This is a genomic window from Micromonospora sp. bgisy143, assembly GCF_057708145.1.
This window is the reverse complement of record NZ_JBYIRN010000029.1, coordinates 1-54594: the sequence shown is the minus strand read 5'-3', so window position 1 is coordinate 54594 and position 54594 is coordinate 1. Positions and strand designations below refer to the sequence as shown.

At 72.8% G+C, this 54594-nt stretch carries 59 protein-coding genes (1 of these 59 only partly in view); 28 read left to right on the top strand and 31 right to left on the bottom strand.

Annotated elements, in window-relative coordinates; genetic code table 11:
* On the bottom strand, positions 1–451 hold the 5' portion of the coding sequence (locus AC3EN4_RS26670; RefSeq protein WP_435208735.1) for a DUF899 family protein. Its footprint begins 257 nt before the window's first position; 451 of the gene's 708 nt are visible here — the first part of the coding sequence; the start codon lies at positions 449–451; its stop codon lies off the left edge, out of view.
* 136 nt (positions 452–587) lie between these two features.
* Between AC3EN4_RS26670 and AC3EN4_RS26665 the strand changes: the two genes are divergently transcribed.
* Positions 588–1508, top strand: coding sequence for an RNA polymerase subunit sigma-70 (locus AC3EN4_RS26665; RefSeq protein ID WP_435208733.1), 921 nt, complete (start codon positions 588–590; stop codon positions 1506–1508).
* Between the two features lie 347 nt (positions 1509–1855).
* Here AC3EN4_RS26665 and AC3EN4_RS26660 read toward each other — a convergent pair whose 3' ends face one another.
* From AC3EN4_RS26660 to AC3EN4_RS26630, 7 genes are all read right to left on the bottom strand, one after another.
* Complete coding sequence (locus AC3EN4_RS26660) at positions 1856–2290, bottom strand: hypothetical protein (protein WP_435208731.1); 435 nt, start codon at positions 2288–2290, stop codon at positions 1856–1858.
* Positions 2291–2429: 139 nt separating this feature from the next.
* On the bottom strand, positions 2430–3611 hold the full coding sequence (locus AC3EN4_RS26655; RefSeq protein ID WP_435208729.1) for an alginate lyase family protein: 1182 nt from the start codon (positions 3609–3611) through the stop codon (positions 2430–2432).
* A 149-nt stretch (positions 3612–3760) separates the two neighbouring features.
* A complete protein-coding gene (locus AC3EN4_RS26650; RefSeq protein ID WP_422739942.1) occupies positions 3761–4054 on the bottom strand; it encodes a DUF6510 family protein in 294 nt (97 codons plus the stop codon).
* Between the two features lie 40 nt (positions 4055–4094).
* Complete coding sequence (locus AC3EN4_RS26645; RefSeq protein WP_435208772.1) at positions 4095–4859, bottom strand: ferredoxin reductase; 765 nt, start codon at positions 4857–4859, stop codon at positions 4095–4097.
* A 7-nt stretch (positions 4860–4866) separates the two neighbouring features.
* Complete coding sequence (locus AC3EN4_RS26640; protein WP_422739941.1) at positions 4867–5466, bottom strand: sulfite oxidase-like oxidoreductase; 600 nt, start codon at positions 5464–5466, stop codon at positions 4867–4869.
* A 76-nt stretch (positions 5467–5542) separates the two neighbouring features.
* Entirely contained in the window at positions 5543–6565 is a 1023-nt protein-coding gene (locus AC3EN4_RS26635; protein ID WP_435208726.1) for a TerC/Alx family metal homeostasis membrane protein, read from the bottom strand.
* 208 nt (positions 6566–6773) lie between these two features.
* Positions 6774–7184, bottom strand: a complete 411-nt coding sequence (locus AC3EN4_RS26630; RefSeq protein WP_435208725.1) for a DUF2267 domain-containing protein — start codon at positions 7182–7184, stop codon at positions 6774–6776.
* A gap of 159 nt (positions 7185–7343) precedes the next feature.
* Between AC3EN4_RS26630 and AC3EN4_RS26625 the strand changes: the two genes are divergently transcribed.
* Complete coding sequence (locus AC3EN4_RS26625) at positions 7344–7631, top strand: DUF2795 domain-containing protein (RefSeq protein WP_396799496.1); 288 nt, start codon at positions 7344–7346, stop codon at positions 7629–7631.
* 43 nt (positions 7632–7674) lie between these two features.
* Positions 7675–8343 carry a DUF1345 domain-containing protein gene (locus AC3EN4_RS26620; RefSeq protein WP_435208724.1) on the top strand — a complete coding sequence of 223 codons (669 nt, stop codon included), beginning with the start codon at positions 7675–7677 and terminating at the stop codon, positions 8341–8343.
* A 242-nt stretch (positions 8344–8585) separates the two neighbouring features.
* Here AC3EN4_RS26620 and AC3EN4_RS26615 read toward each other — a convergent pair whose 3' ends face one another.
* The 5 genes from AC3EN4_RS26615 to AC3EN4_RS26595 all read right to left on the bottom strand — a co-directional run bounded on the left by AC3EN4_RS26615 (position 8586) and on the right by AC3EN4_RS26595 (position 13265).
* Positions 8586–9254: a hypothetical protein gene (locus AC3EN4_RS26615; protein ID WP_435208722.1), complete on the bottom strand. Its 669-nt coding sequence runs from the start codon at positions 9252–9254 to the stop codon at positions 8586–8588.
* A gap of 49 nt (positions 9255–9303) precedes the next feature.
* Positions 9304–10275 (bottom strand): pirin family protein, encoded by a 972-nt coding sequence (locus AC3EN4_RS26610; protein WP_435208720.1) that lies wholly within the window; start codon positions 10273–10275, stop codon positions 9304–9306.
* Positions 10276–10362: 87 nt separating this feature from the next.
* A complete protein-coding gene (locus AC3EN4_RS26605; RefSeq protein WP_435208718.1) occupies positions 10363–11130 on the bottom strand; it encodes a hypothetical protein in 768 nt (255 codons plus the stop codon).
* A gap of 769 nt (positions 11131–11899) precedes the next feature.
* Positions 11900–12460, bottom strand: coding sequence for a hypothetical protein (locus AC3EN4_RS26600; RefSeq protein WP_435208717.1), 561 nt, complete (start codon positions 12458–12460; stop codon positions 11900–11902).
* A gap of 493 nt (positions 12461–12953) precedes the next feature.
* Positions 12954–13265, bottom strand: a complete 312-nt coding sequence (locus AC3EN4_RS26595; protein WP_435208716.1) for a MazG-like family protein — start codon at positions 13263–13265, stop codon at positions 12954–12956.
* Between the two features lie 261 nt (positions 13266–13526).
* On the opposite strand from AC3EN4_RS26595, the gene AC3EN4_RS26590 reads away from it, so the two are divergent.
* Entirely contained in the window at positions 13527–14912 is a 1386-nt protein-coding gene (locus AC3EN4_RS26590; protein WP_435208715.1) for a hypothetical protein, read from the top strand.
* 53 nt (positions 14913–14965) lie between these two features.
* On the opposite strand, the gene AC3EN4_RS26585 is transcribed toward AC3EN4_RS26590, so the two are convergent.
* The 3 genes from AC3EN4_RS26585 to AC3EN4_RS26575 all read right to left on the bottom strand — a co-directional run bounded on the left by AC3EN4_RS26585 (position 14966) and on the right by AC3EN4_RS26575 (position 17451).
* Positions 14966–15679 (bottom strand): hypothetical protein, encoded by a 714-nt coding sequence (locus tag AC3EN4_RS26585; RefSeq protein ID WP_422739932.1) that lies wholly within the window; start codon positions 15677–15679, stop codon positions 14966–14968.
* A 231-nt stretch (positions 15680–15910) separates the two neighbouring features.
* Positions 15911–16933: a DUF3626 domain-containing protein gene (locus AC3EN4_RS26580; RefSeq protein WP_435208713.1), complete on the bottom strand. Its 1023-nt coding sequence runs from the start codon at positions 16931–16933 to the stop codon at positions 15911–15913.
* 86 nt (positions 16934–17019) lie between these two features.
* On the bottom strand, positions 17020–17451 hold the full coding sequence (locus tag AC3EN4_RS26575) for a VOC family protein (protein WP_435208711.1): 432 nt from the start codon (positions 17449–17451) through the stop codon (positions 17020–17022).
* 107 nt (positions 17452–17558) lie between these two features.
* Between AC3EN4_RS26575 and tsaA the strand changes: the two genes are divergently transcribed.
* Positions 17559–17972, top strand: coding sequence for a tRNA (N6-threonylcarbamoyladenosine(37)-N6)-methyltransferase TrmO (tsaA, locus tag AC3EN4_RS26570; protein ID WP_435208709.1), 414 nt, complete (start codon positions 17559–17561; stop codon positions 17970–17972).
* A 12-nt stretch (positions 17973–17984) separates the two neighbouring features.
* Here tsaA and AC3EN4_RS26565 read toward each other — a convergent pair whose 3' ends face one another.
* The gene (locus AC3EN4_RS26565) at positions 17985–18614 is read right to left on the bottom strand and encodes an MBL fold metallo-hydrolase (RefSeq protein WP_435208707.1); all 630 of its coding nucleotides are present in this window, start codon (positions 18612–18614) and stop codon (positions 17985–17987) included.
* The gene (locus AC3EN4_RS26560; RefSeq protein WP_435208705.1) at positions 18614–19699 is read right to left on the bottom strand and encodes an S-(hydroxymethyl)mycothiol dehydrogenase; all 1086 of its coding nucleotides are present in this window, start codon (positions 19697–19699) and stop codon (positions 18614–18616) included. Before AC3EN4_RS26560 ends, AC3EN4_RS26565 begins: the two co-directional genes overlap by 1 nt.
* Positions 19700–19882: 183 nt before the next feature.
* Here AC3EN4_RS26560 and AC3EN4_RS26555 point away from each other — a divergent pair, with 183 nt between their 5' ends.
* The 3 genes from AC3EN4_RS26555 to AC3EN4_RS26545 all read left to right on the top strand — a co-directional run bounded on the left by AC3EN4_RS26555 (position 19883) and on the right by AC3EN4_RS26545 (position 23095).
* Positions 19883–20305 carry a hypothetical protein gene (locus AC3EN4_RS26555; protein WP_422739925.1) on the top strand — a complete coding sequence of 141 codons (423 nt, stop codon included), beginning with the start codon at positions 19883–19885 and terminating at the stop codon, positions 20303–20305.
* 69 nt (positions 20306–20374) lie between these two features.
* Positions 20375–21550, top strand: coding sequence for a low temperature requirement protein A (locus AC3EN4_RS26550; protein WP_435208703.1), 1176 nt, complete (start codon positions 20375–20377; stop codon positions 21548–21550).
* A gap of 75 nt (positions 21551–21625) precedes the next feature.
* On the top strand, positions 21626–23095 hold the full coding sequence (locus AC3EN4_RS26545; RefSeq protein WP_435208701.1) for a cryptochrome/photolyase family protein: 1470 nt from the start codon (positions 21626–21628) through the stop codon (positions 23093–23095).
* On the opposite strand, the gene AC3EN4_RS26540 is transcribed toward AC3EN4_RS26545, so the two are convergent.
* From AC3EN4_RS26540 to AC3EN4_RS26525, 4 genes are all read right to left on the bottom strand, one after another.
* A complete protein-coding gene (locus AC3EN4_RS26540; RefSeq protein WP_435208699.1) occupies positions 23096–23968 on the bottom strand; it encodes an SDR family NAD(P)-dependent oxidoreductase in 873 nt (290 codons plus the stop codon).
* Positions 23955–25445: a flavin-containing monooxygenase gene (locus AC3EN4_RS26535; RefSeq protein WP_435208697.1), complete on the bottom strand. Its 1491-nt coding sequence runs from the start codon at positions 25443–25445 to the stop codon at positions 23955–23957. The genes AC3EN4_RS26540 and AC3EN4_RS26535 overlap by 14 nt, the downstream gene beginning before the upstream one ends.
* A 58-nt stretch (positions 25446–25503) precedes the next feature.
* Positions 25504–25644: a hypothetical protein gene (locus AC3EN4_RS26530; protein WP_435208695.1), complete on the bottom strand. Its 141-nt coding sequence runs from the start codon at positions 25642–25644 to the stop codon at positions 25504–25506.
* A gap of 305 nt (positions 25645–25949) precedes the next feature.
* Entirely contained in the window at positions 25950–26183 is a 234-nt protein-coding gene (locus tag AC3EN4_RS26525) for a hypothetical protein (RefSeq protein WP_435208693.1), read from the bottom strand.
* A gap of 38 nt (positions 26184–26221) precedes the next feature.
* Here AC3EN4_RS26525 and AC3EN4_RS26520 point away from each other — a divergent pair, with 38 nt between their 5' ends.
* The 7 genes from AC3EN4_RS26520 to AC3EN4_RS26490 all read left to right on the top strand — a co-directional run bounded on the left by AC3EN4_RS26520 (position 26222) and on the right by AC3EN4_RS26490 (position 34962).
* Positions 26222–26347, top strand: a complete 126-nt coding sequence (locus AC3EN4_RS26520) for a WCX domain-containing protein (protein WP_435208692.1) — start codon at positions 26222–26224, stop codon at positions 26345–26347.
* 437 nt (positions 26348–26784) lie between these two features.
* Positions 26785–27417, top strand: a complete 633-nt coding sequence (locus AC3EN4_RS26515; RefSeq protein WP_435208690.1) for an ATP-binding cassette domain-containing protein — start codon at positions 26785–26787, stop codon at positions 27415–27417.
* Positions 27414–28688, top strand: coding sequence for an extracellular solute-binding protein (locus tag AC3EN4_RS26510; protein ID WP_435208688.1), 1275 nt, complete (start codon positions 27414–27416; stop codon positions 28686–28688). Before AC3EN4_RS26515 ends, AC3EN4_RS26510 begins: the two co-directional genes overlap by 4 nt.
* Positions 28685–30451: an ABC transporter permease gene (locus AC3EN4_RS26505; protein WP_435208686.1), complete on the top strand. Its 1767-nt coding sequence runs from the start codon at positions 28685–28687 to the stop codon at positions 30449–30451. The genes AC3EN4_RS26510 and AC3EN4_RS26505 overlap by 4 nt, the downstream gene beginning before the upstream one ends.
* Positions 30448–32847 (top strand): tetratricopeptide repeat protein, encoded by a 2400-nt coding sequence (locus tag AC3EN4_RS26500; protein ID WP_435208684.1) that lies wholly within the window; start codon positions 30448–30450, stop codon positions 32845–32847. The genes AC3EN4_RS26505 and AC3EN4_RS26500 overlap by 4 nt, the downstream gene beginning before the upstream one ends.
* Before the next feature lie 61 nt (positions 32848–32908).
* The gene (locus AC3EN4_RS26495) at positions 32909–33532 is read left to right on the top strand and encodes an ABC transporter ATP-binding protein (protein ID WP_422739913.1); all 624 of its coding nucleotides are present in this window, start codon (positions 32909–32911) and stop codon (positions 33530–33532) included.
* Positions 33529–34962, top strand: coding sequence for a DUF6297 family protein (locus AC3EN4_RS26490; protein WP_435208682.1), 1434 nt, complete (start codon positions 33529–33531; stop codon positions 34960–34962). The genes AC3EN4_RS26495 and AC3EN4_RS26490 overlap by 4 nt, the downstream gene beginning before the upstream one ends.
* A 12-nt stretch (positions 34963–34974) precedes the next feature.
* Here AC3EN4_RS26490 and AC3EN4_RS26485 read toward each other — a convergent pair whose 3' ends face one another.
* From AC3EN4_RS26485 to AC3EN4_RS26475, 3 genes are all read right to left on the bottom strand, one after another.
* Positions 34975–36006 (bottom strand): extracellular catalytic domain type 2 short-chain-length polyhydroxyalkanoate depolymerase, encoded by a 1032-nt coding sequence (locus AC3EN4_RS26485; RefSeq protein ID WP_435208680.1) that lies wholly within the window; start codon positions 36004–36006, stop codon positions 34975–34977.
* Between the two features lie 139 nt (positions 36007–36145).
* Positions 36146–36748, bottom strand: a complete 603-nt coding sequence (locus AC3EN4_RS26480; protein WP_435208678.1) for an MBL fold metallo-hydrolase — start codon at positions 36746–36748, stop codon at positions 36146–36148.
* Positions 36749–36806: 58 nt separating this feature from the next.
* Positions 36807–37415: a hypothetical protein gene (locus tag AC3EN4_RS26475; RefSeq protein WP_422739909.1), complete on the bottom strand. Its 609-nt coding sequence runs from the start codon at positions 37413–37415 to the stop codon at positions 36807–36809.
* Positions 37416–37573: 158 nt separating this feature from the next.
* On the opposite strand from AC3EN4_RS26475, the gene AC3EN4_RS26470 reads away from it, so the two are divergent.
* From AC3EN4_RS26470 to AC3EN4_RS26460, 3 genes are all read left to right on the top strand, one after another.
* Positions 37574–38677, top strand: coding sequence for a hypothetical protein (locus AC3EN4_RS26470; protein ID WP_435208676.1), 1104 nt, complete (start codon positions 37574–37576; stop codon positions 38675–38677).
* A 76-nt stretch (positions 38678–38753) separates the two neighbouring features.
* Complete coding sequence (locus tag AC3EN4_RS26465; RefSeq protein ID WP_435208674.1) at positions 38754–39629, top strand: pentapeptide repeat-containing protein; 876 nt, start codon at positions 38754–38756, stop codon at positions 39627–39629.
* A 93-nt stretch (positions 39630–39722) separates the two neighbouring features.
* Complete coding sequence (locus tag AC3EN4_RS26460; RefSeq protein ID WP_422739906.1) at positions 39723–39965, top strand: preprotein translocase YidC; 243 nt, start codon at positions 39723–39725, stop codon at positions 39963–39965.
* Here AC3EN4_RS26460 and rnhA read toward each other — a convergent pair.
* The gene (gene rnhA / locus AC3EN4_RS26455) at positions 39962–40426 is read right to left on the bottom strand and encodes a ribonuclease HI (protein WP_422739905.1); all 465 of its coding nucleotides are present in this window, start codon (positions 40424–40426) and stop codon (positions 39962–39964) included. The genes AC3EN4_RS26460 and rnhA overlap by 4 nt on opposite strands.
* An 83-nt stretch (positions 40427–40509) precedes the next feature.
* On the opposite strand from rnhA, the gene AC3EN4_RS26450 reads away from it, so the two are divergent.
* Both AC3EN4_RS26450 and AC3EN4_RS26445 read left to right on the top strand, forming a co-directional pair.
* On the top strand, positions 40510–41238 hold the full coding sequence (locus AC3EN4_RS26450; RefSeq protein ID WP_435208671.1) for a tyrosine-protein phosphatase: 729 nt from the start codon (positions 40510–40512) through the stop codon (positions 41236–41238).
* 48 nt (positions 41239–41286) lie between these two features.
* Positions 41287–42396: a serine hydrolase domain-containing protein gene (locus AC3EN4_RS26445; protein WP_435208669.1), complete on the top strand. Its 1110-nt coding sequence runs from the start codon at positions 41287–41289 to the stop codon at positions 42394–42396.
* 9 nt (positions 42397–42405) lie between these two features.
* Here AC3EN4_RS26445 and AC3EN4_RS26440 read toward each other — a convergent pair whose 3' ends face one another.
* The gene (locus AC3EN4_RS26440; protein WP_435208668.1) at positions 42406–43659 is read right to left on the bottom strand and encodes a lycopene cyclase family protein; all 1254 of its coding nucleotides are present in this window, start codon (positions 43657–43659) and stop codon (positions 42406–42408) included.
* 118 nt (positions 43660–43777) lie between these two features.
* On the opposite strand from AC3EN4_RS26440, the gene AC3EN4_RS26435 reads away from it, so the two are divergent.
* From AC3EN4_RS26435 to AC3EN4_RS26425, 3 genes are all read left to right on the top strand, one after another.
* On the top strand, positions 43778–44593 hold the full coding sequence (locus AC3EN4_RS26435; protein ID WP_435208666.1) for an ArsR/SmtB family transcription factor: 816 nt from the start codon (positions 43778–43780) through the stop codon (positions 44591–44593).
* A gap of 265 nt (positions 44594–44858) precedes the next feature.
* Complete coding sequence (locus AC3EN4_RS26430) at positions 44859–45353, top strand: hypothetical protein (protein WP_422739901.1); 495 nt, start codon at positions 44859–44861, stop codon at positions 45351–45353.
* Positions 45354–45442: 89 nt separating this feature from the next.
* A complete protein-coding gene (locus AC3EN4_RS26425; RefSeq protein WP_422739900.1) occupies positions 45443–46054 on the top strand; it encodes a class F sortase in 612 nt (203 codons plus the stop codon).
* Positions 46055–46818: 764 nt separating this feature from the next.
* Here AC3EN4_RS26425 and AC3EN4_RS26420 read toward each other — a convergent pair.
* Together AC3EN4_RS26420 and AC3EN4_RS26415 are read right to left on the bottom strand one after the other, a co-directional pair.
* Entirely contained in the window at positions 46819–47481 is a 663-nt protein-coding gene (locus AC3EN4_RS26420; protein ID WP_435208663.1) for a YdcF family protein, read from the bottom strand.
* 6 nt (positions 47482–47487) lie between these two features.
* Positions 47488–48252, bottom strand: a complete 765-nt coding sequence (locus tag AC3EN4_RS26415) for a GntR family transcriptional regulator (RefSeq protein ID WP_435208661.1) — start codon at positions 48250–48252, stop codon at positions 47488–47490.
* A 376-nt stretch (positions 48253–48628) separates the two neighbouring features.
* Here AC3EN4_RS26415 and AC3EN4_RS26410 point away from each other — a divergent pair, with 376 nt between their 5' ends.
* The gene (locus AC3EN4_RS26410; protein ID WP_435208660.1) at positions 48629–48883 is read left to right on the top strand and encodes a hypothetical protein; all 255 of its coding nucleotides are present in this window, start codon (positions 48629–48631) and stop codon (positions 48881–48883) included.
* Positions 48884–49187: 304 nt separating this feature from the next.
* Positions 49188–50342: a magnesium and cobalt transport protein CorA gene (locus tag AC3EN4_RS26405; protein WP_435208659.1), complete on the top strand. Its 1155-nt coding sequence runs from the start codon at positions 49188–49190 to the stop codon at positions 50340–50342.
* A 104-nt stretch (positions 50343–50446) separates the two neighbouring features.
* Here AC3EN4_RS26405 and AC3EN4_RS26400 read toward each other — a convergent pair whose 3' ends face one another.
* Positions 50447–51154 (bottom strand): MBL fold metallo-hydrolase, encoded by a 708-nt coding sequence (locus AC3EN4_RS26400; RefSeq protein ID WP_435208658.1) that lies wholly within the window; start codon positions 51152–51154, stop codon positions 50447–50449.
* Between the two features lie 97 nt (positions 51155–51251).
* On the opposite strand from AC3EN4_RS26400, the gene AC3EN4_RS26395 reads away from it, so the two are divergent.
* The 3 genes from AC3EN4_RS26395 to AC3EN4_RS26385 all read left to right on the top strand — a co-directional run bounded on the left by AC3EN4_RS26395 (position 51252) and on the right by AC3EN4_RS26385 (position 52993).
* Positions 51252–51671 carry a YchJ family protein gene (locus AC3EN4_RS26395; protein ID WP_435208656.1) on the top strand — a complete coding sequence of 140 codons (420 nt, stop codon included), beginning with the start codon at positions 51252–51254 and terminating at the stop codon, positions 51669–51671.
* Positions 51672–51872: 201 nt separating this feature from the next.
* Positions 51873–52607: an SRPBCC family protein gene (locus AC3EN4_RS26390; protein WP_435208654.1), complete on the top strand. Its 735-nt coding sequence runs from the start codon at positions 51873–51875 to the stop codon at positions 52605–52607.
* Positions 52607–52993 (top strand): VOC family protein, encoded by a 387-nt coding sequence (locus AC3EN4_RS26385; protein WP_435208652.1) that lies wholly within the window; start codon positions 52607–52609, stop codon positions 52991–52993. Before AC3EN4_RS26390 ends, AC3EN4_RS26385 begins: the two co-directional genes overlap by 1 nt.
* 49 nt (positions 52994–53042) lie before the next feature.
* On the opposite strand, the gene AC3EN4_RS26380 is transcribed toward AC3EN4_RS26385, so the two are convergent.
* Positions 53043–54392: an MFS transporter gene (locus AC3EN4_RS26380; RefSeq protein ID WP_435208650.1), complete on the bottom strand. Its 1350-nt coding sequence runs from the start codon at positions 54390–54392 to the stop codon at positions 53043–53045.
* Between the last annotated feature and the right edge of the window lie 202 nt (positions 54393–54594).

The following is a 54594-nucleotide window of genomic DNA, read 5'->3' as shown; positions in this document are numbered from 1 at the left end:
GAGCCGGGTCGGAGTCTTTCGCCGAATACCAGGGGAACGGGTAGCCCATGAACTCCGCGAACGGGGCACTTTCCTCGTAGGGACCCTGGCAGAACACGGCGTAGGTGACGTCCCGAGCGTGTAGGTAGTCCAGCATCTGCATGTGACAGGTCGAGAAGGTGCACCCCTCACACTGATGCTCGTACGGCTTGCCGTCGTGCCACATGTGGAAGTAGGCGATGAGCATTCGGCGGCCCTCGAACACCTCCACCAGCGGGGTGTCCCCGCCAGGGCCCCGTACCGTCACCGTTGGCATCAAGGTCATCGGCAGCTGACGACGAGCGGCTGCGATCGCGTCTCCTTCGCGGGTATGGGCCTTCTCCCGGACCAGCAGTTCGTCGCGCTCGCGCAGCCAGGTCTCCCGGTCGACGACCGGGGGCGCGGCGGCGCTGGACGCGGGGGTTGTCGTCATGGCTATCTCCTTCGTGGAGTGAGGATCGGTCGCAAATACAGACGAGCGAGTCGGCGATCGTCATCGGTGACCGATGACGGATGGGTCTGCGGTCGTCAGTACGGTGGTGAGGACCATTCAGCCCCGGGGAGATCGCATGTCCGACTCGCCCGACGAGCAGTCGGTCTGGCTGCAGCGCGCCTTCGACGAGCACCGGCGTGAGCTACACGTCCACTGCTACCGCCTCGCCGGGAACGTCACCGACGCGGATGACCTGGTGCAGGAGACCTTCCTTCGTGCCTGGCGGGCTCGCGACCGCTTCGAAGGTCGGGCGTCGGCGCGCACCTGGTTCTACCGGATCGCCACGAACGTCTTCCTCGACAGCCGCAAGGCGGCCGGTCACCGGACGGTTCCGTACGGTGACCCGCTGGAGTGGTCCACCGAGCTCGGTCCCTATCCCGACGCCCTGCTGGCCGACGATCCGCAGACCGGTCTCGCCGCCCGGGAGACCGTCGAGCTGGCCGTGATCGCAGCGCTCATGTACCTGCCGCCGCGGCAGCGGGCGGCCTTCGTGCTACGCGATGTCCACGGCTGGACGCCGCTGGAGATCGCCGCCGCGCTCGACACCGCCGTGGCTGCCGTCAACAGCCTCCTCCAGCGAGCCCGCCACACCCTCCGGGGGCGCGCTCCGTCCGACCCGAAGGACTGGCGCCGCCCGCAGCTCACCAGGGAGGACGAAGAGATCCTGCGCCGCTACGCCAACGCGAAGGACCCGGAGACGATCCGGGCACTACTCGCCGAGGACGTACGGATCACGATGCCGCCCGAGCCCCCGGTCGTCGGGATCGACGCGGCGGTGGAGTTCCTCGGCCGACCGCTCGACTGGCGTACGTTCCCCACCTCGGCCAACGGACGCCCGGCACTGATCAACTATCTCCGCCGGCCCGGCAGCCCGCACTACGAGGCGTTGGTCGTCGACGTACTCCGGATCGAGAACGGGAAGATCGTAGAGAGCAACGCCTTCATCGGCGCCCGTCACGTCGCCGCCTTCAACATGCCCGCCACCCTCGAGCCCTAGGCGGTGTCTTCAAAGGATCTTGGTGGGGCAGGCTATAGCACGTGCCTCGATGGACTGAGTCGGACTCTGGCGTTCGTGCTCTCGGGCGGCAACGTCAACGACTGCACCCGCTTCAGGCACACCGTGCGTCCTCGCGACCGCCACGCCATGCGACCGGCGGCGACAACACCCTGATGAGTGGGATGCCTGTGAGTCATCTAGATGACTCACAGGCATCACACTCATCAGCATTACCGCCGCCGCTCAGCGCCGCGGCCCGCGCCACTCCAGTGGTTGTGAACCTTTGAAGACACGGCCTAGTGGCCGCGCCAGCTTCTCGGGCGGGCGTTGGCCGCCGGATCGCGTCCTCATCGGTCTGAACCAGGCGGGCGGTGGCCTGCACAGCAAACGAACCAGCGGGCCAGCCACGGGGTGAGCGCGACGAACGCGAGGGCGAGAACGGTGATGACGGCCTGACCGATCCGGCCCGGGGTGACGCCGCCGGCGGGGTCGAGCACGTAGTTGGCGTACCCGTTCGCGGCGGCGTCCGTCACCAGCACGGCGCAGCCCAGCGCCAGCCCCGCCGGACGGCGGGCCGCCAGCAGCACCGCCGCCAGGGGATCCCACAGGGTCAGGGACGCGAAGTACACCGCGAGCCAGCCCGGCAGGTCGAGCTGCGGCCGAAGAGCGGGGACGAGCAGCTGGAGGACGTGCACGACACCGCCGTACGCGAAGACCAGCGCGGCCGCCGCCACGACCAGCCGGACCCGCGTCGGAACGCCTCGCCAGCGATCGGTGCCCACCCGGCCAGTCTGCCGCGTGACCCCGACACGAGGAGCGCCCGGGACACCCCGACATCGCCGATGTGGGGGTGTCCCGGGCGCTCGGACACCCCGACATCGGCGAAACGGAGTCGATCAGGGGCCCAGCAGGCCGGCGGGCCTACGCCGGGTTGTTCGCGTGGGTCAGCGTCTCCCAGGCCACGAAGAGGTTGTTCGTGCCCTGGGGACGCTTGCGCTCGGTGTAGCTCTGGGTGTTGGCCATCCCGATGCCCATCCGGTTGTGCAGCGCGTTGAAGCCGACCTCGGTGATCGGGCCGAGGCCGAGGACCACCGAGCCGCCGCACACGCTGGACGGGACGGCGGTGCCGTTCTCGTACTTGGTGTGGAAGCCGAGGGCGTGGCGCAGCCGGTCCGCAAGTTCCGGGTAGAGATCGCCACCCTGGATGCGGGTGGTCTCGGCGACGTGCGAGATGGCCGAGATGCTGTAACCGGTGTGGACCCAGTCGCGGCAGGTCTCCTGCGCGTGGCCGTCGGTGTAGGTGGCCTGGCCGTGCCAGCGGGAGACGAGTTCGGCGGGTGTGTCGACGCTGGTGGCCGGCGGGTACAGGGGTCGGACCCCGTCCGCGGTGATGTAGATGGACGCGGCGGCGGCGGCGCGGAACCGGGCGAGCGCGCGGTCGTACGACGTGCGGTCCTCGAGGAAGATCGAGATGCCGATGGCCGCCTCGGCGAGGGTCAGGTCCCAGTTGCTGGTGCGGGAGTCACCGGCGATGACCACGGGCAGGTAGACGGTGCGCAGCATGGTGGCGAACCGGGCCTGGTTGGGCCAGTTGCCGTAGGTGTACCGGATGATCTCGGCGGCGCGCGGCCACACCGAGCCGGCCCAGCCGGTCTGCAACGGGGCGTTGGAGTTGGTGTGCCGCTGGATCGTGGCGGACCAGGCGTCCATCAGGGCGATCGACTTCTGCGCGTACGCCGAGTTGCCGGTGATGTACCAGGCCAGCGCGTCGGTGTACGCGGCGATGGCGTCCTCGCGCTCGTCGGTGCAGCCGTAGTTCGGGTTGGACGTCGGACCGCACTCGACGGTCGCGCGCGGCGCGGGGACCCGGGACAGCGAGGCGTACCGGCTGCCCATCATCTGGTTGTAGGCGTTGCGCCACGGCTGCTCGCCGGCCTGCACCTTGGCCTTGACGAAGTCGAGCTGTCCACGGCTGACCAGCACGCCGGGGTGGGTGAACGTGGCCGGGGCGGCCTGTGCGCTCACCGGCACGTCGACAGTCACCGGCACCGCCGCCGCGGCGAGGGTGACCACCGCCGTCAGGAGTATCGAGCGCCAACGCATGGGGGCTCCTCGGGGGTCGGAGGATTAATAGGAAACTGCGTTAACAGTTGCCGGCCATCCGACCGCACCCGAGGCGGCGCATACAACGAAAGATTCGGATATTTAAGACTGTGAAAAGTTGTCGATGGTCGTGAACGCGCAATAGTCGGTCACAGCGGCTCGGGCAGCGTCTGCTCCATCGGCATCGGCACCTGGAGGTAGGTGACGCCGCGCATGTCCAGCCAGGCCCGGTCGGGCCCGCGTACCAGCCGCACCATCACCGACTCGCAGGACGGGCAGCGGCCGACCAGACCTGGCGCATGCGAGTAGACGTGCAGGCTGGCCATCGAGCCGGTCATCCCGCAGTTCTCGCAGCGGCCCTGGGCGGTGCTCAGGTCGACGGCGAACAGCTCGCGCAGCGGGCCGTCGAGCATGTTGCCGTCCAGGTACGACATGTTGGTCATCGGATCTCCTCGACGAAACGATGTGCGGGCGGGCTGACTTTCAGCCGGTGGGGCCGAAGCGTTCGGTCTTGATCCGTCGCGACGGGTGGCCCAGCCCCACCAGCAGGTCGGCCACGGCCTCCACGAAACCGGTCGGACCGCAGACGTAGGTGAGCGGTTGCAGGTCCGGCGGCCACCCGTGCGTGTTGACGTCGGCCAGACCGACCCGGTGCGGCTCGCCGCGCCAACCCTCGGGCGCCTCGCGCGTGTAGACGTACGCCACGTCGAGGCCGAAGTCGTCGCGGACCCGACGACGCAGTTCGTCGGCGTAGATCACGTCCTGCGGCGTCCGTACCGAGTAGATCAGCCGGAACGGCACCTTGCTGCCGACCTCCCGCCGCGCCCGGATCATCGCCATCAGCGGCACGATCCCGGAGCCGCCGGCCACGAGCTGCACCGGCTCGGTCTGCTCCGGACGCCAGATGAACCAGCCACCGAGCGGTCCGCGGATCTCCACCGGGTCGCCGGCGGCGAAGACGTCGATCAGGTACGGGGACACCTCGCCGTCGTGCACCCGTTGGACGGTCACCTCGACCCGGGGGCCGCCGGGACCGTCCACCACCGGCCCGGCGATCGAGTACGACCGGGCCGCCTGGTAGCCGTCCGGGGCGGTCAACCGCACGTCGACGTGCTGGCCGGGCAGGTGCCCCGGCCAGTCCGGCACCTCCAGGACCAGCGTCTGCGCGGTCGGGGTCTCCACCCGGCGCTCCACCAGCCGGGCCACCTGCCACTTGATCGGCGCGCGGGCCGGGGTGCCCGTCGCCACGGCCCGCTCAGTCACCCTGGTACCGCTGCTCGCGCCACGGGTCGCCGTAGTCGTGGTACCCGGCGGTCTCCCAGAAACCCGGCTCGTCCATGGTCTTGAGCCGGATGCCCCGCACCCACTTGGCCGACTTCCAGAAGTACAGGTGCGGCACCAGCAGCCGGGCCGGCCCGCCGTGCTCGGCCGGCAGCGGCGCGCCGTCGAAGGTGTGCGCCACCCAGGCCCGGCCGCCGCGCAGGTCGTCCAACGGCAGGTTGGTGGTGTACCCGCCGTACGAGTGCGCCAGCGCGAAGTGCGCGCCGGTGTCCACCCCGTCGAGCAGGGTGTCCAGCGAGACGCCCGTCCAGGTGGTGCCGAGCTTCGACCAGTGGGTGACGCAGTGGATGTCGACGGTCGGCGTCTCCTGCGGAAGCGCCATCATCTCCTGCCACGACCACCGGTACTCGGCGCCGTTCTCGGCCGCGATGACGAACTCCCAGGTGTCCAGGGAGACCCGGGGTGTCGGGCCGGCCGAGAGCACCGGGAAATCTTCGGTCAGGTACTGACCGGGCGGCAGGGCCGGCTCCTGTGAGCGGGGCCGGCCCTGAAAGCCCGGTGACACGATTCCCATTGCACAGTCGTACCACCCGGGTCGCCCGGGGCGGGAGCTTTCCCGCGTACCCCCTCGTGGGCCCGGCGCGGCGCGGTCAGTGCCGGTCGGTGACGACCTCGCGCTCGGCGGGTGTGCCGCCCCGGGTGGCGCGCAGGCTGGTCAGGGTGACCACCACCAGCACACCGATGATCACGCCGAGCGAGGCCAGGGTGGGGATCTGCGGAACGCTCTCCCAGATGCCGTGCGCCCAGTGCAGGCCCAGCTTGAGGCCGATGAACGCCAGGATGATCGCCAGGCCGTAGCTGAGGTGCACCAGCCGGCTCAGCGCCGCGTGCAGGACGAAGTAGAGCGCCCGCAGGCCGAGCAGGGCGAACGCGTTGGTGGCGAAGACCAGGTACGGGTCCTCGGTGATGCCGTACACGGCCGGCACCGAGTCGACGGCGAAGACCACGTCGGTGGCCAGCACCGCGACCACCACGAGGGCGAACGGGGTGAGCGCCCGGCGCGCGCCCTGCCGGACGGTCAGCCGGGTGCCGTGGTACTCGTCGACCACCGGCATGACCTTGCGCAGCAGCTTGACCGAGCGCATCTTGTTGATGTCGACCTCCTGCTCGTGCCCGGAGAGGGCGTCGCGCAGCAGCTTCACCGCGGTGGCGATGAGGATGATCGCGAAGAGCAGGAATGCGAAGTCGAGGGTCTGCAACGCCGCCGCGCCGAGGGCGATGAAGACCGCCCGCAGCACCAGGGCGCCCGCGATGCCGTAGAGCAGCACCCGCTGGGCGAGCACGGCCGGCACCGCGAACGCGGCCAGCAGCAGCATGAAGACGAAGAGGTTGTCGACCGAGAGGGACTTCTCGACGAGGTAACCGGTCAGGTATTCGACGCCCTGCTGGGAGCCGTAGCGGGCCCAGAGCCAGCCGCCGAAGGCCAGTGGCAGGGCGATGTAGAAGGTCGACCAGCCGATGGCCTCGCGCATGGAGACCTCGTGCGGCTTGCGCGTCACGAGGAAGTCCAGCACCAGCAGGAGCAGTACGCCGGCGATCGTCACCGCCCACAGGGTGGGCGTGCCGACCGAGGTCAGGTCACTCGCCGCGGCCAGGGGGGACAATTCGGTCATGGGGTCTCCTCGAACACCGTGTCATGTTCGAGGTCTCCTTCACCCACCGTTCGATGGGCAACCACCCGAGGCACGCCGGGCGTGCCGTACTGACCGGAATGGTTCGTGGGAAGTACTCCCCTCGCACGACAAGGTTAGGTCAGGCCGAATCGACACGCCAAGCCGGATGTCGATGGTTGCCCTGGCCAACCGCTGTGTGGCCCCGCTGTCAGGCGCGGCGCAGCGTCGCGCCGGGGGCCATCGCCTGCTCCACGAGGTCCCGGTAGTCGCGCGGCAACTGCGTCGCCACGTCGTCGAACTCGCCACCGGTGATGGCCTCGCGCAGGGTGGTGAACACCGCCCGGACGGCGTCCCGCGCCGCCGGTTCCTCGACGCGCGCCCGAAGCGCGACCCGCGCCACGAACTCGGCCGCCCCGAAGCGGTCCGCCTGCTCGGTGCTCGGGCTCGGTTTGAGCACCAGTTGCAGTGGCTGCGGCAACTGCGCCGCCAGGTCCAGCACCTCGCCGCCGGTCAACCGCTCGGCGAACGTCTCCAGCACCGCCCGGGTCAGCTCGACCGCCTGCTCGGACGACGTGTGGGTGCGTTGGGAAACCTGGTCGACGAAGGTGTCGTAGTTCATCGCGTACTCCCTCGGGCTCTGTCTGCGGCGCCTGCGGGTACCCGCGGCGTCGTGCGGGAAACGACGCCGGATTTCCTGCACCGCGCCGGGCGTGACCGGGCGGCGGACGGGTAACCGCCGCCGGTCGTGACCCATCCACGCCCCGAGGGAGCCTCAGCCATGGCGAGCTACGCGGACGTCCTGCAGTACCTGTCGAGCCTGGACTACCCGGCCGAGAAGGACGACGTGATCCGCGAGGCCGAACGCGAGGGCGCCCCGCCGGACGTGCTCAAGGCGCTGCGCGCGCTGCCGCCGGTCGACTACGCGAACGGCACCGAGGTGGCCCGCTCGGCCGGCATCGAGGCCGCCCCCGAGGTGGGCCCCGCGCAACACGCGACGGCGCAACGCGCGACCCAGGCCCGGGACAAGAAGCACAACCGGGTGTCGCAGCACCTGCGCGGCATCTGACCCCGGCGGTGGGGACGTCCGCCGTGGCGAACCGGCGTCGCGGATGACCGGCACCGGTCCACTGTCCCGCCCGCCGGACGGGCACACCCCCGCGGCGACGCAGCTCGTGATCGTGGCGGTGGTCGGCGTCATCGTGGGCGGCGTCTTCGCCCTCACCCTCTCGCCCGCGCTCGCCCCGCTCGCCGGCTGGGACGTCGCCGCGCTGAGCTGGCTGGTGCTGGTGTGGCGCAAGATCTGGCCGATGGACGCCAGCCGCACCGCGCAGCTCGCCGTGCACGAGGACCCCAACCGGGCCATCCGGGACGTGCTGCTGCTGATCGCCTGCCTCGCCAGCCTGCTGGCCGTCGGTCTGGTCCTGGCCAGCGCACACACCGCGCCACCCGGCGTCCGCCAGGACCTGTACGGCGTGCTGGGCGTGCTCAGCGTGGTGCTGTCCTGGCTGGTCGTGCACACCGTCTTCACCGCCCGCTACGCGCGGATCTACTACACCGGCCCGGACGGCGGGGTGAACTTCAACCAGAGCGAACCGCCCCGCTACTCGGACTTCGCGTACGTGGCGTTCACCGTCGGGGCGACGTTCCAGGTGTCCGACACCAACCTGACCAGCAACGAGATGCGCCGGACGGTACTGCGGCACTCGATGGTGTCGTACCTGTTCGGCGCGTTCGTCATCGCCGTCACGGTGAACCTGCTGGCGGGGCTGGCACGCTGAGCGCTCGCGCCCGGCTGCGTCACGGGCGAAGCTCGCCGGGACAGGCGGGCGCCCCCTTGGCCACGAACCGCGACCGGGGGCGCCACGCAAACCTGCCCAGGCGGTGAACCACGTCCGAACCGGTCGCGGCCACCAGGCGGTGGATGCCCGCCCGAACCGAGCGGTCAGCACTGCCGGGTACAACCATACGACAGAACATCCTCCGTACGGTCAGTTTTTGCGGAACTGTGGGCCAGGGCACGTCATGGTCGGCCGCTCACGTCCGCGTACCGGTGCTCCAACTCGACCCGCGCCAGGGCCCCCACCAGCCATGCCAGCCGTTCCGACTCGCCACCGGTCAACCCGGCCAGGTCGTCCGCCGAGCGGCCCAGCCCGAGCCGGCGGGCCGCCACCAACGCCCGCCGGTCCGCGACCGGGGCCACCTCCCGCCACAGGGCCTGCGCCTCGCGCAGGAACAGGTCGACCACCTGGGCGTCCACGCCGGGCAGGTCGGCCAGCAGGGCCCGTTCGGCCGCCGGATCATGGTGCGCGGCGGCGCGCAGCCGGCGCAGGTCGCCCCGGTACCGGTCGACGACCGTGCGCGCCAGGTCGCCCAGCACGTCGGCCACCGCGTCGACGTCACCGCGCTGACCGCTGGCCCGCAACACCCGCACCCGGTCCTCGTGCCGCGAACGGGCCAGCCGGGCGGCGCTGTCCCAGCCGGCGTCGCGCAGCGCCCGCGCGCCGTCCACCGCCCGCCGGAAGTCGCCCCGTCGGGCGAGCAGCACCGCGAGGCAGAGCACCTGGAACAGGCTCGCCGGATTGTTCGTCACCCGGAAGCCGTACTGCTCGGCGAAGCCCCGTCCACCGCCGGCCAGCCGACGGGCCAGTCGCTTGCGATCCTCCATCGGTGTGATCAGCGTGGTCGCCATGGGCGGCGACTACCCGCGCCGCCGCCGGTCATACGCCAACGCCGGGCGGTCAGCCGTGCAGGCCGCCGCTACGGTCCCGGGCCTTGAGCCGAGTGGTGGGCAGGGCCGGCGCCGGCAGCGGCGACGCCGCGTCGTCAGCCACCACCCCGAACCGCCGCCCGGCCATCCAGTCCTCCCGAGCCTCGGCGATCTCCTCGTGCGAGCGGCCCACGAAGTTCCACCACATGACCAGCGGCTCCTCGAACGGCGTACCGCCCAACAGCAACAGCCGCGCCCCCGCCCCGCCGCGCACGGTCAGCTCCCGCCGACCCGTACCCAGGTAGAGCAGCGCCCCCGGCTCGAACCCCACCCCGGCGGCCTCGGCCGCGCCGGACATCGCCAGCACGGCGTACTCGAAGTCGGGCCGCAACGGCAGCGTCGTCGGCGCCGACCCACCCAGCTCGAGCTGCACCCCCACCAGCGGGGTGTGCACCACCGCCGGCGAGCGCTGCCCGGCGAACTCACCCACCAGCAGGGTCGCGTCGACCTCGCCGTCGCGCCAGCGCGGCAGGTCGGCGTGGTGGGCGAAGTCGGCCGCGCCGGCCCGCGCCGGGTCCGGCAACGCCACCCAGAGCTGCACGCCGTGCATCACCGGTGGGTGCGTGGCGGGCGACCGCTCCGAGTGGGCGATGCCGCGCCCGGAGGTCATCACGTTCAACTGGCCCGGTCGGATCGCCTGGACGTTGCCGAGGCTGTCCCGGTGGATGATCTCGCCGTCGAGCAGCCAGGTCACCGTCTGCAGGCCGGTGTGCGGGTGCGGCGGCACCTCCATGCCGGGTCGCTGCGCCACGTCGTCCGGGCCGAAGTGGTCCACGAAGCACCACGCGCCGACCATCCGTCGGGGCCGCTGCGGCAGCAGACGCCGCACCGTCGTGTACCGCCCCAGCGGCACGTCGTGGCCCGGCAGCAGCACGCTGCCGGGATCGACGTCGGCCACGCCGGGCGGTCGGGTCTGCGCCAGCATCGATTCGGTACGCTCCACCGCCCGACTGTACGCTCGCGCGCTCCCCCGCCAGCGACGCTTCCGTTTCGGGGTGACCGCCACCTCAACCGCTGCGGGCCGGTCCCTTCACGGGGTCTCGGTCACCGTCACCGCGTTTACGCCCGCCACCAGGTCGAGGAAGATCCGGTTGGGCGAGCGGTCCCATCCCGGCGTACTCACCACCTCCCCCGCGGCGACTCCGTTCCACCGCTGGTCACGAACCACGAGCGAACCGGCGCCGGCGCCCGCCCGCACCCGCACCGGCGGCGCGCCCGGCACCCGGATGGCGAGCCGGCTGGCCCCGCCGGTGAACCGCACCGTCAGCGCGCCCCGGTCCACCGGCGGCAGGATGAGATCGGTGCGCGCGGAGCCGCCGACGAGGTCCACCCCCAGCAGACGCGCCCGCGTCAGGTCCACCACCTGGTCGCTCACCCCGCCCTCCAGGCGCAGCCGCCAGGCGACCCGTTCGTTGAGCAGCACCCGTACGGCCCGTCCCTCGGACGCGCCGGAGGCCACCACGCCGAGCCGGACGGTCGCACCGTCGAGCACCGGCCGCACCGCGACACCCGTGCCGGACGGACTGCTGATCCGGTAGAGATCGTCGCCCAGGTCCGTCACCCGCAGGTCGAACGACGTCAACCCGTCGACGAGCACGAAGGTGGCCTGCTGCCGGTCGGCCAGCGGGGCGGTCATCGTCTGGTCGGAGGCCGCCGCGGCGTCCCGCCTCGTCTGCTCCGCACCGGTGTCGCTCCGGGTCTGACCGAGGCGGTACGGATCGCTGACGATCACCGCGACCGCCATGGCCCCGAGCACCAGCACGACGGCAGCGGCCGTCAGCAGCAGACGGACGCCCACGGACCAGCCTCCCGCTTTCGGTGGCCCCGGCTCCGTGTCCTGTCCTGACCGTTGCTCGACGTCCGGGCTCGGTGCTGGCCCGGCGTCGTGCCGCTCCGCCTTCTGCGGTGACCGCGGCTCCGCGTCGCGCGCTGGCTGCGGCTCTATGTCCTGCGGTGGTCGCGGCTGTGTCTCGGGCGGCGGTTCCGCCGTGGTGGTCGTCGTCCGGGCCCGGCTTGCGCGCTCGAACTCCGGTTGGCTCGGCGCCGGGTCGTCGGCCGGCAGGTGCGCCGCAGCCGTCCGAGCCGCCGCCGTTGTCTGTGCGGGTCGCTGAACTGCGCGGCGCGCCGTCTGATGCTCGTTGCCGTCACCCACCACGGCCATACCCTGTCCCTCCGTCGGTCCCCGCCGGAGGGTACGGACACGACCGCCGATCGGATCACTGCGCGCCGACAACGTGACTGCGCTACGTCGCCTCGCCAACCTGAACGGCGTCCGCCTTCGTGACGACCAGCAGGCAGCACGCCTCTCACCCGGGAGGGCCGCCACCCGGCACCGCCCCGATGAGGTTGATGCCTCTCCGTCATCTTGATGACTCACAGGCATCACGCCTCTGACGGCGGGTCCACCTCGACGCCACCCCGTTCGCTACCCGACGCCGCACCGATGAGCGGGCTGCCTGAGGGTGAGCGGTCAACAAGAAGTGGCCGAAGCGCTGGAGATACGCCGATGGCCGGCACCCGTTGTGGGGTGCCGGCCATCGGTGTTGCTCTTGGCTGTTCGGTGGGTGTCAGCTGTTCCAGTACTGGCCGACCAGGTCGGTGGCCTGCTGCTCCCACTGGGCGTACGCGTCCGGGTAAGCGGAGACCTGCACGGTCTGCGCGGCGTCGGTCAGCGGCATGTCCTGCCAGCCGTCAACCTGGCGCAGGCCCTTGAGGAACGCCGTGGTCGAGTACTCCGGATCGGTGATCTGCTCCGGCGTACCCCAACCACTGGACGGGCGCTGCTGGAACAGGCCCAGCGAGTCGTGGTCGTTGGCGTCACCGAGGTGGCCGAGGTTCTCCAGCTTCGACTCCTGCAGGCTCGTCGCGATCGAGATGACCGCGGCCCGCTCGGGCAGGCCGGCCTTCTTGGTGGCGGCGATGATGGCCTTGGCGTTGGCCGTCTGCTCACCGTTCAGGTCGATGTGCGACTGGTCGCCCTGCGGCTTCGGGGCGGCGCTCTGCACGGCCACCGCGACCGGCTTGGCGTCGGCCGGGTTGGCGTGGGCGGCGATGGGGCCGGCGAAGACGCCACCGGCGAACGCGAGACCAGCAACAGACAGCATGCTCTTGCGGAAGATCGTGTTCATCAGGGGTTGCTCCTTCGGGGGTAGGAAACACCCACGTCACCCGTTCGGGGGGATCGGTGACTTGGGTGTCAGCACCTCGTCCGGGCGCTTGCAAAGTCTGGGGGCGGGCCGGCGAGCCGGGGGCTCGGGCGCCGCGGACCGGGTTCAACGACCCGAGGGCCGGGGTCATTCCCGGGGCTTGGCGGCCCCTGCCGGGGATGCTCGCGGCGGCCGGTCCGGGTGTAACGACCCGGCGGCCGGGGCCATTCCCGCAGGCGGGCGGCTGGCCCGTGGTCCTGCGATCGTCGGGATGTGTAACGACCCCCGGCCCGCCACGATTCCGGCCCACGCGTGCGTCCGGTCACCGCAGAAACCCCATCACCGGACATACCACCCGCTCCGGCCGGGTGATCGACTCGACTTCGCCGAAGTCGGGGTGTCCGGGACCGGTCGATGCACCCACATCGGCGAACTCGTGTCGATCACGACATCACGGCTGGCCGGCGGCCGACCCTCACGCGTCCAGGCGGGACCGGACCTTGTTCGCGCAGGACTCCAGCACGGTCCGCGCGTCGAGTCCCAGGCTCTCGATCGCCACCAGCGCGGCGAACACCACGTCGCCCAGCTCGGCCGCCACGTCCTCGCGCGTGTGGGTGACACCCTTGCGCGGATTCTGCCCGAGCAGACCGATCCAGGCGGCCGACGCCTCGCCCGCCTCCTCGGTCAGCTTGAGGATGCGGCAGGTCAGTTCGGTCTCCCCGGTGCCGTTCGCGGCGTCCAGCCAGCTCCGCGCGGCCCGGGCCGCCGCCCAGATCGAGTCGTCCACGACGACAGTCAACCGCAACGAACCGCACCGACCGAACACCGGCACCCGCGTCGAGAGCCGGCTCGCACCAACCCGACAGCCGCGGCCTGACCGGCCCCACAGCCGCAGCTTGACCAGCACGACAGCCCCGGCCTGACCGGTCGGTCAGCGTAGCCATTGACTCCGGTCGACGGCGGTCCTAGGTTCAGGGCGCTACCGGCCGGTAGGCAACCGTCCCGCCTGGTCGCCCCGCAGGCGACATCCGTCCGATGGGGAGCATCGATGCTGTCCGTACCCGTTCGCACCCTGCGCCGCCTGGTCGCCGCCACCGCGACACTGACCCTGGCCGTCGGGCTGATCGGCCCCGCACCCAGCCTCGCCGCAGCGGCGGGCACCGCAGCGGCAGGCGCCACCGGCGGCGACCAGCCGCTGCCCGGTTACACCTTCCAGAACCCGCCCCTCACACCGCTGACGGTGGCGGGCAGACCGACGACGGTACGACAGGGCGTGCACCGACACGCCGCGTACATCATCGAGGTTCCCGCCCGGTGGAACGGCGACCTGGTGCTGTGGGCGCACGGCTACCGAGGTCAGGGCACGGTGCTCTCGCCGGAGCCGCCGGCCTTCGAACTGCGCCAGCGGATGCTGACCCAGGGGTACGCCTGGGCGTCGTCGTCGTACGACCGGAACGGGTTCGACATCCGCTCCGGGGTGCTGGGCACGAAGGACCTCGCGGACCACTTCGCCCGGACGGTCCGCCGGCCGCACCGCACGTACCTCGCCGGGGTGTCGATGGGCGGGTACGTCATCGGCCGCTCGCTGGAGCAGTATCCCGGCTACTACGACGGCGCGCTGCCCATGTGCGGGGTGCTCGGTGACCAGACGCTGCTCGACTTCTTCCTGGACTACAACCTGGTCGCCCAGGCGCTGGCCGGGGTGCCGGCCTATCCCACGCCGGCCGACTACCTGAGCAACGCGGTGCCGCGCATCCAGGCGGCGCTGGGCCTGGCCGGGCTCACGCCGACCGGCCCGGACACGACGAACGAGCGCGGCAAACAGTTGCGGGCGGTGACGGTGAACCGCTCGGGCGGGCCGCGTCCCGGCGCGGAGGCGGCGTTCGCGGTGTGGAAGGACTTCCTCTTCTCGATCACCGTCACCGATGGTGGCGAATCCCCCGCCCAGCGGCCCGGACAGCTCTCCACCAACCTGCTCACCCGCTACCGCCCGAACAGTCCCGTGGACCTGAACTCCACCGTGCAGCGGGTCGCGCCGGAGAACGTCGTGCAGCGGCTCCTGCCGACGCTGACCGAGGTGCCGCGCATCGCCGGCCGTCCCAGTGCGCCGGTGGTCAGCCTGCACGGCCTCGGTGACCTGTTCGTGCCGTTCAGCATGGAGCAGGCGTACGCCGACGACGTGGCACGGCACGGTCGCAGCCGGCTGGTGGTGCAGCGGGCCATCCGGACCACGCAGCACTGCGAGTTCAGCCCGGCCGAGGCCGGGGCCGCCTGGGACGACCTGGTGTCCTGGGTACGCACCGGCAAGCGCCCGGCCGGCGACACCGTGACCGATCCGGCGGTGGTGGCACGGCCCGACTACGGCTGCCGGTTCAGCGACCGGGAGGCGTACGCCGCCGGGGTCGGCACCCGCCGCCTCTACGCCCCCTGCTGAGGAGACGACGACGGCCGGCTCCCGTGGTGGGAGCCGGCCGTCGTCGAGGTGGTTTACCAGAGCTGCTGGACGATGTCCGCCGCCTGCTCCTCCCACTGCGCGTACGCGTACGGGAAGGCGGAGACCTGGACGGTCTGCGCGGCGGTGGTCAGCGGCAGGTCCTGCCAGCCGCCGACGTTCTTGAGCGCGTCGAAGAACGCCGTGGCGGCGTACTCCGGGTCGGTGATCTGCTCGGGCGAACCCCAACCGGACGACGGACGCTGCTGGAACAGGCCCTGCGAGTCGTGGTCGTTGTACGCGCCGAGGTGGCCGAGGTTGTAGAGCTTCGACTCCTGCAACGAGGTGGCGACACCGATCACCGCGCCACGGTCGCCGACGCCGGTCTTCTTGGCCGCGTCGACGATCGCCCGCGCGTTGTCGAGCTGCGCCTTGTCGAGCGGGATGCGCGACTGCGCGCCCTCGATGCCGTGCGGGATCAGCTCGTCGCGGCTCGGCTTGCCGGCCGGCGGCTTGCCGGTGGCGGAGCCGGTGGTCAGCCCGGATTCAACGGGCTGCTCCTGGTGCTGGGCAGCGGTGGCGGCCTTGCCGGTGGCGAGGTCGATGGCGGCGACGGCGCCCTGGTGCGGCCCGGAGGTGACCGGGGCGGCGGTCGCGGTCGGCGCGAGCGCCAGACCGCCGAGGGCGGCCACACCCACCACGCTCAGCGCGGTCTTGCGGTACGAGTCCTTCGCGATGGCGGGGAGCCATCGAGTGAAGTCGGACTTCACGATGGTTCCTTTCGATCGTGCGGAGCGTTCCGGGGTGAACGCCCCTCGGGAGTGACCGCGGAAAAGGGGTTTGGGCTCCGGCGGTACGGGGGACACAACCGGGTTGACGAGTCGGTCATTCCGGATATGCCAGCTTCACCCGGAGCTGGGGTCCCGGTCACTCCCGGGAATTCGGACAGCGGCGTCGACCGCGCCACGGGTGGGCGAAACCGGACGAACGACGCGAACGGGTCAGCCCGGATGGGCCGTGCCGAACCGCACGACGACGTGCCAGAGCTGCTTGAGGTGCTGGAGGGTGTCGGCGATCGGCCCCCGATCCGCCCACCGCTGCGGCTCGGTCACCACCGACACGGCGCCCCGACCGATCAACGCCGCGTCCACCGGAGCGTCCGGTTGGCCGAACTCGCGGTGCAGGCGTGCCGCCAGCACCGGGATCGCCGGACCCCGGAACTCGGCGTCGACCTCGTCGACGGGCAGCGCGAAGCCGGGGTGCCAGCGCAGCGGAAAACCGTACCGCCGCGCGACGGATTCCAGCGTCGCGCCGGTCGAAGTGCCGGCGAAGGACGGGTCCACCACCAACTCCTGGACGTCGGACGCCAGGTCGAGGGTGCCGTGGACCTGGGTCTCCACGTAGTCGTCGAGCGCACGGCCGACCGTCCCGGGCGGCGGCGACGCGTCCAGGAGCGTCCGCGTCAGGGAGGCGACGTCCGTCTCGGCGCGGCCCAGGCACACGCCGGTGCGGGCGACGGCGGCCAGGAGCCCGGCGAGGACCACCTCGAAGGCGTCGATCGTCCCCAACACGTCGGGGCCGAGATAACTGTCGCCGACGCAGAAGGTCGCCCGCGCCAGCACCGCCGGGCGCAGCCGCAGGTGGCAGGAGCCGAAGCGCGGGCACGCGCCGTCGGCGTGGTCGAGCAGGTTCAAGCCGCCGTAGATCGGGCGGTCCGCCGGCAGCACCCCGGTCTGTTGGTACGCGCCGCCGAACATCCGCCGTTCCCAACGGTCACGGTCGCCGCCGGGGTACGCGGTGAGCCCGCCGGCCGAGATCCCCGTGACGAACTGGCTGCGGTACACCCCGTCCTCGTACAGGGCGGATGCGACGGCGCGCCCGTCGGCGCACAGTCGATCCGGGTGGAAGTTGACGGTGATCCGCGCGCGCCGGACGGCGGCGAGCAGTCGGTGCGCGGAGTCGTCGACACCTGCGGCGGCGAGGTGTCCGGCGATCGCGGCGAGCGCGGCGGGACGCGCGGTCACCGCCGACGACCGCACGTACCCGAGAGCAGCCGCCTGCGCCGGTGTAAGAGTGCCGGCGGGCGGCCCACCGCGCGCGGACGTCGTCGTCACGGCGTTTCCGGCTTCGTCTCCAACTCCTCGAAGACGGTGATGTGCAGGTCGGCGGGGGCGTCGAGGCGCGCGTTGAGCGACTGCCACGGCGTCAGCGTCGGCGGTGCGACCTCGCTCGCACCGGCGGCGACCAGCCGGGTCGTGGTCGCGGCGGCGTCGTCCACCTCGAAGGCCACCCGGATGCGCGGAGCGACCTGACGACCCACCTCGACCTCGTCGATGAGCCGCTTCTGCGCCGGGTTGGCGATCTCCAGCGTGGCCCGGCCGGCGTCCAGGATGACCACCCGCGCGCCGCCGTCGCTGGTGAAGTCGCCCTCCACGGGCAGGCCGAGGGCGTCCCGGAAGAACGCCACGGCGGCCTCGTGGTCGGCTGCCTCCACGACGAGGCGGAGCTGACGGACGACGGGTACGGGGTGCTCGGCGACCATGCGCCGGATCGTAGCGCCCGCCGACGCGTGTCGGCGTCCTCGATCCGGGCCGAGGACGCCGACCCGCGCTCTAGGCTGGCGCCGACACTGTCCCGAGAGGAGCGAGCATGGTCGACACATTCCTGCTGCGCCCGGTCGGCCGGGTCGCCTCGCCGCTGACCGACGCGGCCAGCGCCCCGCGACAGGGCGACGAGGGCGCGCCACCGGCCTGGCTGGTGTTCGAGCCACAGCTCGAGCCCGCGCTGCGTGACCTGCACGTCGGCGCGGAACTGCTGGTGCTGACCTGGTTGGACCGGGCCCGCCGGGACGTCCTGACGGTGCATCCCCGCCGGGACGAGAGCCGCCCGCTGACGGGGGTGTTCAGCACCCGCTCCCCGAACCGGCCCAACCCGATCGGACTGCACCGGGTACGGGTGCTGACGGTCGACGGGCTGCGCGTCGAGGTCGCCGACCTGGAAGCCCTCGACGGCACCCCGGTGCTGGACGTCAAACCGGTGCTGGGCCCGGTCGACGAACGCTGAGCCCGGGCGGGATCAGTGTCCCCGGGCCAGCCACTCCGGCAGGTGCGGCGCTTCGGCGCCGATGGTGGTGTCGTCGCCGTGCCCGGTGTGCACGACCGTGTCCGGTGGCAGGGTCAACAGCCGGGTACGGATCGACGCGACGATGGTGTCGAAGTCGCTGTACGACCGCCCGGTCGCGCCCGGCCCACCCTGGAACAGGGTGTCGCCGGTGAACACCACACCCAGGTCCGGGGCGTGGAAGCTGCACGCGCCGGGACTGTGCCCGGGGGTGTGCAGCACCCGCAGGGCGGTGCCGGCCACCTCGACGTCCTGCCCGTCGCGCAGCTCGCCGTGCGGCGGCAGCTGGGGGTGGACCAGGTCCCAGAGCACCCGGTCGTCGCCGTGCAGCAGGATCGGCGCGCCGGTCGCCTCGGCCAGCTCGGGCGCCACCCGTACGTGGTCGTCGTGGGCGTGGGTGGCGAGGATGGCCCGCACCCGGCGGCCGCCCACCAGCGCGAGGATCGCGGCCACGTCGTGCGGGGCGTCGAGGATGACGCACTCGTCGTCGTCGCCGACCACCCACACGTTGTTGTCCACGTCGAAGGTCTGCCCGTCGAGCGAGAACGTGCCGGCGGTGACCGCGTGGTCGACCCGGACGGTCATCAGAACACCACCACCGAACGCAGCACGTCGCCGTGGTGCATCCGCGCGAACGCGTTCTCGACCTGGTCGAGGGCGATCTCCTCGGTGACGAAGGCGTCCAGGTCGAGACGGCCCTGCAGGTACAGCTCGGTGAGCATCGGGAAGTCCCGGCTGGGCAGGCAGTCGCCGTACCAGCTGGACTTGAGCGCGCCGCCGCGACCGAAGACGTCCAGCAGGGGCAGTTCGATCCGCATCTGCGGGGTCGGCACGCCGACCAGCACGACCGTACCGGCCAGGTCGCGGGCGTAGAACGCCTGCTGCCAGGTCTCCGGCCGGCCCACCGCGTCGATCACCACGTCCGCGCCGAAGCCGCCGGTGGCCGCGCGGATCGCCTCGACCGGGTCGGTGTCGGACGCGTTCACGGTGTGCGTCGCGCCGAACTTCCTGGCCCAGTCCAGCTTGCGGCTGTCGGTGTCCACGGCGACGATCGTCGTCGCGCCGGCGAGGACCGCTCCGGCCACCGCCGCGTCCCCGACACCACCGCAGCCGATCACCGCGACCGAGTCGCCGCGGGTCACGTTGCCGGTGTTCATCGCCGCGCCCAGGCCGGCCATCACACCGCAGCCGAGCAGGCCCACCGCGGCCGGCCGCGCCGCCGGGTCCACCTTCGTGCACTGCCCGGCGTGCACCAGCGTCTTCTCGGCGAACGCGCCGATGCCCAGCGCCGGGGTGAGTTCCGTGCCGTCGGTGAGGGTCATCCGCTGCTTCGCGTTGTGGGTGTTGAAGCAGTACCAGGGCCGCCCCCGACGGCAGGCCCGGCAGTCGCCGCAGACCGCCCGCCAGTTGAGCACCACGAAGTCGCCCGGGGCCACGTCGGTGACGCCCTCGCCCACCTGCTCGACGATCCCCGCCGCCTCGTGGCCGAGCAGGAACGGGTAGTCGTCGTTGATGCCGCCCTCGCGGTAGTGCAGGTCGGTGTGGCAGACGCCGCAGGACTGGATCCGGACGATCGCCTCACCGGGACCGGGGTCGGGCACCACGATGGTGGTGACCTCGACCGGTGCGCCCTTGCTGCGGGAGATGACTCCCCGGACTTCCTGGCTCACTGCGCCTCCTGGTGGTGGTCGGTGGCGGGACCCGGGACCGGGCGGTGAAGCGGGCTCGGCGGTGGGCCCCCGGGCGAACCTACCGCGATCACCACGGCCGGCCCAGTCGGCCGGGTGGCGGGTTATCGCCTGTCACGCGGGGTACGCGGGCCACGATTCGGACCACGGCCATCGGGAGTGATCATGAAACTCGCGCACCTGCCGTTGCGGGCCAGCATCGGCGCGTACTTCCTCGACTCGGGCCTCGGCAAACGCAACCTGGAGGGTGAGGCCGCCCAGGCCATGCACGGGATGGCGGTGGCCGCGCTGCCGCAGCTCGGTCAACTGGACCCACCGCGGTTCGCCAAGCTGCTGTCGTACTCGGAGATCGCCCTCGGGGCGGCGCTGCTCGCGCCGTTCGTGCCGGCGCCGCTGGTGGGGCTCGGCGTGACCGCGTTCGGCGCGGGCCTGGTGCAGCTCTACCTGAAGACGCCGGGAATGCGCCGGCCGGGCAGCATCCGGCCGACCCAGCAGGGCGCCGGGCTGGCCAAGGACGTCTGGCTGGTCGGCGCTGGCCTGACGCTGGTGCTGGAGGGGTTGACCCACGGTCGCCGCCGGCACGGTTGACTGGCCGTACCGCGCCGTCGGCGACCGTTATCGTGGGCCCGACCCCGACGGTCGGCCTGAGGAGCTGCGGTGACCCACAGTCGTTCGGTGCGGCCGTTCTACCGGCCCATGCGGCCCCGCCGCCGCGACGAGCCGCACCGCGCGGCCACCCCGCTGGAACTCTTCTTCGACCTGTGTTTCGTGGTGGCCGTGGCGCAGGCCGCGTCCGCGCTGCACCACGACGTCGGCGAGGGGCACCTCGGCCACGCGCTGCGCAGCTACCTGATGGTGTTCTTCGCGATCTGGTGGTCGTGGATGAACTTCACCTGGTTCGCCTCGGCGTACGACACCGACGACGACGTCTACCGGATCACCACGCTGGTGCAGATCACCGGGGCGTTGATCCTGGCGGCCGGGGTGCCGCGCGCCTTCGCCGAGGGCGACTTCACCGTCATCACGTACGGGTACGTGGTCATGCGGCTGGCCGCCGTCGTGCAGTGGAGCCGGGCCGCGGCCGGTGACCCGGCGCACCGCGCCGCGGCCCGCCGGTACGCCGTCGGCGTGACGGTCGTGCAGCTCGGCTGGCTGCTGCGGCTGGTGCTGCCCGACGGCTGGGGCATGGCGGCGTTCGTGCTGCTGGCGCTCGCCGACCTGCTGGTCCCGGCGGTGGCCGAGCGGCCCGGCATGACCCCGTGGCATCCCGGGCACATCGGCGAGCGGTACGGGCTGTTCACGCTGATCGTGCTCGGCGAGGCGGTGCTGGCGATCTCGGTGGCGATCCAGACCGGGCTGGACGCGGGCGAGCACGGCCTCTGGGCGCTCGCGGCGGCCGGCGCGGTCATCGTGTACGCGCTCTGGTGGCTCTACTTCGACCGCCCGGTCGAGGCGCCGGACCGGTTGCCGTACTCCCTCATCTGGGGCTACGGCCACTACTTCATCTTCGCGGCGATCGCCGCGGTCGGGGCCGGCCTGCCCGTGGTGGCGGACCACGAGCGGCACCTCGCGCACGTCTCGGCGACGACGGCCGCGTACGCGGTGGCCGTGCCGATCGCCGTCTTCCTGCTGACCGTCTGGGTGCTGCACGTCCGCCGCCAGCAGCACGGCGCGGTGGTGGTCGCCTACCCCGTCGTCGCCGGGGTGGCGCTGCTCGTGCCGCTCGGTCCGGCGCCGGTGACGGTGCTCGCGCTGCTGCTGGTCGCCCTCGTGGCGGTGACGGTGGTGCTGCGGAAACGGGACGCCGGGGCCGCAACGAACCCCGCGACCTGACATCGATCTGGATCAGACATCGATCACCCGGCCTGCCGGCGCGCGGGACGGCCGGGAAATGGGCAGAATTGCGGGATGTTACGCCGCCGGTGGTTGCTGGCCGACCAACTCGGGCCACATTTCCTCGACGACCCCGATCAACCGGTCCTCCTGGTGGAGATCCGGGAACTGTTCCGCCGTCGCCCGATGCACCGGCAGAAGGCGCACCTGATCCTCTCCGCCCTGCGCCACCGCGCCGCCGAGCTGGGCGACCGGGCGCTGCTGCTGCGCACCGACACGTTCCGCGAGGCCCTGGCCCAGGTCGCCGAGCCGGTGGAGGTGTGCCACCCGCACTCCCGCGCCGCCCTCGGGTTCGTCCGCTCGGTGCCCGGCCTCACCGTGCTGCCGCCGCGTGGCTTCATCACCAGCCAGTCCGACTTCGCGGCCTGGGCGGACCGCACCCGCCGCGGCCCGCTCCGGATGGCCGACTACTACCGGCAGGTCCGCCGCCGGCACGACGTGCTGACCGGGCCGGCCCGGCTCCCCGCCACCGCCCCGACGCCGCGCCGCCCGCGTGGTGAGGCCACCGCCGTACCCGCCAGCCCGCCGCCGCCCCCGCCCATCGTCGAGGACGACATCGACGCGCAGGTCCGCCGCGACCTCGACGGGTGGGCGGCCGACGGGGTGCGCTTCGTCGGTCGGGACGGCCCCCGGCGGTACCCGGCCACACACGACGAGGCGCAGGCCCGGCTGGCGCACTTCCTCGCGTACCGGCTGCCCGGCTTCGGCCGCTACGCCGACGTGATGAGCGCCGACGACCCGCTGTTCGCGCACTCGACGCTCTCGTCGTCGTTCAACCTGGGGCTGCTGCACCCCGAGCCGGCGGTGCGCGCCGCCGAGCAGGCGTGGCGGTCCGGCGCGGCGCCCCGCACGGCGGTGGAGCCGTTCATCCGCGGGCTGCTCGGCTGGCGGGAGTTCCTCTGGCAGTTGTACTGGTATCACGAGCCGCAGTTCCGGGGCGCGAACTGGCTGGCCGCGACCGAGCCGATACCGCAGTGGTTCGCCGACCTGGACGCCGACGCGGTGGAGGCGCGCTGCCTGGCCGACGTGCTGGCCGCCGTCCGCGACCGGGCGTGGACGCACCACAGCCCCCGGCTGCTGGTGCTGGGCAACTACGCGTTGCAGCGCGGCTGGCGTCCCGCCGAGGTGGCGGACTGGTTCCAGCGCTGCTTCGTCGACGGTACCGACTGGGTGATGAACGCGACCGTGCTCGGCATGAGCCAGTACGCCGACCTGGCCCGGGTGGATACCCGCCCGTACGCGGTGGACGGCACCGACATCGACGAGATCAGCGACTACTGCGCCGGCTGCCGGTACGCGCCGGAGCGGGCGCTCGGCGAGCTGGCCTGCCCGTACACCGGAGGTTTCGAGAGCTTCCTGCACCGCAACCGGGAGCGGTTGGTGGCCGACCCGCGACTCGCCGCCGAGCTGGCCCGCCGCGACGAGCCCGCGCACCGCGAGGCGGTGCTGGCCCAGGAGGAGAAGCGCGGCGGCAGCCCGCCCTGATCAGGTGGGGTCGGCGACCGGCGGCGGGGCCGGCGCGGGCCGCGCCACGCCCCGGTTCAGGCCGACCACCAGCACCCGGTGGTACGACGCCGGCATGATCCGGGCCAGCAGGTCGGGCACCTTCGCCGACCAGCCGATGAGGACCCGGCCCCGACGCCGCTCGACAGCCCGCAGGATCACCTCGGCCGCCCGCTCCGGGGCGATGGTGAGCAGCTTCTCGAACTGCGCCCGGCCGGCGGTGTACTCCTCGATCGACACGCCGCTGCCGACGCGGGCGTTCTCGGTGATCCGGGTCCGGATCCCGCCCGGGTGCACCGACGTCACGCCGATGCCGTCGTCGACCAGCTCGTGCCGCAGCGCCTCGGTGAGACCCCGGACGGCGAACTTGCTCGCCGCGTACGCGACCTGCCCGGCCGGCGCGATCAGCCCGAACAGGCTGGAGACGTTGACCAGGTGCGCGCCCGGCTCGGCCTTGAGCGCCGGCAGCAGCGCGTGCGTCAGCTGCGCCACCGCCCGGAAGTTGATCTCGATGACCCAGCTGAACTCGTCGAACGTCACCTGGTCGAACCGGCCGCCGAGGCCGACCCCGGCGTTGTTCACCAGCAGCCGTACGCGCGGATGACGCTTGCCGATCTCGGCCGCCACCCGGGCGGTGGCCGTCGCGTCGGCGAGGTCCACCCGGTACGTGTGCACCCGTCGGTCCGGGTGCGCGGCCCCGATCGCGGCGACGACCGCGTCCAGCCGCTCGGCGTCCCGGTCCAGGAGCACCAGGTCAGCGCCCCGGTCGGCCAGCCCGTGCGCGAGCGCCGCGCCGATGCCGCTGGCCGCGCCGGTCACCACGGCCGTCCCACCGGCGAACTCAAACCTCCGCACGATCGGTGCTCCTTCCCTCGCGGGCGCGGCGGGAGAACCGCACACCCTCGTCGGCGAGCCGGCCGTGCCGCATCAGCAGCACGTCACGGACGTAGTTCTGGTGCAGCCGCCACGGCGTCCGCGCGCCCTGCCGGGGCAGGGCGTCGACACCCCGCAGCACGTACGAGGACCGCAGGTCGATCAGCGGGGCCCGCTCGGCACCGGGCGGGGGCAGCGGGGTCACGACCTGCTGGCCGGTACGGTCCAGGTGGCGCAGCAGCCGGCAGACGTAGCCGGCGACCAGGTCGGCCTTGAGCGTCCACGACGCGTTGGTGTAGCCGATCGTCAGCGCGAAGTTCGGCACCCCGGAGAGCATCATGCCCTTGTAGGCGACGGTGTCCGACAGGTCGACGTCGACCCCGTCGACGCGCAGCGTCAGGCCGCCGAGGGCGAGCAAGTTGAGCCCGGTCGCGGTGACCACGATGTCGGCGCGTACCTCGTCGCCGGAGGCCAACCGGATGCCGTCGGCGGTGAACGTGTCGATGGTGTCGGTCACCACCGACGCCCGCCCCTGCGACACCGCGGTGAACAGGTCCCCGTCGGGCACCACGCACAGCCGCTGGTCCCACGGGTCGTAGCGCGGCGAGAAGTGCCGGTCGACGTCGTACCCCACCGGCAGCAGGCGCGTCGCGGCCCGGCGCAGCAGCCGTCGCACCAGCCCCGGCGCGCGCCGGCTGAGCTGGAAGGTGGCCGTGGACATGAGCACGTTCTTCCACCGCACCACCGGATACGCGACGCCCGCCGGCAGCCGACGCCGCAGCGCGTCGGCCAGCCGGTCGCGCGAGGCCAGGGCGATGACGTACGTCGGTGAGCGTTGCAGCATCGTCACGTGCGCGGCCCGCTCCGCCAGGGCCGGCACCAGCGTCACGGCGGTCGCCCCACTGCCGATCACCACCACCCGCCTGCCGGCGTGGTCGAGATCGTCCGGCCAGTGCTGCGGGTGCACCAACCGCCCGGCGTACGCGTCGACGCCCGGCAGGACGGGCGTGTAGCCCTCGTCGTACCGGTAGTAGCCGGTGCAGGCGAACAGGAACGAACAGGTCAGCACCACCGTCTCGGCGGTGTCGGAGCGCTCGGCGTGCACCGTCCAACGGGCGGTGGCGCTGTCCCACTCGGCGCGCGTCACCCGGTGCGAGAAGCGGATGTGCCGCTGCACGTCGTACTCCCGGGCGGTCTCGCGCACGTACTCGAGGATGCTCGCGCCGTCGGCGATGGACCGCGCGTCGGTCCACGGCCGGAACGAGTAGCCGAGGGTGAACATGTCCGAGTCGGACCGGAGGCCCGGGTAGCGGAACAGGTCCCAGGTGCCGCCGACGGCGTCCCGCGCCTCCAGCACCGCGTACGACTTGTCGGGGCAGTCGCGGCGCAGGTGGCAGGCCGCGCCGATGCCGGACAGGCCGGCACCGACGATGAGCACGTCGACGTGGTCGGAAGGCATCGCTTCCTCCATCCGGGGCGGTGGTCGGACCCTAACACCGCGACCGAACGGCCGTTAACTAGTACTGGACCACCTGCGGGCCGTAGCGGTGGGCGGCCCACTCGGCGTCGAGTCGGGCGAGCATCCCGTCGAAGTCGTCCCGGGAGAGGACCGGGCCGTTGTTCTTGCGCCAGCCCATCTCCCGGGAACGCCGCTGCACCGCCGACTCGAACGCCCCGCTCGTCGTACGTCGTGCGCGTTGACGTAGATCCCGGCCAGGTACATCCGCAGGACGAAGGTCAGGCACAACCCGAGGAACAGCAGCGCGACGGCCAGGCCGAGGGCGGCCGACGCGACCATGCGACCCTGCGCCAGCGCGCGTCCGGCACTGATCACCACGGCGACAGCCATCGCCGACCCGGCCAGCGCCATGAGTCCGGCGAACGCCTGCGTCGCACCCCACGGATCCATCCGCCGCCATCTGCGCATGGCCCGCAGGCTAGTCGGTGGACGCTCGCGTGAACGTCATGATCCAGTTCGTCTCCCAGGTGCGTTCGCCGTCGACTGAATACGCCTGCTCCCAGCGGCCGTCGTCGCGGTGATCCCCGACCAGATGAACCGGCACCGGACCGGACGCCCCTCGTGCTGGTCGTCGGCGTAGAAGCGGCCCACCCCGTCGACGAAGCGACCGACCATCGGCGGCTGCTCCAACTCGCCGCGACCGCTGTTCATCCAGTAGATCGACCACTGCTCGCCCACCGGGTCGAAGATCCTGATCGTGGCTGCCGATCGAGTCGTTGACCCACGCCCACGGCGACCTGCTGCGCCTCGGCGCCGACGTGGAGGTGCTGCGCCCGGTCGCGCTTCGCAAACTGCTGGCCGCCACGGCCGCCGGCCTGGCTGCCCTCTACGTCCCCCGCTAGGCGGTGTCTTCAAAGGATCTTGGTGGGGCGGGATATAGCACGTGCCTCGATGGACTGAGTCGGACTCTCTGGCGTTCGTGCTCTCGGGCGGCAACGTCAACGACTGCACCCGCTTCAGGCACACCGTGCGTCTTCGCGACCGCCACGCCATGCGACCGGCGGCGACAACACCCTGATGAGTGTGATGCCTGTGAGTCATCTAGATGACTCACAGGCATCACCCTCATCAGCATTACCGCCGCCGCTCAGCGCCGCGGCCCGACCGCGCTGATCGCGGCCTCGTTCCAGGCCACCGTCACCATCGCCGCGCCACTCCAGTGGTTGTGAACCTTTGAAGACACGGCCCAGGCGGCACCGCTTCCACAGTGGAAGATCTGTGGGACATCGACTGTCGGCCACGTGTGCCACCCTGGGACGGGCATCCGCGGTCACCGGAGGTGAGGGCAACGTTACGACTACGCGCGCTGGTCGCCGTCCCCGGCACCGGGCCGGTCACCCTCGAGGTCCCGGCCGGCGAGACGGCCGCCCTGGTCGCGCCGCCCCGCGTCGGCACGGCCGTGGCCCGGGTGCTGGCCGGCCTGGCCGCCCCGGTCACCGGTCGGATCATGGTGGGTGAGCGGGACGTCACGGCCCTGCCGCCGCCGCGCCGGCAGATCGGTTACGTACCGGCAGGCGGCGCGCTGCTGCCGCAGCTCACCGTGCGCCGCAACATCGAGTACGGCCAGCGCAAACGCGAACGGGTGCACGAGATGGCCGAGGACTGGACGACCAGGGTGGTGGAGCGGCTGGAGTTGGCGCCGACGCTCGACCTGCTACCGCACGTGCTCTCCGACGCGCAGCGGTTCCGGGTGGCGCTGGCCCGGGCGGCCGTCTGCCTGCCCGAGGTGCTCGTCGTCGACCTGCCCGTCGAGCCGGCCGGCGGCAGCCGCCTCGGCGACCTGCTGCCCCGACTCGCCCCACGGAACGCGCCCGGGATCGCCACGCTCGTCTGCACCGCCGACCCGTCCACCCTGGCCGAGATCCCGACGCGGCATGACCTGGTCACCGAGTCCGACGAGGTGCCACGGTGACTCCGGCCGGCGGCCTCACCCGCCGCACGCTGCTGCGCGTCACAGCGGCCGGCGCGGCGGCGACCGTGGCCGGGTGCGCCCCCCGCGCCCGCCCGGTACAGGTGGCCGTGGTCTGGAGCGGCAGCGAGCTGGACCGCTTCCGCGAGGTCGTGGCCGCGTACCCCGCACCGGTGCGGGTGGTCAGCGCCGGCAACGACATCGACGCGTTCCTGCGCGCCCGGCACCTGGCCGGCACCTCGCCGGACGTGGCGATCCTGTCGCGTCCCGGCCTGGTCACCGAGTACGCCGCGCGGGGCTGGCTGCGCCCGGTGCGCCCGTCGACCGAGTACGCCGTGCCGATCGGCCTCGGCGACCTGCTGATGGCCAAGGGGCAGCGCTACGGTCTCTGGGTCAAGGCGGCGCACAAGTCGCTGGTCTGGCATCTGCCCTCGATGCTGCCCGAGCCGCCGAAGAGCTGGGACGAACTGGTCTCGCTGACCCGCCGCCTCGGCGCGCTCGCCCGCCACGGCGGCCCCGCGCCGCTGGCCATCGGCGCGGCGGACGGTTGGGTACTCACCGACTGGTTCGAGAACGTGCTGGCCGACCTCGCGCCCACCGCCTACGACGCGCTCGCCGCAGGCGAGGGCGACTGGGAAAGCCGAGCGGTGCGCGACACCCTCGACCGGCTCGCCGAGCTGTGGAGCATCGACGGCGCGTTCCCCGGCGGCGGCCGACGTGCCCTGCTCACCCAGTACGAGGAGTCGGTGATCCAGGTGGTGCGCTCACGCCGGGCGGTGATGGTCTTCGAGGCCGATTTCACCGCCGAGGTGGTGGGCCGGTTCCGCAGCGGCACCGAGGAGCCGGTCACCTTCCGCTTCCCGAGCGCCGGGGCGGGCAGCGGCGCGTTGATCGTCGGCGGCGACGTCGCGGTGGCGTTCGACCACGACCGGGGCGGGCTGGAACTCATCGAGTGGTTGACCCTGGCCGACTCGTTCGGCCCCTGGTTGCGGGCCGGCGGCTACCTGTCACCGAACACCACCATCGCGCTGGGCGAGTACACCGACCCGGTGCGCCGGCAACTGGCCCGCGAGATGCGCGGGCCGGACACCCTGCACTTCGACCTCTCCGACCAGTTGCCCGGGGCGTTCACCGGCTCCGACGGGGTCGGCATCTGGCGCATCATGCAGGACTTCTTCGCCGACGTCACCGGCGGCGTGCCGGCCCGCCGGGCGATCGACGACGCCACCGGGCAGCTCGCCACGGCGGCCCGCGAGGCGGGCGGTGACCGGTGAGCGAGACCCGGGTGCTCGGCGAGCTGGCGGTGCTCGACGACGTGGGCCCGCCCCGCCGGGGCCGGGCCTACCCGGCGGCCGGTGCGACGTCCGCGCTGCTGCTGCCGGCCGCGCTGCTGCTCGGCGCGCTGGTGCTGTGGCCGGTGCTGCGTACGCTGCACGCCAGCGTCACCACCGACGGCCGCTGGGTCGGCGCGCAGCACTTCCGGGCCGCCCTCGACGCGCCGCACACCGGCGCGGTGGTCGGCCGTACGGTGTTGTGGGCGCTGCTGGTGCCGGCCGTGGTGACGGCGCTGGGCTACCTGTTCGCCGTCGTGTCGCGCCGCTCCCAGGAGGGTGGCCTGGTCCGCCTGATCCTGCTGGTGCCGGTGGCGTTGCCGCTGGTCGTCACCGGGGTGACCTTCCGGCTGATGTACGACCCCGACCCGACCCGGGGTCTGGTGACCCTGCTCGCGGCGCGGGTGACCGGTCGCTCCACCGAGGACGCCCCGCAACTGCTCGGGCCGGGCCTGGTGACGGTGGCGTTGATGTCGGCGTTCGTCTGGGCGTGGGTGGGGCTGGCGGTGCTGGTCTTCCGGGCCGCGCTGGACCGCGTACCGCCGAGCCTGGCCGACGCGGTACGCGCCTACGGCGGTGGCCGGCGACACGTCCTGTGGGACGCGCAGTGGCGGCCGCTGTTGCTGCGTACCGTCGCGGTGGTCTTCGCCCTGGTGGCGCTCGGCACGAGCCGTACCTTCGACCTGATCCTGGTGATGACGCCCGGGTCGGTCCGCGACGACGCGGCGGTGCTCGCCCTGCGGGTCTGGCAGACCTCGGGCGGCACCACCACCGGGCAGGGCGCCGCGCTCGGCGTCATCTGGCTGGCGGCGGTGGCCGCCGGCATGCTGGTGGCGGCGTTCTTCGTCCGTCAGGCGTGGCCCCCGCCGCGCGTCGAGCCGGTGCCCGACGCGACTCCGGTGACGCCGCCGCGCCGGCTGTTCCGGGTGCTCGCCGCCGCCGCCGCGGTGGCCTGGCTCTTCCCGCTCGTGGTGTTGCTGGCGACCTCGGCGCACGGGCAGGTCGACGCCGCCGCGCAGGGCTGGTGGTCGACCCCGCCCGGCACGGGCTCCTACGCCGCCCTGCTCGGCGGCGGCGAGCTGTGGCGGGCGCTGGGCTTCACCCTGCTGCTGGCCAGCGTCGTCACCGCCACGGTCCTCGTCGTGGCGCTGCTGGCCGCGTACCCGCTGGCGTGGCTGACCGGGCCGGCCGCGCAGGCGACCGGTCTGCTGCTGATGGCGGCCACCGTCGTTCCGGTGCAGGTGATCGCCGGGCCGGTCAACGAGGTGCTCGGCCTGGTGCTCTCGTCCGGCACCGCGCGGGGGTTGGCCCTGGTGCACGTGGCGCTCGGGGTGCCGTTCGCGGTGCTGGTGCTGCGCAACGCCTTCGCCGACCTGCCGGCCGAGCAGGTGCGGGGGGCCCGGCTGGGCGGTCGACGCTGGTGGGGCACGCTGCGCCGGCTGGCCCGGCACAACCTGCCCGCCGTGGTCGCCGTATCCGTGCTGGAATTCGTCCAGGTCTGGAACGACCTGGCGGTGGGCCTGCTGTTCAGCGGCCCGGAGGCCACTCCGCTCGGGCTGTTCCTGGCCGGGCAGAGCCGTGGCTTCGTGTCCAACAGCGGGGTGCTGGCCGCCGGGTCGGTGCTCGCCTCGGTGCTGCCGGTGGCGCTCATGGTGCTCGCCCGGCGGCAACTGGTCGCCGGGCTGGTCTCCGGGGGCGTACGGTGACCCGCCCCACCGGCACGTCCGGCCGCGGGCCCAGGTGGCCGCTGCTCGCCGCCGTGGTGTCGCTGCTCGGCGGGGTGCTCGGAAACGTGGGCATCAACCTGCTCTCCGAGCTGGTGAGCAGCGCGCTCGGTCCGGCCGCCGAACTGCTCGGCCCGGCGAGCATCGTGATCGGGTTCGTCGGCGCCATCGGTTTCGCGGTGTACGCGCATCAGCGCCGGGCCCGGCAAGGAACCGGCCCGGAGCCCACCGAGGTGGTCAGCGCGCCGGTCGAGGACGTGCCGACACTGCCGTACACGGCGGGGTTCACCGGCCGCGCCGAGCACGTCCGGGCGGTGCTCGACCTGCTCGCGCGCGAGCACGCCGTGGCGGTGCTGGGCCGGCGAGCGGTGGGCACGTCCGCCTGCGCCATCCAGGCGGCGAACCTGTGCCGGGCGGACTTCCCGGACGGGCAGTACCACTTCGACCTGCGCCGGGGCGGTCGACCCCGGTCGCCCCGACAGGTGCTCACCGCGCTGGCGGGGGTGCTGGGCACCGCGCCGCCGGCGTCCGGTCGGCCGGACGCCCTCGCGGCCGCGGCCGCCGCGATCCGCCGCAAGGTCGACGGGCGCAAGATCCTGCTGGTGCTGGACAACGTCGACCGGCCGGAGCAGGTCCGCGCGCTGCTGCCGCCGACCGCGCGCACCTGTCGGCTGCTGCTGGCCGGCGGTCCCGCGCTCAGCGGGTTGAACGGCGTGGTGGAGCACTGGATCGCCGAGCCCGGCCCGGACGAGGCGGTCGAGCTGTTCGCCGCCGCCGGCGGCGCCGCCCCGGCCGCCCGGGTCCGCCGCGCCGACCCGCGTACCGACCCCGCGGTGCGCGAGATCGTCGACCTGTGCGGCCGGCAGCCGCGCACCGTCCGCGCGCTCGGCTACCGCACCGCCCAGCACGGCTGGCGGCACGCCGACGTGCTGGACGCGCTGCGCCGGGCGGTGCGCACCCCGCCGCACCAGCGGGTCGCCGTCTCGCCGGCCGCCCAACTCGTCACCGAGCGGGACACCGCGTACCGGGCGTTGACCCGCGAGGCCCGCCGGCTGTACCGGCTGATGTCCCTGGCACCCGCCCCGGTGGACCGGCCGACCATCGCCGCGCTGGCCCGCCGGCACCCGGAGCGGATCACCGGGCTGCTGGACCAGTTGGCCGCCGCCGCGTTCGTCGTCGGCGCCCCCGGCGACCGGTACGAGGTCCGTCCGCTGCTCGCCGCGAACGCCCGGCTGCACCTGCGCGACGCCGATCCGGCCCGTTCCCGGGTCGCCGCACAGGCCCGGCTCACCCGGCAGCTGGCCCGGCGGGCGGAACGGCACGCCGCCAACCTGGCCGTGCTGGGCTCCCCGCCGGACCGGGAGTGGTCGCTGCCGCTGGACGACGACCCGTACGGCTGGTTCGACCTGCACCAGGAGCTGCTGCTCGCGGTCGTACGGGTGCCCGCCGGGGCAGCCGAGACGCTGCCCCGACGGGTACGCCGGTGGTGGTTCCGGTTGGCCGTGGCGCTGTGCGGGTGGCTCGCGCACGTCGAACGGCTGGACGAGTGGGAGCAGGTGTGCCGCACGGTGCTGGCCACCCCGACGGCCGACGACCGGCCGGAGATCGCCGGCTGGGCGCACAACGAGCTGGGCGTGCTGCGCCGACGTCGGCACGACCCGCAGGGCGCGGCGGCGGCGCTCACCCTCGCGGTGGCCGAACGCGGCCGGCGGGGCACCGCCCAGGCCCGGATGAACCTCGGTCTGGCCCTGCTCGACCTGGGGCAGCTCGACGACGCGGTGGAGCACCTGGAGCTGTCCCGCCGGCACCGGTCGTCGGCGGACCGGGCCGGGCACGCCCTCACCCAGCTGGGCCTCGGCGCGGCGCAGTTGGCGCGGGGCGAGCTGGACGCCGCGCACCACCATCTGGTGCGGGCGGCGAACACGTTCCGGTCGGTGGGTGACGCGCGCGGTTACGCCGCCGCGCTGACGAACCTGGTGCTGGTGCACGCCAGCCTCGGCGAGCACCTGGACGCGGCGCAGGCGTGGCGGGCCGCCCTGCGCGAGTACGAGTCGGTCAACGACCCGACCAGCCGGGCCGCCGCGCTGCTCAACGCCGGCGCGACGCTGCTGACCAGCGCGCCGGGGCAGGCGCGGACGGCGTACGAGCTGCTGGCCGAGAGCCGACGGCTGCGCGAGGACGTCCGGCCCACGGCGGGTTTGGGGCGTACCCTGCTCTACCTGGGCGACGCCGCCGCGGCGCTGGGCGACCGGGCCGACGCGCGGCGGCTGTGGGCGGACGCGGCGACGGTGGCCGAGGAGGTCGGCGACGACCGGGCGCTGACCGCCGCCGACGAACGCCTGGTACACGACATCGACGCGCCGCCGGCCACCCCCTGACCGACGGCGGGCGTGATGTCGATCGCGGACCGTGGTCGCTGGCGCGGGTCTGGGAGAGTGTGTGACCGTGGACGCTCTCTCGGTGCGGGGACTCAGCCGCAATTTCGGCAACCTGGTGGTGCTCGACGACGTGACCTTCACGCTGCCGCCGGGCCGGATCGCGGTGGTGCTGGGCCCCAACGGCAGCGGCAAGACCACCCTGCTGCGCTGCGTGGTGGGCGCCGACCGGCCGGACGCGGGCGAGGTGCGGGTGCACGGGTACCGGGCCGACGAGACCGACCCGCAGGTGCGTTCGCTGGTGGCCGCCGCCCTGGACGACATCGACTTCTTCCCCGACCTGTCCGTGGTCGAGCACCTGGAGCTGGTCGCGTACGCGCACGGGGGCAGCGCCGAGCCGGTCGAGGAGGTGCTCACCGAGCTGGGCCTGGAACCGGCCCGTGATCAGCTTCCGGTCACGCTGTCCAGCGGGCAGCGCCGCCGGCTCGCGCTGGCGTCCTGCTTCGTCCGGCCACGCCGGGTGCTGATCCTCGACGAGCCGGAGCAGCGCCTCGACGTCGCCGGACGGCAGTGGCTCGCCGACCGGCTGCGGCGCGAACGCGACGCCGGCACCACCGTGCTGATGGCCTCGCACGACCCGGAGCTGATCGACGCGGTCGTCGACGAGCGGATCGAGATCGGCCGGTGACCGCCGTCCCGGCCACGATCGCCGAGGAGGCACCCGCGGGACTACCCACCGCCCGGCAGGTCCGTACCCACCTGCGCCGCGCCCGTCGCCGGCACCACGACCACTCCCTGGGCGACGTGCTGGGCAGCGCGTACGTCGTGGTGCTGTTCGTGGGCATGTACGGCTGGTTCGCGATCAGCGCCAGCCGCAACCTGCTGGACTCCCCCAGCGTCGGGCGGGCCGAGCCGGGCGTGCGGTGGTGGCTGGCCCTCGCCGCGCTGCTCGCCGGCGGCGGGCTGGTCTGGCGCGGCCTGCGCGCCTTCGGGCCCCTGCTGGTCACCCCGGCCACGCAGAGCTGGGTGACCAGCGCGCCGATCGACCGGCGGGCCTGGTTGGCGCCGCGCCTCGCGGTCCTGCTGACCGGCGCCGCCGTGGGCACGGCCGCGCTCGGCGTGGCCGTGGCGGCCCTCGGCGGCGTCACCGATGCGGCGGCCCTGGGCTGGGCGGCCGCCGCCGGCGCGGGATGGGGCGTTGCCGCACTCGCGCTCAGCGTCGTCGCCCAGAGCAGCCGGGCCGGACGGCGGTGGCCGACGCTGGCCGGCGCCGTGCCGATGGTGGCCGCGGCCGCGATCACCGCCGTCGTGGTGCTCACCGGTCGCCTCGGCGAGGGACTGCCCCGACCGTCGGCGACGCCGACGATCGCGCTGGTCGCCGTCGCCGTGCCGCTCGCCCTCGTCGCCACGGTGCTGGCGGTACGGGCGCTGCCCCGGGTGGACCGGGCGACCCTGACCACCGGCGCGCAGTTCGCCAACGCCGCCGCCACGGCCACCGTCCTGCTCGACCCGAGCCTGCTGGCCGGCCTGGTGGAGAGCCGTCGTTGGCGGCGCGTCGGTCGGGTCCGCAGCAGCCGGTTCCGGGCCGGTCCGGGCTGGTGGGCGCTGCTCCAGGCGGACGTGCGACGGCTGCGCCGCCACCCCAGCGCCGTGCTGATCTGGGCGGGGCTCGTCGGCGTCCAGTACGCGGCCGCGCTCGCCCTGCCCGGTCTGGCCGGGGTCGCGCAGGTGGTGTTCGCCTACCTGGCAGTCAGCCGGCTCACCGGTGGGCTGCGCGCGGTCAGCAGGTCGGCCGGGCTGCGCCGCACGCTCGGCGGCAGCGACGCCCTGCTGCGCGGCGTACACGTGGTGGTGCCGGCGCTCGGCGCGGGCCTGTGGTGGCTGCTGACCCTGCCGAGCCTGCCCGGTGTCGACGCCGGACCGGCCTGGCTCGCGCCGACGCTGGCGCTCGGGGTGGTGGCCGCCGCCTTCCGGGCCGGCACCCGCCCGCCGCTCGACTACGGCGGCGCGACGGTCAACACGCCGTTCGGGATGGTCCCGGTCGACCTGCTGCGGCAGGGTGCCCGGGGGCCGGCGCTGCTCGCGGTGGTCGTCCTGGTCCAACTGTTCCTGGGCTGAGGTCCACCGCCGTCAACCGTCCAGCCGGCGGACCATGTTCATGATGGTTTCGAGCTGCGCGCCGCCCTTGATCGGGAAGTTCGTCGCGCCGAGGTAGCCCCACCAGTCCCAACAGCCGTTCGGGTTGCTCAGCGCGGTGCCCGCCTGGGGGTAGAGCACGATCAGGTTGTTGGTGTCGGCGTACTGGTTGAGGTTGGCCCGGTCGACGAAGGCCGTGCCCACCGACCCGGCCCCCTGGGCGCAGCCGTGCAGGGCGACCAGCAGCCGGCACGACTGGCCGGCCGCGCACGCCGACGGGACGTACGCGTAGCCGTTGGCGTCCATGCTCAGCCCGTTGGCCCACCCGTTGACCGCGTACGTGTTCTGGTCGAAGCGGATCAGCGTGCCGCCGAGCGCTGACGTGTTCGGCGCGTTGACCCCGCCGAGCAGCTTGCGCAGCAGCGCGTTCTGCGGGTCGGTGCCGCAGTCGTTCAGGTAGGGCGACGCGGTCGCCGTGCACCCCACCGTGCCGTACGGGGTGACCCACGCGTGACCGGCGGCGGAGCCGCTGTCGTACTGCACGCTGGCACCGAAGCGCTGGTAGTAGCGGACCAGGTCGTCGGTGACGGACTTCTTGACGGCGGTGTCGTTGGCGCCGTGGAACACGTACACCGGATCACCGGAGAGGTTGCCGACCGGGTCGATCCAGCCGTACGACGCCCAGGTGCGGGTGTACGTCTCCAGCGCCGGCACGTTCGTCGGGTAGATGTTGTCGCCGCAGCCGTAGAGGGCCTGGGCGACGGTGTTCTGGGAGCAGTAGTAGGGGCCGGCGGCGAAGACGGCCGCGCCCCGGATCCGGGACGAGTAGGCGACGTGCAGTTGGGTGGCCATGTAGCCACCGGAGGAGACCCCGGCGACGTACACCCCGGAGACGTTGTAGGTGCCCAGCGACCCGGAGACCGGTGGCCTGGTGGACGGGTTGGCGGCCTGGGCGGGGGCCGCGACGGTCAGGATCAGCAGCAGGACGGCGGTCAGGGCGGTGGCGGCTCTGCGCGGTGTGGTCATCGACGCTCTCCTCGGCAGCGCCGGCGGGGCGTCGACGCGCGCCGAAGCTACCGTGACGCGGGCCACACCCGACATGAGCCCGACTGACACGTTTGTCGATGTCGGTGTGTGCCCCGGCCACCTACGACCGCGGCGTCGCTCAGGCGGTGTCGCCCGGCACGAGGTGGCGGTAGCCGGGGATGGTCTCGGCGAACCAGCCGGCGACACTGGCCAGGCCACGGTCGTTCAGCTGCGCGTCGTGAATGGGGTACGCGGCCTCGGCGTCCACCGCGCGGGCGAACCGGATCGCCTCGTCGAGGCGGAGCCACGACCCGTGGGCCGGCACGAGCAGGGTGCGCACCGGCTCGTCCGGCACGTGCACCGAGTCGCCCGGGTGGTAGAGCCCGTCCCCGATCAGGTAGCCGAGATTGGCACAGTCGGGCTGGCCCTCGTGGATCACGGCGTGCCGGCCACCGTGGGCGCTGACCGTGATGCCGGCGGCGGTGAAGCGCTGGCCCGGGCGTACCCGGGTGACCGGCAGCGGGGCGAGGTCGGGCAGCCGGGCGCCCTCGGGCGCGTACACCGGCACGCCGAGCCCGGCCAACCGCAGCACGTCGACGTGGTCGGTGTGCTCGTGGGTGACCAGGACGGCGTCCGCGCCGACCAGCGCCTGCGGTTCGCTCCAGGTGCCGGGGTCGATCACCAGCACCGCGCCGTCGTGCTCGACGCGGACGCAGGAGTGCGTGAACCGGGTGATGATCATCAGGTGACGCTACCTCGCGGCGCCGCCCCGGCCACGACCGGTGGCGGGACGCGGTCCGTCACATCCGACGTCCCGCCGACATCCGGAGGATGTACAGGAACTGGGCCGCGAACGTGGCCAGCGCGACCACCACCCCGGCGGCCACCATGAGCCAGTGCCAGCCCCCGACCGCGCCGAGCACCAGAGCGACCCCCGAACCGATCAACGACGCGTTGACCGCCCCCACGAGCGCGGCCGTGGTGAGCAGGAACTCCCAGCGCCCCGGCCGGGTGCCCACCAGCGTCCAGGCCGTCTCCGCGCTGTCCTCGGACACCACCGCGTCGGCGAAGAAGTCGTGCTCGCTGGCGAGACGATGGTGGTAGTAGGCGCGGATGCGCTGGATCCTGCGTAGGTCCAGCGAGTTCTCCACGGTGGTCTCGACCAGCCGCAGGAAGGTCAGCAACCCGATGATCACCAGGATCGGCAGCACGGCACCCAGGTAGGGCCGGACCACCCGGTCGTTGCCGGCGGCGAAGCCGAGACCGATCAGGGCCGCCGAGAGGACGGACAGGAAGATGGTGGCGCGGCCGGTGGCCTCGTCGATCGTGCCGGCCCGGGACGTCTGCAGCGCGTAGTGCTCGGTGTTCAGGACACTCAACAGCGCCTTCTCGCGTTCCGCGTCGTCCACCCCGTCACCTTCCGCGCTCGCCTGACTCCGCTACCGTCACCCTACGAGTGGTACGACGGCCCCGACCGACGAAACCGGACGGTCACGAACGGGACAGCGAGCGGCACAGCCGGCCCGTATCCTCCGCATCTCGGTGGGCCATGACGGAAGGGGACCGGATGCCCGAGTGGGCGGGGCGGAGCGGAGGTCGCGGCCGACAACGACGCGCCGTCGTGGTCGGTGGGCCGTTGCTCGGTATCGCGCTCGTGATGCTGCTGGCCGCCTGGCGCAGCACCGGCTTCCTCAGCGACCTGCTGCTCAACCTCGGCTCCAGCGTCGTGCTCGCGGCGATCTCGTACGTCATCTTCGACCCGCTGTTCGAAGAGGCCCGCAGGGCCCGGGTGCAGGAGCACCTGAGCTTCGACCAGGCGGCGTTCGTGACACGGCTGCGCCGCTGCACGCGGCGGGTCCGCATCCTCGACACCTGGACGATCCTGCTGGAGCAGCGGCACCGCGAGGAGACCTTCGACGCCGTACGCGCGGCGCTCGGCAACGGCGCCCACGTCCAACTGCTCCTGCTCGACCCCGACTGCACCGCCGCGCAGCAACGCTCCGAGGAGTTGGAACGGCAGCGGGTGGACGTGCCGCGCCAGATCCGTACCAACCTGCGTCACCTGGCCGCGTTCTCCGACACCCTCGATCCGGCGGTGCGGCACCGGTTGCAGGTACGGCTCTACGACGCGTCCCCGTCGATCCAGCTCTACCAGTGGGACAGTCGGGCGCTGATCTCGTTCTTCCCGATCGGGAAGTTGTCGTTCAACGTGCCCCAGCTGGAGGTGGACATGGACAGCCCGTGGGGCGGTTTCGTGCACGCCCGGTTCGAGGAGTTGTGGGAGCACCAGCGGGAGACCTCGAACCTGGACCAGTACTGGTCGGTGACCGTGACGCTGCGCCACGAGGACTCCGACGTGGTCGAGGTGCAGGTGCCCTACGTGACGGTCCAGGGGCAGCACTACGTCGACTGCCGGGCGTTCCGGGTGACCGGCCCGCTGACCGTACGCGCCGTCCTGCCGCCCCGCCCGGGCGCGACGCCCGCGGTGTTCGCGCTGGCCGAGCCGGCCGACGGGGACCCGACGCCGGCCACCGTCGTGGCCCGGCACTTCGACCAGAAGTACGGGCACGGCGACGGGCAGCGGGCGGTACGCCGGCTGGTGCCCGCGCCGGACGGTCCGCGTACCCCCGTTCCGCGCGCCGCGGCGGCCGGCGACCCGCACGGAGGGTGACCCCGCGTCGACCGCTCGGGTGCCGCGCGGGACACTGGTGACCACCGCGCACCACCGACCAGAGGGAGTACCGGCCGTGCCGCCCAGCCCCGGGCCGACGCCGCTGCGCGCCGACTGCGCGCGCTGCTTCGGGTTGTGCTGCGTGGTTCCCGCCTTCGCCGCGTCGGCGGACTTCGCCATCGACAAGCCCGCCGGCCGCGCCTGCCCGAACCTGCGCCCCGACCACCGCTGCGGCATCCACACCGAGCTGCGGGAGCGCGGATTCGCGGGCTGCACCGTCTTCGACTGCTTCGGCGCGGGGCAGCAGGTCGCGCAGGTCACCTTCGGTGGGCGGGACTGGCGGGACGCTCCGGACACCCTGCCGGCGATGGCCGAGGCGTTCCGGGTGCTTCGTCCGCTGCACGAACTGCTCTGGTATCTCACCGAGGCGCTGTCGCTGGGCCCGTCTGCCGGGCTGCGCGCCGAACTGGACCGCGCCCGCGTCGAGATCACCGGACTCACCGAGGGCGAGCCGAGTCGCCTGCGGACCGTGGACGTCGACGCGCACCGGGCCCGGGTCAACCCACTGCTGTCGCGGGCCAGCGACACGGCGCGCGCTCCCGCAGGTCCCGACCGGCGGGGCGCTCACCTCCTCGGCGTCGACCTGCGCCGGACGGACCTGCGCCGGGCCAACCTGCGCGGCGCGCTGCTGATCGGCGCCGACCTGCGCGGCGTCGACCTCGCCCTGGCCGACGTCACGGGTGCGGACCTGCGCGGCGCCGACCTGCGCGGCGCGGACCTGCGGACCACGCTGTTCCTGCACCAGGCGCAGCTCGACGCCGCGCGGGGTGACGCCCGCACGAGCCTGCCGGCGATGCTGACCCGGCCGGCGCACTGGACGGCGCTGCACCTGACGCCGGTGTCCCGCCCCAGCCGGGCCACCGCCGCCGGTCGGCGGAGCCGACGACGCTGACCCGGGCACGGCGTGCCGGCGGGCGAGGTTTCGTGGGTGACGACGCCGGGTAGCCACGCCCGACGCGGAACCGCACCGACGGGGGGGCACGGCGTGGGTTACCGAAAGCGCGACGGTGAGCTGCCGGGCGACCCGCAGCACAGCGAGGACGAGGCCGGTCAGGTTCCGCTGGTGCAGGTCGAGGCGGACACCGAGGTCCCGGCGCCGGCCGACACGGACGAGCGGCCGGACATCGTCACCGAGGACAACAGCTCCGGTATGACCGGTGGCTCGTCCGGCAGCAGCGGCGGCGGGTCGAGCATGCCGGGGCACCCGGACGCGACCCGCCGCGGTTAGCGGCTCGCCAGCGCCGCACGCGCCTCGGTCATGCCCTTGTTGGCCAGACCGTCCGCGCGCTCGTTCTCCGGGTGACCGTTGTGCCCCTTGACCCACAGCCAGGTCACCTCGTGCCGCGCGCAGGCCGCCTCCAGGCGCTGCCACAGGTCGGCGTTCTTCACCGGCTGCTTCGCGGCGGTCTTCCAGCCGTTGCGCTTCCAGGACGCCAGCCAGCTCGTGATGCCGTTGCGCACGTACGTGCTGTCGGTGTGCAACTCGACGGTCACCGGTCGGTTCAGGCTCTCCAACGCCTGGATGGCCGCCATCAGCTCCATCCGGTTGTTGGTCGTCGGCGTGGCCTCGCCGCCGCACAGCTCCCGCTCGTGGTCGCCGTAGCGCAGCAGCGCTCCCCAGCCGCCCGGCCCGGGGTTGCCACTGCACGCCCCGTCGGTCCAGATCTGCACGCCCCTGCCGTCCGCCATGGCAGGCAACCTACCGGGCGGCGGCGCCGCACCGGCCCGTCGGGGGCCGCCACGCCGGGGCCGCGGGCGCTAGGGTCTGGCGGATGGACCGACACGTCGCGTTCGACCGTCTGCACAATTTCCGGGATCTCGGTGGTTACCGCACCGACGACGGGCGTACGGTCCGCTGGCGGCTGCTCTACCGGTCGGACTCGTTGGGCAAGCTGGCCGACGCCGACCTGGACCGGTTCCACGCCCTCGGCGTCCGCACGGTGATCGACCTGCGGTATCCGTGGGAGATCGCCGCGCGGGGCCGCGCGCCGCAGCTCGACGGGCTGACCTGGCACAACCTCAGTATCGAGCACCGCCCCTACGACCAGGCGACGATCGACCCGGCGCTCGACCCGTGGCGGTACCTGGCCGACCGGTACGCGGAGGTGGCCGAGGACGGGGTGGCCGAGCTGCGACAGGCGTTGGCGGTGATCGCCGCCGCCGACGCTCCGCTGGTCTTCCACTGCGCGTCCGGCAAGGACCGGACCGGTCTGCTGGCCGCGCTGCTACTCGCGCTGCTCGGCGTGGACGAGGAGCAGATCGCCGCCGACTTCGCGCGTACCGAGCTGGCCACCGAGCGCCTCGTCGCCGACTGGCGGGTCCTGAACCCCGACCGTGAGCTGCTCTGGCCCGGGTACGGTCGCGCGCCGGAGGCCGTCATCCGGCACTTCCTGGCCGACCTGACCGAGGCGTACGGATCGGTGGTCGGCTACGCCACCGCCCGGCTCGGCGTGGACGAGGCGCTGACCGCCCGACTGCGCGACCGACTCCTGACCAGCTGAGGAAAATCGCGCGCCCGGGAGCGGTCCGATCTGTCAGAGTCGTTCGCCGTGGACGGTGACTGGGAATGCCTGCGGGCCGACGTACGGCGCACGATCGACGAGCTGATCGCCGACGGGCGGGAATCCGGGGTGCAGGTCGCCGCGTACCTGCACGGGTCGCCGATGCTGGACGTACACGCCGGGAGCGCCGACCGGGCCACCGGCCGGGCGCTGGGTGGCGACACGCCGATCTGGAGCGCGTCCACCGGCAAGGCGCTCACCGCGACCGTGGTGCACGTGCTGGCCGAGCGGGGTGAGCTGGACTACGACCTGCGGATCGCCGAGGTGTGGCCGGAGTTCGGCCGGCACGGCAAGGAGTGGATCTCCCTGCGGCACGCGCTCACCCACACCGCCGGTGTGCCCGTCCTGCCGGCGGACGTGACGCCGGAGGACTTCACCGACTGGGACCGGATGTGCGCGATCGTGGCCGACAGCGAACCGATCGCCCCGCCCGGCGCGGTCAGCGCGTACCACGCGTGGACCTTCGGTTGGCTGGTCGGTGAGGTGGTCCGCCGGGTGACCGGCAGACGTGTCTCCCAGGTGCTCGCCGAGGACGTGGCCGGGCCGCTCGGGGTGGCCGACGAGCTGTACCTCGCGGTGCCGGCCGCCGACCTGGACCGGCTGGCCCGGGTGGAGGACCGCAACCTGTCGGCCCTGTTCGCGTTCGCCAGCGCGAACCTGCCCCACTTCGACCGGGTCGCCCCGGCCGGCGTCCGGCCCGGCGCGGAGATCGGCGGCCGGGCCGACGTCCTCGCCGCCGAGGTGCCGGCCACCGGCACGGTGACCGCCCGGGCGCTGGCCCGGATGCTCGCCGCGCTGATCGGCGAGGTGGACGGCGTCCGACTGATCTCGCCGGACCGCTTGCGGGCCGCGACGACGCCGGACGGGCCGTCCGGGCCGGAGTGGGTGTTCGGGCAGCAGACGACCTGGGGACTCGGGTACGCGGTGGACGACGACGGTTCGTTCGGCGCGGCCGGCAGCGGCGGCAGCCTCGGGTTCGCGTACCCGGAGTTGGGGTTGACGGTCGCGGCGACGAAGACGCTGCTGGCAGCCGGTGACGGCGACCCGATGGAGGACCTGCGGGTGCGGATCCGCGACGCGGTGGCCGCCCGGCGCTGACCGGTCGGCTCAGGCCGGCGGGTCGGCGCGGGGCGGGACCGGACCGCCCACCACGGCCGCCGGGATGGCCGGCGCGGGACGGACGGGGCGCAGCCGGTCGCGGGCGCGGTGGGCCGCGTCGCCGACGGTGGCGGCGATCATCGGCCCGAGCCGGGTCGAGTTCATGATCGCGATCTCCTCGGTCGGGGTAGTGACGCCGTCGAGGAAGCGCAGGACCCGCTCGGCGGGGTTGCGGTCGAAGAGCCGGTCGAAGAAGTCCGGACCGCCCACGCCGCCGCTGTCCAGCGCCCGCAGCGCCACCGCGTCCATCCAGCGGTGCCGGGCCGGGTACGCGGGCCGGGGAACAGGCGGACGGCCGGCGGCGAGCGCGCGGGCGATCTGGTCGGCCTGGCGGTGCATGGCGGAGAAGGTGAAGCCGGTGGAGGGGCGGGTCGCCCCGCCGGCCGTGCCGAGACGGACGACGCGGGACGAGGGTCGGGCCGGGAACGGCGCGTCGGTCATCGGGATCACCCCGTTCTCGACCTCGCGGATCCGCAGCCCCGTCGGGTCGAGCCCGAGCAGGTCGCGGTAGCCGACCAGCGCCGTGTCGTACCCGGCGTCGGTGAGCAGGCCGGGCGAGAACTCGGTGTACTCGACGAGGGCGTACCGGTCGTTGACCGGGAGCAGGTAGCCGAAGGAGACGCCCCGAGGCGGCTGCGGGGTGCGGAAGTCCATGAGCACCGCCCGGCGCGGGTCGAACACCGGCCGGTCGGCCTCCAGCCACCAGCCGCGGAAGTGCTGCAACCACGTGGTCCGGCCGGCGCGGGCCGGTGGGCGGGGCCGGGAGTCGAGCACCCAGCCGGCCCGCACGACCGACCCGTCGCCGCAGCGGACGAGCACCCGGTCGCCCTCGTCGGTGACCGCCTGCGCCGGGGCGACGATTCGGCGGGCGGTGAGCCGCTGCTCGGCTGCGGCAGCCCGGTCGTAGACCGGGCCGGAGCGGAGCATGGCGTACCGCAGCGGGGTCAGGTCCAGGACGCGACGCCGCGCGGGCGTGACCACCTCGACCTGGTGCCAGCTGGCGCTGAGCAGCGGGTCGAGGTCGGTGTCGGGGTGACCCCAGAACGCCCAGGTGCGGTCCTGGCCGCGCCGGCGGACCGGGTCGACGATGGCGATCCGCAGATCGCGGACACCGTGCCGGTCGAGCGCGGCGAGCACCAACGAGGCGGCGCCCCCGCCGCCGAGCAGCGCGAGGTCGACGTCGAGCCGGACGGAATCGGTCACCCGCCCCACGCTGCCATACGGCGCGGTTCGCCCACGCGCCGCCACCGGGTTGACGTGCAACCACCGGGTTGCCTATGGTCGAAAGGCAACTGTTCGGTTGCCTTTTGGGAGGAGGCTCGTGGACGACGTGTTCCGGGCCCTGGCCGATCCCAGCCGGCGACGACTGCTCGACAGGCTCAACGACCGCAACGGCCAGACCCTGCGGGAGCTCTGCGACGGGCTGGCGATGACCCGTCAGGCCGTCAGCAAGCACCTGTCGGTGCTGGAGGCGGCCGACCTCGTCACGACCGAACGACGTGGCCGCGAGAAGGTCCACCACCTCAACGCCGCGCCGGTCAACGCCATCGCGGACCGCTGGCTCAGCCGCTACGACCGGGAGCGGGCCGCCGCGCTCGCCGACCTGACCAACGCATTGGAGCGACAGCCCATGGAGAGCCCCACCTTCGTCTACACCACCTACGTCGCCACCACGCCGCAGCGCCTCTGGGCCGCGCTCACCGAACCGGCGTTCACCCGCCGCTACTGGGGTGGGGTCGCGCTGGTGTCCGACTGGACGGTCGGCGCGCCCGTGCTGTGGCAGGACGCGCCGGACGCCGAACCGCGCGATCTCGGCCAGCGCGTGCTGGTCGCCGAGCCGTACCGACGCCTCTCCTACAGTTGGCACGGCTTCCAGCCGGAACACGCCGAGCACTTCGGCTGGTCCCCGGAGGAGTTGGCCGCCCGACTGGGCGAGCGCCGTTCGACGGTCACCTTCGAGATCGAGCCGCACGGGGAGTCGGCCGTCCGGTTGACCGTGCGGCACGACGATTTCTCCCCGGACAGCGAGATGTACCGGGCCATCAGCGGCCAACTCGACGGTAGCGGCGGTTGGCCGGAGCTACTGGCCAGCCTCAAGACCCTCGTCGAGACCGGCGAGCCCATCCCGGCCGGCTGACAACCCGCCCACCAGCGGATTCGGCCCGCGCCCGACGAGAGCATTCGCGCCGCCGGCGCCCATACCTCGCCATCGACCCAGGGGTGACAGCCCCGCCGCTCTCCCCCGCCTTCGGGTGGACACGTGACGGCAACGAAGGTTTCTCATTTTCACCTGATCGGGGTCCCAACCCACCTAGTGTTGGGCACACCGGTGCTAGTCACGGAGTTGGCCACCCGAACGACGTCCCACGCAGCCAGCGGACGAAAAGTGAGGGAAGACGCGTATGAAGGTCTCAACAGCACTCTGCTCGGCGGCGCTCGGCGTGGGTCTCGGCACGCTACTGCTGCCGGGCGCCGCACTGGCCGACACCGTTGTGTCACCGGCCACCACCCCGGTCGGAGGAACCGTCGTGCTCACCGCGACGACCTGCAACCCGAAGTCGGGTGACGTCATCTTCCGGGTCACCGGACCCAACCGCGACCAGAACGTCCGATCCACCACGGCCGCCGCAGGCGGCGGACTCAGCGCCGAACTGTTCACCGCCGGGTTCACCCTGGGCACGTACACGGTGGCGGCGACCTGCGGCGACGGCAGCTCGGCGGGCAGCGCCACCTTCACCGTCACCCCGATCGGCGGCGCCCCGGCCGGCTCGGGCGGCGACAGCCGGGACGGACGTGACGCGGGCGCGCTCGCCGCCGGAGGCACCCTGCTCGGCACCGCCGCCGCGGGCGCGGCGCTGCTGCTGCGCCGACGCCGACCGGTGTCCACCGTCGCCTGACCGGCGACCGCTCCATCCCAAGAGGTCGGGTGCCCGTGCCGGTAGAAACCGGCGCGGGCACCCCGACCAGCCCTGACGGAGGTGCGCACGTGTGGTGGCGGCGAAGCCTGCCGGCCGTGGTCGCCCTGCTCGGCGTCACCGGACTCGGACTGATCACCGTCGGTCTCACCGACGGGCCGGCACGTCCGCCACACCCGCCGGCCGACGCACCGGCACCCTCCCGACCCGCGCCGGACCTGGCGCCGCTGCCCCGCGCCGCGCCCGTCCAGGTCCAGATTCCCACCATCGGGGTACGCGCCGACATCGTCGCCGTCGGCGCGGACGCCGCCGGGGTGCTGGAGGTACCCCCGCTGGACAAGCCGGCGCTCGCCGGCTGGTACCGGCACGGGGTGAGCCCCGGTGAGACCGGCAACGCCGTCCTGGTGGGACACGTCGACTCCCCCGCCGGTCCGGCGGTCTTCTTCGACCTCGGCCGACTGCGCGCCGGCCAGGAGATCCAGGTCACCCGGGCCGACGCGCGGGTCGCCACGTTCACCGTGGACGGTGTCCACGCGTACCCCAAGAGCAGCTTCCCCAGCACCCTGGTCTACGGCCCGGCGGACGTCGCCGGGCTCCGCCTGATCACCTGCGGCGGCCGGTTCGACGACGCGACCGGCAACTACGTCGACAACATCGTCGTCTTCGCCACCCGCACCGCCTGAGGGGGCACCGCACTGTTGGGGGCAGCGGGATCCCAGTGCGAACAAAGCCGTACCGAGACGCGCGTGTCGCCCGCATCGCATGTTCAGCATGGTCCAACCCGACGCGGTGCCCACTCACCTGGGCGCAAACGAGGCACGGCGCCAAGCGGCGCGGTAACCGATCGCCACGCACTCGACGGAAGGTCGGGTATCGGTCGATCGTTTCGGCCAGCCGTGACGTTGACACGTAGGATCAGCTGGCTACCTCCCACACGCCTATGACCAGCACAGTGACAGCCCATTCGACTAGATCGAACTGTCGGATACTTGACAGACAAAAGTCGGGTCTTGTGCTAGAGCGCCAGAAGCGAGATGCTTTGACGGTCGAACGGCACTGCGCCGCCTAAACAAGGCGGCGCCCGGCTGCAACCGGACGCCGCTCTCGACTCGACCGCGTGCAACGGAAGGAGTCAGGTTGACTGTAACCCCTCGTGGGCCGGACTTTGAAGCGCCGAGGGCCAAAGACGATGAAGATGGCGGGCTGCGGAGCCATCGCATCGTGTTGGCATACATCCGCGCCCTCGGCCCGATAGCAACCGCCCTCGTGGCTGCTGTTGCGACGATGGTAGGAGTTTTAGTTCGTTAGCAACCCGGCCCCGCACCCTGTTCCAACCAGGGGTGCGGGGCCCTCCGCCTAACTGGCTCCGCTGCAACTACTCCGGCATAGACGACTTCCGTCGGGCAGCCTCAGGTCGTTGGCGGCCGAGTGCTGTGGACGCCGGTTTCTACACGAGTCGGCTGGTGTAGCCGGCTTGAACGAGACGGCTGTAGGCAGCGCGGACGTCACCAGGCACGTGCTGTGGGATGGCGAAGCCGAGTTCGGCGTACTTGTCGATGCGCTGGGTGTCGCCGACGAGCATGTCGATGACCTTCTTAGTGTTGCCGATGCTGGCCAGGTAGTCGTCAAGTGAGGGTGAGTAGGCCGCACAGACTACGTAGACGCTGGGCCAGAGTTTCTTACAGGTGGCGTACGCGCGGCGCTGTTGGTATGGCCGAGACATCAGCATCACTGACCGAGCCTGGATCTGGCGCTCGACAAGGAGCGCTCGGGTGTTCTCGATGTTCTGACCGGTGTTCTTGGCAAGCGTGTCGATGAGGATCGCGCCAGCCGGAACGCCGTGAGTTAGGGCGTACTCGCGATAGTGGACGGCCTCACCTCGGGGGAAGGTTTGGATGGTGGTCGGGGCGTTAGCGCCGGTGAAGACCAACGTCGGATACATCCCTTGGTGATAGAGGTCGGTGGCGATCTTGGCGACTCCGAGGTCGTGACTGCCAAGCCCGATGCCGACATCGACCGGCCGGATCTCGTGGTGCATGTTGTGGTAGTCCCACAGGCGCTCGACGTCCGCGCGATGTTCGGCGGGAATGGTCCGAGGAGTTGTCGCCATCGCACATCAGTCGGGGATCTTGAAGGTGTACGACCATGTGAAGCGGGATGCGGCGTGCACGCCTCGAGCGAACTCGATCGGTCGGCCGCCTGCGGTAAACGTCGTGCGGTGCAGGACCATGACCGGTTCACCGGCGGGGAGGCGAAGAACCTGCGTCTCGTCGGGGGTGGGCATTCGGGCGTGCACGGTCTCGGTGATCGTGTCGGGTTCCAACCCTCGGCCGGTGAGGATGGCGAAGCCGCCGCCTCGTCCGGCGGGCCCCGTCTTCGAATCGACCAGCGGCGTCCCTTCCACGTCTTCCGGCCGGTAGTAGCTGGTCAAGGTATGGGTGGGCACGTGGGCTTCCTTGACCAGGCGGGCGCGTTCGTAGACGGGCGCTCCGGGTGTCAGTCCGAGCGCGTCGGACGTCTCGGCGTCCGCCTTCGTCAGGCGCACGTCGTTGATCTGGTCATCTGGTGCCCATGCACGGCCGGTGGCTTCGCGGTCGGCGGCGAACGCGACGAGCCCCGATTTCCACTTGCTCTTGGCATAGCGATCGGCACCGAGTCGCCTCATGGCCACACGCGGCCGGACCACGGTGCCACGTCTGCGGACCGGCGTGACGAGCCCTTCAGATTCAAGTAGGCGCACTGCCTGCCGGACGGTGTTGATGTTGACCCCGTGCTCGGCAGCGATCTCGCCCTGCTTGGGCAGGGTACTGCCCTCGGTGTAGTCGCCTCGCTGGATGGCTTCGCGCAGGAGCGCGGCCAGACCCCTGTATCCGGTGCCCATCGCTCCTCCTGGCCGCTCGCTTCGTAGAGCCATCTTTACCAGCCAGTGTGCCTCCTTGTGAACATTAGAGCTAGCTCTATTGACAAGTCGATAGGCGGCCGAGTCACATAGGACTAGCTCTAATTCCCGGATAGGACCTGGTGATGCTTGGTACTGCGGCGGTTCCGAAGACGTCCCGACTATCTCCGGTGCAGCATGCCGGACCTCCCTACGCCATCACTCCAGGCATCTCCTGCTCCGGCAGGGCATGAGACCGGCCCGGGTGAGTGCTGGCGTGGGACCACGACCCGAACGACGGCCCATCAACCACCCGCCCGCCCCGGTGCCTCGCAGAGTCACGCCGCACCAGCCCGGTATTCCCATTCCAGGCGACCTGGTGTTGATCGACGGCCGGGCGTCGGTGCAGTTCAGCGGTGAGCGGGCGCTGTGGCTGCGGGTGACCTCGATCTGCGACAAGCCGACGTATCACGGCTGGGTGTGGCTGACCGGCTACTCCATCAACCCGGCCACTGACAACGCGTTGGCCCGGCGGGAGGTCTTCGCCCAGGTCGCCGGCCTCCGGATCCAGCGGAACACGAGCACATCGCCTCACCACAACAAGGGGCCAACGACGAGGAGACGCGGTGTTTGACGTTCGAGTACAACTCGGGGCAGTACTGGACATCGACGCGGCCGATCGCCTTCTGCCATCAGACGGCCCGGTACGGCTGTGGGTGACGGGAGTACGGCTCGTAGCCAACCGCCCTCCCCAAGACGAGTGGATCTGGGTCGAGGGCATCAAGCTCCTCCCGTCCGGCCGTCGCGGCCCGCAAACACAGATCCTGGTACGCGCGAGCAGGCTTCCACCAAAGTGCCCGGCGCGGTAAGCATTCTCTGTCAGGCGTGACACCCGGTTGTCGGACGCCGGACGCCGCTGGGCAGAATCCGGTGGCACCATGCCCTGCGAGCACCGTGGCCGCGACGGTGCGCGGGAGGGGGGCGTGGTGGATCAGCGAGCGGTACGGGACCGGGCCGGTCGGGGCGTACGGGCGCTGGCCCGTCGACTACTCGGCCGCCCCGGCGGTGACGCTCCCGCGCCCCGCCGGTCCAATCCGGACGCGGTCGTCGACTGTGCCGTCTACGTGAACGGTCGCCGCGAGCCGGGCCGGCCGCACTACGACGACGCGTACGCCCGCGCCCGGCGTGGCCGCAACGCGTTCGTGTGGCTCGGTTTGCACGAGCCGGGGCCGGCCGTGCTGGCGGCGGTGGGCCGCACCTTCGGCCTGGACGAGCTGACCGTCGAGCAGGCGCTCGCCGACGGGCACCGGCCCACCGTGCAGCGGCACGGGCCGGTCACTCTGCTGGTGCTGCGCACCGCCGGGTACGTGGAACACGCCGAGCTGACCGACACCTCCGAGGTGATCGACACCGGTGACGTGATGGTGCTGCTCGGTGACCGGTTCGCCGTGACCGTGCGGCACGGCGCGGCCGGGGCGCTGCGCGACGTACGCGCCGACATCGAACGCCGGCCGGACCTGCTGGCGGCCGGCCCCTGGGCGGTGGCGTACGCGGTCTGCGACCGGATGGTCGACACGTACCTGGAGGTGGCCGGGCACGTCGAGCGCGACCTGGAACGCGTCGAGGAGGCGGTCTTCGCCCGCGACCGGTCGGCCGACATCCAGCAGGTCTACCAGCTCAAGCGGGAGGTGGTGGAGTTCAAGCGGGCGGTCCTCCCGTTGCAGCCGCCCCTGCGGACGCTGCTCGACCCGACCGGCGACGGCCCGCCGCGCGCCCTGCACCGCTGGTTCGTGGACGTCGACGGCCGGCTGGGCCGGGCCGTGGACCGGGTGGCCGCGTACGACGACCTGCTCACCTCGATCGTCCAGTCCCGTCTCGCGCAACTCGCCGTCGAGCAGAACAACGACATGCGCAAGATCGCGGCGTGGGCCGCCATCGCCGCCACGCAGACCGGCATCGCCGGCATCTACGGCATGAACTTCGACCACATGCCGGAGCTGGCCTGGCGTTACGGGTACGCGGGCGCGCTGGCCCTGATGGCGGTGGCCGCGTTGGCCCTGTACCGCCTGTTCCGCTGCTCGGGCTGGCTGTAACCCCTTCCCCGCGATCTTGCACTTTCGGTCGCCGATATGCACCCTTTGCCGGCAATGCAGGGACAGTAAGTGCAAGATCGGCGACGGGGAGGAGCGGCGGCGGGTCAGCGGCGGGCGAGGAAGGCGCGGATCCGCTCGCGGGGACGGTCGGTCAGCTCCGGGCCGTGGGTGAACGCCGCGATGTCGTACTCCAACTCCCCGAACACGTGGGCGGTCTGCTTCGTCATCCGGAAGTCGCTGCACAACAGCTTCGGGGCCCAGCGCATGCCGAGCACGTTGAACAGCGCGTCCCCGGTGATCAGCAGCCGGGTCGGCTCGTGCAGCAGCGACACGTGACCGGGTGAGTGCCCGGGGGTGTGCACCACCCGCAGGCCGCCGCCGACGTCGAGCACGTCGCCGTCGGCGAGCGGTTCCGCCACCCGTACGGCCGGGAACTTGCCGCCGGCCACCCGGGTGAAGAACCGGCCGCCGGTCACCGCCGGGTCCGGGGGCGGATTGTGGCCGCCCTCGGCGTACGGGACGTCGGCGGCGTGCGCGGCGACCGGCGCGCCGGTACGGCGGGACATCTCGGCCGCCCCGCCCGCGTGGTCGGGGTGCGCGTGGGTGAGCACGATGCGGGTGACGTCCGCCGGTGTCCTGCCCATCGCGGCCAGCCCGCGCACGATCTTGGCCGGCGCCTTGGCCAGCCCGCAGTCGACGAGCGTCACGCTGCCGTCGTCGTCGACGAAGGCGTACGAGTTGACGGCCGAGCGGCCCACGGTGGGGATGCGCCAGACGTTCGGAGCGAGCGAGACCGCCGGGGAACGCGTCATGCCGGGGAGTCTAGGGACGGCCGTCAACCGTCGGCACCCCCTCGACGACCGGGCGGCCGGTCGCCGGGACCACCCGCCGGTGCGGCAGGATGATCCGGTGGGCAAAGCGGGACGAGGCCGGCGGGCGAACGCGACGAGCGGCGGACTCTGCCCGTGCGGCACCGGTCGGGCGTACGCCGACTGCTGCTCCCCCGTGCACGACGACGCTGCGCCGGCGTCGACCGCCGAGGCGCTGATGCGCTCCCGGTTCAGCGCGTTCGCCCGGGGCGACACCGACCATTTGCTGCGCAGCTGGCACTCCTCGACCCGGCCGGAGCGGCTGGAGCTGGACCCGGCACAGCGGTGGACCCGGCTGGAGATAGTCGAGACCGAGCGTGGTGGCCTGCTGGACGCCACCGGCACCGTGACGTTCCACGCCCACTACCGGGCGGGCGGCCGACCGGGCACGCTGACCGAACGCAGCCGCTTCTCCCGCGAGGACGGCCGCTGGGTCTACCTCGACGGTGACCAGCTCTGACGGCTGCGCGGACGGCCGGTCGGGGCGTACGATGACGGCGGCGTAGTCCTGCGCCGCACCTCCCTCCCGGCGCTCACGCCGCCGGCCACGCGGAGGCAAAGGGGGCCCGGCGCCCTCGGGACGTGAGGCCACATGCCCCACTCCGGCGGGGTCGGCGGGAGCGTGAGTCCCGGTGACCGTGCCGTTGACCGGGAGCATGTGATGACCGAGCACAAATCGTTCAAGACCCGGGTCCGCGCCCGGATGGCGAAGACCGGCGAGAGCTACACCACGGCCCGCCGGCACCTGATCAATCGGGCCGCCGGGCCGACCCCGTCTCCGGCGTCCCCCGCGGCGCCGACCGAACGGCCGTCCGACGCGGCTACGGGATCCGCCGCCGCGCAGACCGAGCGGATCGCCGACGACCTCCTTCGCGACCGGACCGGCCAGGGCTGGGCGGACTGGTTCGGCGTGCTCGACGCAGCGTCCGCCGCCGAGCGGACACACACCGAGATCGCCCGCCTGCTGATGACCGAACACGAGGTGCCGGGATGGTGGGCGCAGACCATCACCGTCGGGTACGAGCAGGCGCGCGGCCTGCGTTCGCCAGGCCAACGGCGCGACGGCCGTTTCGAGGCCAGCGCCAGCCGGACGGTGGCGGCGCCGGCGGCGCGGTTGTTCGAGGCCGTCGCCGACGAGACGGTACGCGCCCGGTGGCTGCCCGACGTCGAGGTGCGCGTCCGCACCGCCACCGCACCGCGCCGCTTCCGGGCCGACTGGGCCGGCGGACCGACCCGGATCGTCGTCGGCTTCGACGCGGTCGGCGAGTCGAAGACCCGGGTCAACGTCCTGCACGAGAAGTTGACCGGAGCGGAGCAGGCCGCCGAGCTCAAGGCGTACTGGCGGGACCGGCTCACCGCGTTGAAGGCGCTGCTCGAGTCGAACGGAGACGCCTGATGACCACGACCTTCGTCAACCTGCCGGTGCGTGACCTGGCCAGCGCGGCCGAGTTCTACCGCGCGCTGGGTTTCGACGCCGACCCGGCCGGCCCGGCCGGGGACAGCATGACGCTCACCGTCTCCGACGGCACCCGGCTCGTGCTGCACGTGCGCTCAGCCTTCGAGGCGTACACCGGGGTCGCCGCGACGGACACCGCGGCCAGCCGGGAGGTCATCGTGGGGTTGTCGGCGCAGAGCCGCGAGCAGGTCGACGAGTTGGTCGACCGGGCGGTGGCCGCCGGCGGCGAGTCGCTGGGCCCGGGGTCCGCGAGCGGGCCGATGTACATGCGCGGTTTCCGCGACCCGGACGGCCACCAGTGGTCGTTCCTGCACATCGCCGGTTGAGCGGACGCCCGACGGCGGGACCGGACCCACCCGCCGTCGGGCCACACCCTCAGCCCGGGCCGCGCGCACCGGCCGCGGCGACGTCGCCGGGCACGGCCGCCCGGCGGCGTCGGCGGCCCCGCACCACCAGCGCCACCACGAGGTACGCCCCGGCGGCCGCCGCGAACGCGACCGCGTTGCCGGCCGACGTGGCGACCAGCCCGTACCCGGCGTACGTCCCGATGACCAGCAGGTCGGTCAGCATCCCGGCCAGCGAGGTGACGGTGGCACGGCTACCGCCGGTGATCCGGGCCTGGAGGCGCGCGTCGGCCAGGACGGTGGCCAGTTGCGCCGCGCCGAACGCCACCGCGAGCAGCACGAAACCGGCCGGATGCCGGACCAGCGCGCCTCCGGCCAGGGCCACCGCGACCAGGGCCAGCAGTGCCGCGTATCCCCGGCGGCCGAGCCGCTCTCCCACCGGGGCGAGCAGCCCGCCCACGGTCACGCCGGCCCACAGCAGCAGGAGCAGCAGCGGCACCGTCGGCGCGCCCACGCCGGTGTCCAGGGCCAGCAGCGGCGTGTACTCGTCCAGCGCTCCCCAGTCGGCGGCCACCACGGCGGCCAGCAGCACGGCGGCCCGTACCGGTGGCCGGGTACGGACCTGACGCAGACCCGCCCGAAGCGTCTCGGTCCAGGTCAGGTCGTCGCTGCCGTCCGGGTTGGACGCCCCGGCCGGCGCGTCCTCGGGCGGGGCGGCCGGCGGCGCGGCGGACGACGCGGCCGGCGACATGGGTGGCAGTGGCGCGGCCGGTGGCGGTGGCGCGACCGGGGACCGGCGGTGTTCGGGAAAGCGGGTGGCGACGGCCGCGGCGAGCAGGCAGGCGAGCACGCTGCCCCCGCCGACCGCCGGGTACCCACCGGCGGCGAACACCGGACCGGCGAGCACCCCGGTGACCACCACACCGAGCACACCCGCCGTACGGGCGCGGCCGAGCACGCGGGCGTACCGGTCGCCGGCGTCGAGGCGGGCCAACTCGGTCCAGACCAGCGCCTCCAGCGCACCGGAGACCAACGCCCCGCCGGCGCCCCAGAGCAGGAAGCCCACCGCGAAGGCCGGGTACGACGGCAACAGCACCCAGAGCGCGTAGCCGGCGGCGGTCACCAGCGGGGCGAGGCACAGCAGCAGCCGGCGGGACGCCACGTCGGCCCACGCGCCGGACGGCACCTCGAACAGGATCCCGGCGGCCGACCAGAGGACGAACAACGACGAGATCTGCCCCACCGACAGGCCGGTGTCGGCGAAGAGCACCACGTACAGCGGATAGAGCAGGACGAGGTCGCTGAGGAACGCGTACCCGTAGAGGGTCGCCGAGAGGCGGCGCACCGCCGGTTCGGGTACGCGCGAGGCGAGGCGGATCATGGGGGCCTTCCCGTGGGAGTGGACGCGGACACCGGATGTGCGATGTCCGGGGCGGCCCACGGGCGCGGCCTACGGGGCGGGATCAATGTCGCCAGGTCATGTCGGCGATGGTAGACCGGCGTCCCGACGCCTGGCCAGCGCCTTCGACGCCCGGCGGAACGTGCGGCGGGGGGGGGGGGGGGGGGGGGGGTCCCCCCCGACG

What these genes read in the sequence shown, in the direction of transcription:
- AC3EN4_RS26565 (WP_435208707.1), bottom strand. Translation starts at nt 18,614, where the DNA reads ATGACCGTCCGGGTCGACCACGCGGTCACCGCCGGCACGTTCTCGCTC.
- AC3EN4_RS26640 (WP_422739941.1), bottom strand. Translation starts at nt 5,466, where the DNA reads ATGGGAATCGTGTCACCGGGCTTTCAGGGCCGGCCCCGCTCACAGGAG.
- AC3EN4_RS26450 (WP_435208671.1), top strand. Translation starts at nt 40,510, where the DNA reads ATGGACCGACACGTCGCGTTCGACCGTCTGCACAATTTCCGGGATCTC.
- tsaA (WP_435208709.1), top strand. Translation starts at nt 17,559, where the DNA reads ATGGTCGACACATTCCTGCTGCGCCCGGTCGGCCGGGTCGCCTCGCCG.
- AC3EN4_RS26470 (WP_435208676.1), top strand. Translation starts at nt 37,574, where the DNA reads ATGCCCGAGTGGGCGGGGCGGAGCGGAGGTCGCGGCCGACAACGACGC.
- AC3EN4_RS26615 (WP_435208722.1), bottom strand. Translation starts at nt 9,254, where the DNA reads ATGGCGACCACGCTGATCACACCGATGGAGGATCGCAAGCGACTGGCC.
- rnhA (WP_422739905.1), bottom strand. Translation starts at nt 40,426, where the DNA reads ATGGCGGACGGCAGGGGCGTGCAGATCTGGACCGACGGGGCGTGCAGT.
- AC3EN4_RS26600 (WP_435208717.1), bottom strand. Translation starts at nt 12,460, where the DNA reads ATGAACACGATCTTCCGCAAGAGCATGCTGTCTGTTGCTGGTCTCGCG.
- AC3EN4_RS26400 (WP_435208658.1), bottom strand. Translation starts at nt 51,154, where the DNA reads ATGACGCGTTCCCCGGCGGTCTCGCTCGCTCCGAACGTCTGGCGCATC.
- AC3EN4_RS26535 (WP_435208697.1), bottom strand. Translation starts at nt 25,445, where the DNA reads ATGCCTTCCGACCACGTCGACGTGCTCATCGTCGGTGCCGGCCTGTCC.
- AC3EN4_RS26430 (WP_422739901.1), top strand. Translation starts at nt 44,859, where the DNA reads ATGAAGGTCTCAACAGCACTCTGCTCGGCGGCGCTCGGCGTGGGTCTC.
- AC3EN4_RS26555 (WP_422739925.1), top strand. Translation starts at nt 19,883, where the DNA reads ATGAAACTCGCGCACCTGCCGTTGCGGGCCAGCATCGGCGCGTACTTC.
- AC3EN4_RS26590 (WP_435208715.1), top strand. Translation starts at nt 13,527, where the DNA reads ATGCTGTCCGTACCCGTTCGCACCCTGCGCCGCCTGGTCGCCGCCACC.
- AC3EN4_RS26635 (WP_435208726.1), bottom strand. Translation starts at nt 6,565, where the DNA reads ATGACCGAATTGTCCCCCCTGGCCGCGGCGAGTGACCTGACCTCGGTC.
- AC3EN4_RS26655 (WP_435208729.1), bottom strand. Translation starts at nt 3,611, where the DNA reads ATGCGTTGGCGCTCGATACTCCTGACGGCGGTGGTCACCCTCGCCGCG.
- AC3EN4_RS26575 (WP_435208711.1), bottom strand. Translation starts at nt 17,451, where the DNA reads ATGGTCGCCGAGCACCCCGTACCCGTCGTCCGTCAGCTCCGCCTCGTC.
- AC3EN4_RS26390 (WP_435208654.1), top strand. Translation starts at nt 51,873, where the DNA reads ATGACCGAGCACAAATCGTTCAAGACCCGGGTCCGCGCCCGGATGGCG.
- AC3EN4_RS26485 (WP_435208680.1), bottom strand. Translation starts at nt 36,006, where the DNA reads ATGACCACACCGCGCAGAGCCGCCACCGCCCTGACCGCCGTCCTGCTG.
- AC3EN4_RS26415 (WP_435208661.1), bottom strand. Translation starts at nt 48,252, where the DNA reads ATGGGCACCGGATACAGGGGTCTGGCCGCGCTCCTGCGCGAAGCCATC.
- AC3EN4_RS26545 (WP_435208701.1), top strand. Translation starts at nt 21,626, where the DNA reads ATGTTACGCCGCCGGTGGTTGCTGGCCGACCAACTCGGGCCACATTTC.
- AC3EN4_RS26480 (WP_435208678.1), bottom strand. Translation starts at nt 36,748, where the DNA reads ATGATCATCACCCGGTTCACGCACTCCTGCGTCCGCGTCGAGCACGAC.
- AC3EN4_RS26380 (WP_435208650.1), bottom strand. Translation starts at nt 54,392, where the DNA reads ATGATCCGCCTCGCCTCGCGCGTACCCGAACCGGCGGTGCGCCGCCTC.
- AC3EN4_RS26630 (WP_435208725.1), bottom strand. Translation starts at nt 7,184, where the DNA reads ATGAACTACGACACCTTCGTCGACCAGGTTTCCCAACGCACCCACACG.
- AC3EN4_RS26650 (WP_422739942.1), bottom strand. Translation starts at nt 4,054, where the DNA reads ATGACCAACATGTCGTACCTGGACGGCAACATGCTCGACGGCCCGCTG.
- AC3EN4_RS26620 (WP_435208724.1), top strand. Translation starts at nt 7,675, where the DNA reads ATGACCGGCACCGGTCCACTGTCCCGCCCGCCGGACGGGCACACCCCC.
- AC3EN4_RS26420 (WP_435208663.1), bottom strand. Translation starts at nt 47,481, where the DNA reads ATGGCGACAACTCCTCGGACCATTCCCGCCGAACATCGCGCGGACGTC.
- AC3EN4_RS26385 (WP_435208652.1), top strand. Translation starts at nt 52,607, where the DNA reads ATGACCACGACCTTCGTCAACCTGCCGGTGCGTGACCTGGCCAGCGCG.
- AC3EN4_RS26625 (WP_396799496.1), top strand. Translation starts at nt 7,344, where the DNA reads ATGGCGAGCTACGCGGACGTCCTGCAGTACCTGTCGAGCCTGGACTAC.
- AC3EN4_RS26405 (WP_435208659.1), top strand. Translation starts at nt 49,188, where the DNA reads ATGCCCTGCGAGCACCGTGGCCGCGACGGTGCGCGGGAGGGGGGCGTG.
- AC3EN4_RS26665 (WP_435208733.1), top strand. Translation starts at nt 588, where the DNA reads ATGTCCGACTCGCCCGACGAGCAGTCGGTCTGGCTGCAGCGCGCCTTC.